Origin of the sequence: Methylobacterium sp. WL119, from assembly GCF_008039875.1 — a bacterium.
GTDB lineage: Bacteria > Pseudomonadota > Alphaproteobacteria > Rhizobiales > Beijerinckiaceae > Methylobacterium.
This window is the reverse complement of record NZ_VRUU01000030.1, coordinates 1-49,407: the sequence shown is the minus strand read 5'-3', so window position 1 is coordinate 49,407 and position 49,407 is coordinate 1. Positions and strand designations below refer to the sequence as shown.

49 protein-coding genes are annotated in these 49,407 nt (G+C 69.3%); 32 read left to right on the top strand and 17 right to left on the bottom strand.

Annotated elements, in window-relative coordinates; all coding sequences use genetic code 11:
• Positions 1 to 42 precede the first annotated feature (42 nt).
• The 4 genes from recR (at position 43) to truA (ending at position 3,109) form a co-directional block, all read left to right on the top strand.
• Positions 43 to 648 (top strand): recombination mediator RecR, encoded by a 606-nt coding sequence (gene recR, locus FV227_RS13210; RefSeq protein ID WP_147730063.1) that lies wholly within the window; start codon positions 43 to 45, stop codon positions 646 to 648.
• Positions 649 to 752: 104 nt separating this feature from the next.
• A complete protein-coding gene (locus tag FV227_RS13205) occupies positions 753 to 1,268 on the top strand; it encodes a peptide deformylase (RefSeq protein ID WP_147859132.1) in 516 nt (171 codons plus the stop codon).
• Between the two features lie 13 nt (positions 1,269 to 1,281).
• Complete coding sequence (gene fmt / locus FV227_RS13200) at positions 1,282 to 2,211, top strand: methionyl-tRNA formyltransferase (RefSeq protein ID WP_147859131.1); 930 nt, start codon at positions 1,282 to 1,284, stop codon at positions 2,209 to 2,211.
• Between the two features lie 109 nt (positions 2,212 to 2,320).
• On the top strand, positions 2,321 to 3,109 hold the full coding sequence (gene truA / locus FV227_RS13195) for a tRNA pseudouridine(38-40) synthase TruA (protein WP_147859130.1): 789 nt from the start codon (positions 2,321 to 2,323) through the stop codon (positions 3,107 to 3,109).
• Here truA and dapE read toward each other — a convergent pair.
• The gene (gene dapE / locus FV227_RS13190) at positions 3,064 to 4,260 is read right to left on the bottom strand and encodes a succinyl-diaminopimelate desuccinylase (RefSeq protein ID WP_147859129.1); all 1,197 of its coding nucleotides are present in this window, start codon (positions 4,258 to 4,260) and stop codon (positions 3,064 to 3,066) included. The two genes, truA and dapE, sit on opposite strands and share 46 nt — an antisense overlap.
• Positions 4,261 to 4,446: 186 nt before the next feature.
• On the opposite strand from dapE, the gene FV227_RS13185 reads away from it, so the two are divergent.
• Positions 4,447 to 4,788, top strand: a complete 342-nt coding sequence (locus tag FV227_RS13185) for a PilZ domain-containing protein (RefSeq protein ID WP_147859128.1) — start codon at positions 4,447 to 4,449, stop codon at positions 4,786 to 4,788.
• Positions 4,789 to 4,843: 55 nt separating this feature from the next.
• Here the strand turns inward: FV227_RS13185 and FV227_RS13180 are convergent, their stop codons facing one another.
• Positions 4,844 to 7,162: a glycogen debranching N-terminal domain-containing protein gene (locus tag FV227_RS13180; RefSeq protein WP_246686495.1), complete on the bottom strand. Its 2,319-nt coding sequence runs from the start codon at positions 7,160 to 7,162 to the stop codon at positions 4,844 to 4,846.
• Between the two features lie 226 nt (positions 7,163 to 7,388).
• Positions 7,389 to 8,522: a glycosyltransferase family 4 protein gene (locus tag FV227_RS13175; RefSeq protein WP_147725896.1), complete on the bottom strand. Its 1,134-nt coding sequence runs from the start codon at positions 8,520 to 8,522 to the stop codon at positions 7,389 to 7,391.
• A gap of 536 nt (positions 8,523 to 9,058) precedes the next feature.
• Here FV227_RS13175 and rpmI point away from each other — a divergent pair.
• The 7 genes from rpmI to FV227_RS13140 all read left to right on the top strand — a co-directional run bounded on the left by rpmI (position 9,059) and on the right by FV227_RS13140 (position 15,054).
• Positions 9,059 to 9,262 carry a 50S ribosomal protein L35 gene (rpmI, locus tag FV227_RS13170; RefSeq protein WP_018044555.1) on the top strand — a complete coding sequence of 68 codons (204 nt, stop codon included), beginning with the start codon at positions 9,059 to 9,061 and terminating at the stop codon, positions 9,260 to 9,262.
• 48 nt (positions 9,263 to 9,310) lie between these two features.
• Positions 9,311 to 9,688 carry a 50S ribosomal protein L20 gene (rplT, locus tag FV227_RS13165; RefSeq protein ID WP_147725894.1) on the top strand — a complete coding sequence of 126 codons (378 nt, stop codon included), beginning with the start codon at positions 9,311 to 9,313 and terminating at the stop codon, positions 9,686 to 9,688.
• Positions 9,689 to 9,828: 140 nt separating this feature from the next.
• The gene (pheS, locus tag FV227_RS13160; RefSeq protein WP_147725893.1) at positions 9,829 to 10,911 is read left to right on the top strand and encodes a phenylalanine--tRNA ligase subunit alpha; all 1,083 of its coding nucleotides are present in this window, start codon (positions 9,829 to 9,831) and stop codon (positions 10,909 to 10,911) included.
• A 14-nt stretch (positions 10,912 to 10,925) separates the two neighbouring features.
• Positions 10,926 to 11,207 (top strand): hypothetical protein, encoded by a 282-nt coding sequence (locus tag FV227_RS13155; RefSeq protein WP_147725892.1) that lies wholly within the window; start codon positions 10,926 to 10,928, stop codon positions 11,205 to 11,207.
• 4 nt (positions 11,208 to 11,211) lie between these two features.
• Positions 11,212 to 11,685: a hypothetical protein gene (locus FV227_RS13150; protein ID WP_147859126.1), complete on the top strand. Its 474-nt coding sequence runs from the start codon at positions 11,212 to 11,214 to the stop codon at positions 11,683 to 11,685.
• Complete coding sequence (gene pheT, locus FV227_RS13145; protein ID WP_147859125.1) at positions 11,682 to 14,102, top strand: phenylalanine--tRNA ligase subunit beta; 2,421 nt, start codon at positions 11,682 to 11,684, stop codon at positions 14,100 to 14,102. The genes FV227_RS13150 and pheT overlap by 4 nt, the downstream gene beginning before the upstream one ends.
• 76 nt (positions 14,103 to 14,178) lie before the next feature.
• Positions 14,179 to 15,054 (top strand): DUF1186 domain-containing protein, encoded by an 876-nt coding sequence (locus tag FV227_RS13140; RefSeq protein ID WP_187274786.1) that lies wholly within the window; start codon positions 14,179 to 14,181, stop codon positions 15,052 to 15,054.
• Here FV227_RS13140 and moeB read toward each other — a convergent pair.
• The 3 genes from moeB to FV227_RS13125 all read right to left on the bottom strand — a co-directional run bounded on the left by moeB (position 15,043) and on the right by FV227_RS13125 (position 17,994).
• On the bottom strand, positions 15,043 to 15,828 hold the full coding sequence (gene moeB, locus FV227_RS13135) for a molybdopterin-synthase adenylyltransferase MoeB (protein ID WP_147859124.1): 786 nt from the start codon (positions 15,826 to 15,828) through the stop codon (positions 15,043 to 15,045). The two genes, FV227_RS13140 and moeB, sit on opposite strands and share 12 nt — an antisense overlap.
• Before the next feature lie 157 nt (positions 15,829 to 15,985).
• On the bottom strand, positions 15,986 to 16,507 hold the full coding sequence (gene infC / locus FV227_RS13130; RefSeq protein ID WP_243933822.1) for a translation initiation factor IF-3: 522 nt from the start codon (positions 16,505 to 16,507) through the stop codon (positions 15,986 to 15,988).
• A gap of 257 nt (positions 16,508 to 16,764) precedes the next feature.
• Positions 16,765 to 17,994 carry a glycosyltransferase family 4 protein gene (locus FV227_RS13125; RefSeq protein WP_147859123.1) on the bottom strand — a complete coding sequence of 410 codons (1,230 nt, stop codon included), beginning with the start codon at positions 17,992 to 17,994 and terminating at the stop codon, positions 16,765 to 16,767.
• A 157-nt stretch (positions 17,995 to 18,151) separates the two neighbouring features.
• Here FV227_RS13125 and FV227_RS13120 point away from each other — a divergent pair, with 157 nt between their 5' ends.
• Positions 18,152 to 18,943 carry an alpha/beta hydrolase gene (locus FV227_RS13120; protein ID WP_147859122.1) on the top strand — a complete coding sequence of 264 codons (792 nt, stop codon included), beginning with the start codon at positions 18,152 to 18,154 and terminating at the stop codon, positions 18,941 to 18,943.
• On the opposite strand, the gene FV227_RS13115 is transcribed toward FV227_RS13120, so the two are convergent.
• Positions 18,930 to 19,214 carry a DUF1150 domain-containing protein gene (locus tag FV227_RS13115; RefSeq protein ID WP_147729167.1) on the bottom strand — a complete coding sequence of 95 codons (285 nt, stop codon included), beginning with the start codon at positions 19,212 to 19,214 and terminating at the stop codon, positions 18,930 to 18,932. The two genes, FV227_RS13120 and FV227_RS13115, sit on opposite strands and share 14 nt — an antisense overlap.
• Before the next feature lie 111 nt (positions 19,215 to 19,325).
• Positions 19,326 to 19,754, bottom strand: a complete 429-nt coding sequence (locus FV227_RS13110; RefSeq protein WP_147729168.1) for an Hsp20 family protein — start codon at positions 19,752 to 19,754, stop codon at positions 19,326 to 19,328.
• Positions 19,755 to 20,130: 376 nt separating this feature from the next.
• On the opposite strand from FV227_RS13110, the gene FV227_RS13105 reads away from it, so the two are divergent.
• The 7 genes from FV227_RS13105 (at position 20,131) to FV227_RS13075 (ending at position 24,653) form a co-directional block, all read left to right on the top strand.
• Positions 20,131 to 20,622 (top strand): hypothetical protein, encoded by a 492-nt coding sequence (locus FV227_RS13105; RefSeq protein WP_147859121.1) that lies wholly within the window; start codon positions 20,131 to 20,133, stop codon positions 20,620 to 20,622.
• Between the two features lie 103 nt (positions 20,623 to 20,725).
• A complete protein-coding gene (locus FV227_RS13100; RefSeq protein ID WP_246686491.1) occupies positions 20,726 to 21,232 on the top strand; it encodes a Tat pathway signal protein in 507 nt (168 codons plus the stop codon).
• A 121-nt stretch (positions 21,233 to 21,353) separates the two neighbouring features.
• Positions 21,354 to 22,043 carry a MotA/TolQ/ExbB proton channel family protein gene (locus FV227_RS13095; RefSeq protein WP_147729001.1) on the top strand — a complete coding sequence of 230 codons (690 nt, stop codon included), beginning with the start codon at positions 21,354 to 21,356 and terminating at the stop codon, positions 22,041 to 22,043.
• Positions 22,044 to 22,157: 114 nt separating this feature from the next.
• Entirely contained in the window at positions 22,158 to 22,655 is a 498-nt protein-coding gene (gene tolR, locus FV227_RS13090) for a protein TolR (RefSeq protein ID WP_147859120.1), read from the top strand.
• Positions 22,656 to 22,658: 3 nt separating this feature from the next.
• Entirely contained in the window at positions 22,659 to 23,684 is a 1,026-nt protein-coding gene (locus FV227_RS13085) for an energy transducer TonB (RefSeq protein ID WP_147859119.1), read from the top strand.
• A gap of 327 nt (positions 23,685 to 24,011) precedes the next feature.
• The gene (locus FV227_RS13080) at positions 24,012 to 24,392 is read left to right on the top strand and encodes a hypothetical protein (RefSeq protein WP_147842349.1); all 381 of its coding nucleotides are present in this window, start codon (positions 24,012 to 24,014) and stop codon (positions 24,390 to 24,392) included.
• A 9-nt stretch (positions 24,393 to 24,401) separates the two neighbouring features.
• A complete protein-coding gene (locus tag FV227_RS13075; protein WP_147842350.1) occupies positions 24,402 to 24,653 on the top strand; it encodes a BrnA antitoxin family protein in 252 nt (83 codons plus the stop codon).
• A 12-nt stretch (positions 24,654 to 24,665) separates the two neighbouring features.
• On the opposite strand, the gene FV227_RS13070 is transcribed toward FV227_RS13075, so the two are convergent.
• The 3 genes from FV227_RS13070 to FV227_RS13060 are packed head-to-tail and all read right to left on the bottom strand — an operon-like array spanning position 24,666 to position 26,433.
• The gene (locus tag FV227_RS13070; protein ID WP_147859118.1) at positions 24,666 to 25,130 is read right to left on the bottom strand and encodes a YaiI/YqxD family protein; all 465 of its coding nucleotides are present in this window, start codon (positions 25,128 to 25,130) and stop codon (positions 24,666 to 24,668) included.
• Entirely contained in the window at positions 25,127 to 25,363 is a 237-nt protein-coding gene (locus tag FV227_RS13065; RefSeq protein ID WP_147729256.1) for a hypothetical protein, read from the bottom strand. Before FV227_RS13065 ends, FV227_RS13070 begins: the two co-directional genes overlap by 4 nt.
• Complete coding sequence (locus FV227_RS13060; RefSeq protein ID WP_147859117.1) at positions 25,360 to 26,433, bottom strand: adenylate/guanylate cyclase domain-containing protein; 1,074 nt, start codon at positions 26,431 to 26,433, stop codon at positions 25,360 to 25,362. Before FV227_RS13060 ends, FV227_RS13065 begins: the two co-directional genes overlap by 4 nt.
• A 294-nt stretch (positions 26,434 to 26,727) precedes the next feature.
• Between FV227_RS13060 and FV227_RS13055 the strand changes: the two genes are divergently transcribed.
• Positions 26,728 to 27,567 (top strand): aldo/keto reductase, encoded by an 840-nt coding sequence (locus tag FV227_RS13055; RefSeq protein WP_147729258.1) that lies wholly within the window; start codon positions 26,728 to 26,730, stop codon positions 27,565 to 27,567.
• Positions 27,568 to 27,662: 95 nt separating this feature from the next.
• Positions 27,663 to 28,925, top strand: coding sequence for a porin (locus FV227_RS13050; RefSeq protein ID WP_246687874.1), 1,263 nt, complete (start codon positions 27,663 to 27,665; stop codon positions 28,923 to 28,925).
• A 29-nt stretch (positions 28,926 to 28,954) separates the two neighbouring features.
• On the opposite strand, the gene rfbH is transcribed toward FV227_RS13050, so the two are convergent.
• The gene (gene rfbH, locus FV227_RS13045) at positions 28,955 to 30,301 is read right to left on the bottom strand and encodes a lipopolysaccharide biosynthesis protein RfbH (RefSeq protein ID WP_147859115.1); all 1,347 of its coding nucleotides are present in this window, start codon (positions 30,299 to 30,301) and stop codon (positions 28,955 to 28,957) included.
• Between the two features lie 164 nt (positions 30,302 to 30,465).
• Here rfbH and rfbF point away from each other — a divergent pair, with 164 nt between their 5' ends.
• From rfbF to FV227_RS13005, 8 genes are all read left to right on the top strand, one after another.
• On the top strand, positions 30,466 to 31,233 hold the full coding sequence (gene rfbF / locus FV227_RS13040) for a glucose-1-phosphate cytidylyltransferase (protein ID WP_147726170.1): 768 nt from the start codon (positions 30,466 to 30,468) through the stop codon (positions 31,231 to 31,233).
• Positions 31,230 to 32,309: a CDP-glucose 4,6-dehydratase gene (gene rfbG / locus FV227_RS13035; protein ID WP_246686492.1), complete on the top strand. Its 1,080-nt coding sequence runs from the start codon at positions 31,230 to 31,232 to the stop codon at positions 32,307 to 32,309. The genes rfbF and rfbG overlap by 4 nt, the downstream gene beginning before the upstream one ends.
• Positions 32,306 to 33,166 (top strand): class I SAM-dependent methyltransferase, encoded by an 861-nt coding sequence (locus tag FV227_RS13030; RefSeq protein ID WP_147859114.1) that lies wholly within the window; start codon positions 32,306 to 32,308, stop codon positions 33,164 to 33,166. The genes rfbG and FV227_RS13030 overlap by 4 nt, the downstream gene beginning before the upstream one ends.
• A gap of 167 nt (positions 33,167 to 33,333) precedes the next feature.
• The gene (locus tag FV227_RS13025; RefSeq protein ID WP_187274785.1) at positions 33,334 to 34,863 is read left to right on the top strand and encodes an N-acetylneuraminate synthase family protein; all 1,530 of its coding nucleotides are present in this window, start codon (positions 33,334 to 33,336) and stop codon (positions 34,861 to 34,863) included.
• Between the two features lie 55 nt (positions 34,864 to 34,918).
• Positions 34,919 to 36,793, top strand: coding sequence for a thiamine pyrophosphate-binding protein (locus tag FV227_RS13020; RefSeq protein WP_147859113.1), 1,875 nt, complete (start codon positions 34,919 to 34,921; stop codon positions 36,791 to 36,793).
• Positions 36,794 to 36,824: 31 nt separating this feature from the next.
• Positions 36,825 to 37,661 (top strand): sulfotransferase, encoded by an 837-nt coding sequence (locus FV227_RS13015; RefSeq protein ID WP_147859112.1) that lies wholly within the window; start codon positions 36,825 to 36,827, stop codon positions 37,659 to 37,661.
• Between the two features lie 70 nt (positions 37,662 to 37,731).
• Complete coding sequence (locus FV227_RS13010; protein WP_187274784.1) at positions 37,732 to 38,844, top strand: class I SAM-dependent methyltransferase; 1,113 nt, start codon at positions 37,732 to 37,734, stop codon at positions 38,842 to 38,844.
• Positions 38,845 to 38,849: 5 nt separating this feature from the next.
• Positions 38,850 to 39,902: an NAD(P)-dependent oxidoreductase gene (locus FV227_RS13005; RefSeq protein WP_147859110.1), complete on the top strand. Its 1,053-nt coding sequence runs from the start codon at positions 38,850 to 38,852 to the stop codon at positions 39,900 to 39,902.
• Positions 39,903 to 40,017: 115 nt separating this feature from the next.
• On the opposite strand, the gene FV227_RS13000 is transcribed toward FV227_RS13005, so the two are convergent.
• The 3 genes from FV227_RS13000 to FV227_RS12990 all read right to left on the bottom strand — a co-directional run bounded on the left by FV227_RS13000 (position 40,018) and on the right by FV227_RS12990 (position 44,914).
• Positions 40,018 to 42,180 carry a tetratricopeptide repeat protein gene (locus FV227_RS13000; RefSeq protein WP_147859109.1) on the bottom strand — a complete coding sequence of 721 codons (2,163 nt, stop codon included), beginning with the start codon at positions 42,178 to 42,180 and terminating at the stop codon, positions 40,018 to 40,020.
• A 139-nt stretch (positions 42,181 to 42,319) separates the two neighbouring features.
• Positions 42,320 to 43,516 (bottom strand): flagellin, encoded by a 1,197-nt coding sequence (locus FV227_RS12995; RefSeq protein ID WP_147859108.1) that lies wholly within the window; start codon positions 43,514 to 43,516, stop codon positions 42,320 to 42,322.
• Positions 43,517 to 43,720: 204 nt separating this feature from the next.
• The gene (locus FV227_RS12990) at positions 43,721 to 44,914 is read right to left on the bottom strand and encodes a flagellin (protein ID WP_147859107.1); all 1,194 of its coding nucleotides are present in this window, start codon (positions 44,912 to 44,914) and stop codon (positions 43,721 to 43,723) included.
• A gap of 210 nt (positions 44,915 to 45,124) precedes the next feature.
• Between FV227_RS12990 and FV227_RS12985 the strand changes: the two genes are divergently transcribed.
• Positions 45,125 to 45,502, top strand: coding sequence for a flagellar biosynthesis repressor FlbT (locus FV227_RS12985; protein ID WP_147859106.1), 378 nt, complete (start codon positions 45,125 to 45,127; stop codon positions 45,500 to 45,502).
• Between the two features lie 93 nt (positions 45,503 to 45,595).
• Here FV227_RS12985 and FV227_RS12980 read toward each other — a convergent pair whose 3' ends face one another.
• On the bottom strand, positions 45,596 to 47,794 hold the full coding sequence (locus tag FV227_RS12980; protein ID WP_147859105.1) for a transglycosylase domain-containing protein: 2,199 nt from the start codon (positions 47,792 to 47,794) through the stop codon (positions 45,596 to 45,598).
• A gap of 271 nt (positions 47,795 to 48,065) precedes the next feature.
• Here FV227_RS12980 and FV227_RS12975 point away from each other — a divergent pair, with 271 nt between their 5' ends.
• Complete coding sequence (locus tag FV227_RS12975) at positions 48,066 to 48,317, top strand: PilZ domain-containing protein (protein WP_147729070.1); 252 nt, start codon at positions 48,066 to 48,068, stop codon at positions 48,315 to 48,317.
• Between the two features lie 29 nt (positions 48,318 to 48,346).
• Here FV227_RS12975 and FV227_RS12970 read toward each other — a convergent pair whose 3' ends face one another.
• Positions 48,347 to 49,393 carry an acyltransferase family protein gene (locus FV227_RS12970; protein WP_147859104.1) on the bottom strand — a complete coding sequence of 349 codons (1,047 nt, stop codon included), beginning with the start codon at positions 49,391 to 49,393 and terminating at the stop codon, positions 48,347 to 48,349.
• Positions 49,394 to 49,407 lie beyond the last annotated feature (14 nt).

The following is a 49,407-nucleotide window of genomic DNA, read 5'->3' as shown; positions in this document are numbered from 1 at the left end:
GCCCAGGCCCGCCCAGGCCCCGCCCAGGAAAACGAACCGTTCATGCCGCAAGCCGTCGCCGGCCCTGAGATCGAGCGCCTGATCCAGCTGCTCGCGCGGATGCCGGGCCTAGGGCCCCGCTCCGCCCGGCGGGCGGCCCTGCAGCTCATCAAGAAGCGGGACACGCTGCTCGCGCCGCTGGCCGACGCCATGCGGGTCGCGGTCGAGCGCATCGTCGTCTGCCGCGAATGCGGAAACGTCGACACCTGCGATCCGTGCACGATCTGCAGCGACCCGTCGCGCGATCCGACGCTGCTGGTCGTGGTCGAGGACGTGTCCGATCTCTGGGCGCTGGAACGCTCGGGCGCGGTGCAGGCGCGCTACCACGTGCTCGGTGGCGTGCTCTCGGCCCTCGACGGGGTCCGGCCCGAGCACCTCAACATCGCCAGCCTCGTGGAGCGGGCGGCCCGGCCGGAGGTGAAGGAGATCATCATCGCGCTGAACGCCACGGTCGACGGGCAGACCACGGCCCACTACGTCACCGACGCGATCAAGGACCTCGGCCTGACGGTGACGCGGCTCGCCCACGGCGTGCCGGTCGGCGGCGAGCTCGACTATCTCGACGAGGGCACGCTGACGGCGGCGATCCGCAGCCGCACGGCGTTCTAGGACCAGCCGCGGCGGCGGCGGCGCGGGCATTTGACCGCCCTCCCCCCGCATCCTATTCCGGCGACACGCCCGCCCCGCCACCTGTTCCGTCACCCGGTCGAGCCATGACGATCCGTCCCCTCGTGATCCTGCCCGATGCGCGCCTGCGCCTGCCGTCGGAGCCGGTCGGCCCCGTGACGAAGGAGATCCGCACCCTCGCCGACGACATGCTCGAGACGATGTACGACGCGCCCGGCGTCGGCCTCGCGGCGATCCAGATCGGCGTGACGAAACGGATGGTGACCATCGACACCTCCAAGGAGGAGGGCGTGCGCAACCCGCAGATCTTCCTCGATCCCGAGATCGTCTGGGCCTCCGAGGAGACGCGGGTCTACGACGAGGGCTGCCTCTCGATCCCGGAGGTCTACGGCGAGGTCACGCGGCCGGACAAGGTGCGGGTGCGGTTCCGCGACCTCGACGGGGCGGTGCAGGAGATCGAGGCGTCCGGCCTGCTCGCCACCTGCATCCAGCACGAGATCGACCACCTCAACGGCGTGCTGTTCATCGATCACCTGTCGAAGCTCAAGCGCGACCGGATCGTGAAGAAGTTCACCAAGGCGGCCAAGCGCGACGCGGCCTGATCGGACACCGGACATGCGCGTCGTCTTCATGGGCACCCCGGATTTCGCGGTGCCGACGCTCGCGCGTCTTTCCGAGGACGGCCACGCCATCGCGGCGGTCTACACCCGCGCGCCGGCGAAGGCCGGGCGCGGCATGGCGCTGCGCCCCTCCCCCGTCCATGCGCTCGCGGACCGGCTCGGCCTGCCGGTCCTGACCCCGTCGACCCTCAAGGACGCCGAGGCCGCCGAGACCTTCGCGCGCCACCGGGCCGACGTCGCCGTTGTCGTCGCCTACGGCATGCTTCTGCCGCAGGCGATCCTCGACGCGCCGCTCCACGGCTGCCTCAACCTGCACGGCTCGCTGCTGCCGCGCTGGCGCGGGGCGGCGCCGATCCACCGCGCAGTGATGGCGGGCGACGGGATGAGCGGCGTCGGCGTGATGCGGATGGAAGCCGGCCTCGACACCGGGCCGGTGGCGCTGGAAGCCCGCATCCCGATCCGCCCCGGCATGACCACGGGCGACCTGCACGACGCGCTGATGCCGGCGGGCGCCGACCTGATGGCGCAAGCTCTGCAGGAGCTCGACGCCGGCACCCTGACCTTCCGGCCGCAGGCCGAGGACGGCGTGCTCTACGCCAGGAAGATCACCAACGACGAGGCGCGGATCGACTGGACCCGGGATGCCGCCGCGGTCGCGGCGCAGATCAACGGGTTGAGCCCGTTCCCGGGCGCCTATTTCGAGGTGGACCTCGGGAAGGGCGCCGAGCGGGTGAAGGTGCTCCGGGCTCTGCCCGCCACCGGATCGGGCGTCGCCGGAACGCTCCTCGACGCCGACGCCACGGTCGCCTGCGGCTCGAGCGCCGTGCGGATCCTGGAGGTCCGACGCGCCGGAAAGGGCGGCAGCGCCAGCGGCGCGGAGTTCCTGCGCGGGGCGCGGGTGATTGCCGGCGCGGGTTTCGGATGAGGGAAATCGACAACCGCCCGTTCCCTCCCCCCTCTGCGGGGGAAGGTACCCTGCGCCGCAGGGGGGGAGGGAAAGGCGCGTCCTCCGCTCACCTGCAGAGACGACCCTGATGCCGCGCTACAAGCTCGTCATCGAGTACGACGGCGCGCCCTTCCGCGGTTGGCAGCGGCAGGCCGACGCGCCGAGCGTGCAGGGCGCGATCGAGACGGCGGTGACGCGGTTCTCGGGCGAGACGCAGGGGCTGACCTGCGCCGGGCGCACCGATTCCGGCGTGCATGCGACGCATCAGGTCGCCCATCTCGATCTCGCCAAGGACTGGCGGACGGACGTGGTGCGCGACGCGCTGAACGCGCATCTGCGCCGGGTGCCGGTCTCGATCCTCTCGGCGGAGATCGTCCCCCCCGACTTCAACGCGCGGCATTGGGCGATCCGGCGGCACTATCGCTACCGCATCCTCGACCGGCGCAGCCCGCCGACCTTCACCGGCGGCCAGGTCTGGCACGTGCCCTGGGCGCTCGATGCGGCGGCGATGCACGCGGCCGGGCAGAGCCTGCTCGGCCTGCACGACTTCACCGCCTTCCGCGCCGCCGAGTGCCAGGCCAACAGCCCGGTGCGCACCCTCGACCGCCTCGACGTCACCCGCCGTGCGATGGGATCGATGGAGGAGATCGTGGTCGAGACCCACGCCCGCTCCTTCCTGCACCATCAGGTCCGCAGCATGGTCGGCACGCTGATGCTCGCCGGAAGCGGGCGCCTCGATGCGGCCGGCGTCGCCGACATCCTCGCCTCGCGCGACCGCAGCCGCTGCGGCCCGATGGCGCCCGCCTGCGGGCTGTGCTTCGTCGGCGTGGATTATCCCGCCGAGGGCCCACCCGTCTGGCCCGACGCCGGGAAGTAGGCGTCGAGCATCCGGCCGTAGATCGCCGTCAGCCGGTCGAGGTCGGCGACCGGCACGCACTCGTCGACCTGATGCATGGTCTCGCCCACGAGGCCGAACTCGATGACCGGGCAGAAATCCTTGATGAAGCGCGCGTCCGAGGTGCCGCCGGTGGTCGAGAGCTTCGGGCGCAGCCCGGTCTCGGCCTCGATCGCGTCGGAGACGAGCGCGACGAAGGCGTCGGGCTGGGTCAGGAAGGCCGGAGAGTTCGAGGGCACGAGGTCGAGGGCGTAGCGGACCGTGCCGCCGGCGGCCGCGTCGAGGCGGCGGCGGATCTCGGCGGCGAGCGTCTGCGCGTCCCATCCCTCGTTGAAGCGGATGTTGAACACCGCCCGCGCGTCGGCCGGGATGACGTTGGTCGCGGGGTTGCCGACGTCGATCGTCGTGAACTCGAGGTTCGAGGCGTCGAAATGCGCGGTGCCGCCGTCGAGCGGGTCCGCGGCCAGCGCCGAGGCGAGGCGCAGCATGCCCGGGATCGGGTTCTCGGCCCGGTGCGGGTAGGCGACGTGGCCCTGCCGCCCGTGGACGGTGAGCTTGCCGGTGAGCGAGCCGCGCCGCCCGATCTTGATCATCTCGCCCAGGGTGCTCGGGTTCGTCGGCTCGCCGAGCAGGCAATGGTCGAAGCGCTCGCCCCGGGCCTTCGCCCAGTCCAGCAGCTTGACGGTCCCGTTGAGGGCCGGCCCTTCCTCGTCGCCGGTGATCAGGAAGGCGATCGAGCCGGGAAGACCCGGGCCGCGCGCCTGCAGGAACCGGAGCGTGGCGGCGAGCATGCAGGCGATGCCGCCCTTCATGTCCACGGCGCCGCGCCCGTAGAGAACGCCGTCGGCGACCGCGCCCGCGAACGGGCCGCTCCGCCACGCGGCGGCGTCTCCCGGCGGCACCACGTCGGTATGGCCGGCAAACAGCAGGCAGGGCGCGCCGGTGCCGATCCGGGCATAGAGGTTCTCGACGTCCGGCGTGCCGGACTCGGAAAAGACCGGCCGCGAGACGGCAAACCCGGCCGCGGTGAGGATCCGGTCGAGCAGCGCAAGCGCCCCGCCCTCCTCCGGGGTCACCGAGGGGCAGCGCAGCAGCGCCTGCGCCAAGTCGAGCGGGCTCTCCTCGGCGCTCACGCCGACACCTCAACGATCACCGAGGCCTCGCCCGCGGAGCTACCGTAACGGTGTGGATCCGTCGGCGCGATGGCGGAGGACGGCGGCTGCATCTTCAACCCTTCTTGAAAAACCGAGCTTACGACAACCCGGAGCAGGAACAGGCACCGCACCGCAAGGGCCGCGGCAGGATAGGAGCATCGCGGCATGGTTGCGAAGGCGTGGTCCGAGCTCGCCGCTTCCCGCAACCATCTCAGCCTGATGGAGCCTCCGCCGGAGAAGCGATCGGGCGGGGGCCGCCACACGGTGATGATCCCGGCGACGATCACCTGTCCCGACGGAACGACCCATGCCTGCGTGATCCGCGACATGTCGGTCGCGGGCGCGAAGCTCGCGATCTCGCGCCGCCATCGCCTGCCGCCGGGCTTCGCCCTCACCGTGCCCGGGTACGACCATGCCTATCCGGTCGCACGCAAGTGGCAGCGCGGAGACTTCGCCGGCGTGGTGCTGACGCTTCCGAAGCCCGATGGCGAGCCGCATCCGGAATGATGCGCGGCTGCGCGAGGCGACCGCCGCCTCGCGCTCCGAGACCCGCGCGCGGCGGCTACTTCAGCACCGCCACCTGTGCGTCGCCGAGGCGACGCGTGACGCTGGCGGTGACGTCGCTGCCGTGGCGTTGGAACCGCAGGTCGACCCGCGAATCGCCCAGGCGCACGTTGTAGAGCGAGACCCCGTCGAGGAACGCCGGCAGGATCGGGTTGCGCAGGCGGACGCGGTTGCGCGCGTGATCGAGCTCCAGCCCGAGGCAGGCTGAGAGGAAGGCGAACGGCGCCGCCGCGGCCCAGGCCTGCGGGCTGCACGCCACCGGGTAGGAGACCGGCCCGCGCTGGCGCCGGCGCATGAAGCCGCAGAATAGCTCCGGCAACCGCTTCTGGTCCTGGTACAAGGCGGTCTCGAACATGCCCTGGAAGATGCGCGCGGCCTCGTGCTTGAGGTCGTAGCGGGCGAGCCCCATCGCGATGATCGCGTTGTCGTGCGGCCAGATCGAGCCGTTGTGGTACGACATCGGGTTGTAGCGCGCCTCGCCGCGGGCGATCGTGCGCACGCCCCAGCCGTTGAAGCCGTCCTTCGACAGCAGCGTCGCCGCCACCTGCGCTGCCCGCTCGGGCTTGGCGATGCCGGTGAACAGGGCGTGGCCCGCATTGGACGAGCGCACGGCGCATTGGCGCTTCTCGCCGTCGAGCGCCAGCGCGTAGGTGCCGATCTCGGCGTTCCAGAACGCGGCGTCGAACTTTTCGCGCAGGTCGTTCGCCTCGAGCGTCAGGCTCTCGGCCATGGCGTCGTGACCGAGCATCGCGGCGAGCTTGGCCATGCCGTTCTTGGCGGCGTAGACGTAGCCCTGGACCTCGCACAGCGCGATCGGGCCCTTGGCCAGATGCCCGTCGGTGTGGAAGATCGAATCGTGGCTGTCCTTCCAGCCCTGGTTCTCCAGCCCCTTGTCGGTGTCGCGGGCGTACTCGACGAAGCCGTCGCCGTCGCGGTCGCCGTACTCGTTCATCCAGGCCAGCGCGAGCTCCAGCGCGGGCCAGATCCGGGTGATGGTCTCGCGGTCGCCGGTGACGGCGTAATAGTCCCAGGCCAGCATCACGAAGAGCGGCGTCCCGTCGATGGTGCCGTAATAGTGCCGGAACGGCACCTCGCCGAGCATCGCCATCTCGCCGCGGCGGGTCTCGTGCAGCACCTTGCCCGGCTGCGCGTCGGCGGCCGGATCGACGGTCTTGGCCTGCGTCACTGCGAGGTAGCGCAGCACGCCCTTGGCGAACTTCGGATCGATCCACAGCGCCATCATCGCGGTGATGATGCCGTCGCGCCCGAACACCGTGGAGTACCAGGGGATGCCGGCGAACGGGTAGATGCCCTCGGGCGTCCGGCTCGCCAGCATGTAGAGGTCGGCGGTGGCGCGGCAGGCGGCCTCGTTGAACTGGTCGTTCGACGAGATGATCGTGGTGATGCCGGCGGTCAGCTCGCGCAGGTCGCGCCGCGCGTCGCGGTAGGCGCGGGCGAAGACCATGCCTTCGTAGAGGCCCTTCGGCGGCCGCACCGCGGTGCTGCCCGAGGCGAGCGAGAGCGCGGCGGCGGCATCCTCGCCGGTCTTCTCGGCGGACGGCGCGCTGGTGAAGGCGCGATGCGCCTCGCACACCACGCGGACGAACAGCGAGGCACGGCCCTCGGGCGCCAGAGTCACCTCGAAGACGGCACGGCCGGGCTCGAGCAGCTTCGGCTTGGGCCCGAAATGCAGCGCGGTGGTGCGCACGATCTCGTCGAGGCCGACGTAGCGGAACTGCACCTCTTGGTCGCTCGCGACCTGCACCGCGCGCTTGCCGCGGCTGGTGCGCGCCGTGCCGCGGACCTCGAACAGGTCGCGGTAATCGGCATCGAACGTGACCTCGATGCGCAGGGTACGCTGGCGCGAATCGTAGGAGCGCAGGCCGATCCGGTCGTAGCAGGCGCCGCGGAACAGGAATTTCGTGCGCTCGATCGCGATGATCTCGCGCGCCAGCGTGATCTCGTCGCCGCCGTCGAGGCGGATGTCGGGGGTCGTCATGTCGACCGAGAGCGCGCCGTTGTCGTCCTGCATCACCGAGGACAGCATCAGCGGGCGCTGGCCCTCGATGGTGAAGTGCAGGCGCGACAGGTAGCGCGTATCCTGGAAGTACAGGCCTTCCGGCCCGGGCTGCACGCCGATGTCGCCGAACGAATCCAGCACGGCGAAGGCCTCGCCGAACTTGAGCGAGCGCAGCGGCCGGTCCACCAGCGAGGTCTGCGCCTCGATGTGGTACTGCGGAAGCACCTCGTCGGCATCCTGGAAGCCGCGCGGAATCTTCTGCTGCGCCTCGCTGCCGGGCTGCGCCTTTGCCGTCATCGTGTCCGCCATGCGTGACCTGCTCCGCGCATCCTGGAGTGCGAATCGAAAGGGCCGCCGGATCGCGCCTTTGCGATGCGGCGGCCCTGGTGACCGTCTGATTGAGCCGTTTGTACGACGGGGCGAGGACGGAGAAAACCCTGCCCGCGCCGCTTCGACGGCTCTTGGACGGCCCTTGCAAGCCGAATGCCGGATGCGGCGGCGGGCGAGGCCCGCCGCGACCGGATCAGGCCGGCATCGCGGCGATCGAGATCGCCGGGCGGGCCGAGCCGTTCATCTCGCCGTAATGCGGGGCGAAGGCGGAGGCGGTCGGCAGGGCGATCACCGAATCGCGGGCGGCAAGGAGTTCCTCGTAGGCCGCGACGTACTTCTTGACCATGCACTCGGCGGTGAACGCGGTCTCGAAGTGGCGGCGGACGCCGGCGCGGCTCATGGTCTTGACCTTGGCCACCGCGGCGACCGCGTCGTCCATCGTCTCGCACAGCACGCCGCTGACGCCGTCGGCGATCACCTCCGGCACGGAGCCGTTGCGGAAGGCGATCACCGGGGTACCGGCCGACATCGCCTCGATCATCACCAGGCCGAAGGGCTCCGGCCAGTCGATCGGGAAGGCGAGCGCCAGGGCGTTGCCGAGGAATTCCTTCTTCTGCTCCTCGTTGATCTCGCCGATATACTCGATCAGCGGGTGGTGGATCATCGGCTCGATGACCTCGTCCCAGTAATCCTGATCGGCCTTGTCGACCTTGGCGGCGATCTTCAGCGGCGTGCCGGAGCGGATCGCCATCTCGATGGCGCGGTCCGGGCGCTTCTCCGGCGAGATGCGGCCGAGGAAGGCGAGGTAGCCGCCCTTGGCCTCGGGGGAATACGGGCAGTTCTGGGCCGGCAGGCCGTGATGGATCGTCGACAGCCAGTTGACGTTCGGCGGCATCGGCTCGCGCTGGTTGTCGGAGATCGACACCAGCGGCATCCCGGTGAAGGTCTTGTAGACGGGCATGAAGTCCGGCACGTCGAGGCGGCCGTGCATCGTGGTGATGCACTTGTGGTTCAGATCCTCGAACATGGGATACTGCAGCAGATCGATGTGAAAATGGAGGATGTCGAACTCGTGCGCCCGACGATGAACCTGGTGCAGCATCGCGAGATGGCTCGCGGTATGATCGCGATAGCCCAGAAGACGCAGACCTTCGGGCGTGCAGGCCGCGAGCTTGGCGGACGTCTCGGAATCGCCGCTCGCGAACAAGGTGACGTCGTGGCCCTGGCGGACCAGTTCTTCGGTGATCCAGCTGACGACGCGCTCTGTGCCGCCGTAGAACTTGGGCGGTACGGCTTCCGAGAGCGGGGCGATCTGGGCAATGCGCACGAAAGGTCTCCTGAGTAGCCTGCGTTTCGGGGATCTAACCCGACCCGGGCTGAGTGGGACATGAACGAAACCCACGGCCAAGGTTATGGTTCCTTGTGCGGTGCAAAGGCAGCGCTTCGTCGTCTTCGCCGGGACTTGTCCCCGGTATCCTCGACGACCGGTCGCGCGCCCGCGGCTCGCGAGGATCCGGTACTGAGGTGAGCGTTTCGAGCGCAGGACGAAAGGCCGGCGACACGCCGGCTTCGAACGCGGTCGACGGCCTCCTCCTGCAGCGAAGCCGACGATCGGGCGCCTCTCCAACGCGACCGAGCCGGCGGCGAGCGCAGCGGGCTCCGGGTGCTGCGGGCCGACGGGACGGACCGTTCGGGCGCCGGGCATTGAAGCGGCGCGCGGTTTCTGCCATAAGCCGCCCCGCGTGGAACCGCCCGGCCGGTTAGGGCTGCCGTGGCGGTTCATGCTGCTCCACCAGAAGCATCCATCGAGCGCACCCCTCCGGCCATCGTCGGACGGCTGGGGTTTCGCGCAAGGAGAGCCAAATGCCCAAGCTGAAGACCAAATCGGGCGCGAAGAAGCGCTTCAAGATCACCGGGACCGGCAAGGTCATGTACGCCCAGGCCGGCAAGCGCCACGGGATGATCAAGCGGACGACGAAGCAGATCCGCAACCTGCGCGGCACCACCACCCTGTTCGAGGGCGATGCCGCCAACGTGAAGAAATACTTCCTGCCCAACAGCCGGTAAGCCCTTCACGACCGCCGAGACTGCTTTTTTCGATCCAGGAGATACACCATGGCCCGCGTCAAACGCGGCGTGACCAGTCACGCCAAGCACAAGAAAGTCCTCAAGGCCGCCCGTGGCTATTACGGCCGGCGCAAGAACACGATCCGCATCGCCAAGCAGGCGGTCGAGAAGGGCATGCAGTATGCCTACCGCGACCGCAAGAACAAGAAGCGCACGTTCCGCGCCCTCTGGATCCAGCGCCTGAACGCTGCCGTCCGCGAGCACGGCCTGACCTATTCGCGCTTCATCGACGGCCTGGCGAAGTCCGGCATCGCGGTCGACCGCAAGGCGCTGTCCGACCTCGCGATCCACGAGCCGGCGAGCTTCGCCGTCGTGGTCGAGAAGGCCAAGGCCGCCCTGCCCGCTCAGTCCGCCAAGGCCGCCTGAGCCTCATCCGAGCGACGAACCGGCGAAAGGCGCGGGGCTCCCTCGGGGAGCGCCGCGCCTTCGTCATGTTCGCACACCCTGTGACCACGAGCCTGCGCGCCGACGGCGCCGGGCGGTGAACCGCACGCGATGGGACAGCGATGACCGATCTCGACACCCTCGAACGCGACCTGCTCGCCCAGGTCGCGGCCGCCGCCGACGAGGCGTCGCTCGAGGCCCTGCGCGTCGCGGCGCTCGGCAAGAAGGGCAGCGTCTCCGAGTTGCTGAAGACGCTGGGCGCGATGAGCCCGGAGGAGCGCAAACAGCGCGGCCCGCTCATCAACGGCCTGCGCGACCGGGTACAGGGCGCGATCGCCCAGCGCCGCGACGCGCTCGCCGAGGCGGCCCTCGAAGCGCGGCTCGCGGCCGAGCGCATCGACGTGACCCTGCCGCTGCGCGAGGCGCCCGAGTCCCGCGGCCGCATCCACCCGATCAGCCAGGTCATCGACGAGATCACCGCGATCTTCGCCGACATGGGGTTCTCGGTCGCCGAAGGCCCGGACATCGAGACCGACGAGCTGAACTTCACCGCGCTGAACTTCCCGCCCGGGCATCCGGCGCGGGAGATGCACGACACCTTCTTCCTGGCGCCCGACGCCGAGGGCAAGCGCAAGGTGCTGCGCACGCACACCTCGCCGGTCCAGATCCGCACCATGCGGTCGCAGACGCCGCCGATCCGGGTGATCATCCCGGGCCGGACCTACCGGCACGATTCCGACCAGACCCACACGCCGATGTTCCATCAGGTCGAGGGGCTGGTGATCGACAAGGCGGCCAACATCGCCAACCTAAAATGGGTGCTCGAGGCGTTCTGCAAGGCGTTCTTCGAGGTCGACGCCGTCAAGATGCGCTTCCGACCCTCGTTCTTCCCCTTCACCGAGCCCTCGGCGGAGGTCGACATCCAGTGCTCGCGCAAGGGCGGCGAGATCCGCTTCGGCGAGGGCACCGACTGGCTCGAGATCCTCGGCTGCGGCATGGTGCACCCGAACGTACTGCGGAATTGCGGCCTCGACCCGAGCGAGGTCCAGGGCTTCGCCTTCGGCGTCGGCATCGACCGCATCGCCATGCTCAAGTATGGCATGCCGGACCTGCGGCCGTTCTTCGAGGCCGACCTGCGCTGGATCGAGCATTACGGCTTCCGCCCGCTCGACGTGCCGAGCCTGATCGGCGGCCTGACGGGGTAGAAAGGGTGAGCGCCATGACGGAACGCGAAGTGGAAAACGTTGTCTCTTCGGTGCTCGAACACCGCTTTCCCGGTGGGCAATACAAGGCAGCGGAGGTTCGATTCGATACGGATTTCGATGGCGCCCCGATCATCCGCGTGACGGCTCGGTACAACACGCGACCGGCCAGTCGCGCCGAACTCGTGCGAACGGTGCACGCGATCCGGGATGCCCTCATCGCCCGCGGCGACGATCGTTTCGTGTTCCTGAGCAACGACATCGCCGACGAGCGGCAAGTTCACGCGGACGTGGACTGACGCCATGTCCACGATGGTCGCACGCCTGCTACGATTGGCCGAGCATATCGTCGACGCCCACCCGGACAGTTCGAGCGTGAAGCGGCGCGCCGTCAGCACGGCCTATTACGCTGCATTCCACGCCCTCGCCCGCCTGTGTGCCGACACCCTTCTCGGCGATTCCGATCGCGCGTCGAGCGAATACGAGAAAGTCTACCGCGCGCTCGATCACGGTTCGCTTCGCACGGCCTTCCAGCCCAAAGGCAGCCCGCTCGCGACGAATGTCTCGCTCAAACGGATCGGCGACCTGATCGTGCCGTTGCAGGGGGCACGCATGCTCGCCGATTACGCACCACCCCGCCTCGGCTTCTACCAGGAAAATGCAGCTCGCGATCACCTGGAGCAGGCCCGCGAGCTGGTCGGCCTCCTCGAAGCCTTGAGCGCATCCGAAAGGATGAGCTTGGCGATCCACCTGATCTTCAAAGACAGACCGATATGAAATTCACCCTCTCCTGGCTCAAGGACCACCTCGACACCGAGGCGTCCCTCGACGTGATCGCCGAGACGCTCACCCGCATCGGGCTCGAGGTCGAGGGCATCGAGGACAAGGCGGCGGCGCTGAAGCCCTACGTGGTGGCGAAGATCCTCACCGCCGAGCAGCATCCTAACGCCGACCGGCTCAGGGTCTGCAGCGTCGACGCCGGGGACGGGCAGCCGCTCCAGGTGGTCTGCGGCGCGCCGAACGCGCGCGCCGGCCTGCTCAGCGTGTTCGCGCCGCCGGGCACCTACGTGCCCGGCAAGAACATGACCCTCTCGGTGGGCAACATCCGCGGCGTCGAGAGCCGCGGCATGCTGTGCTCGGGGGCCGAGCTCGGCCTCGGGGACGACCACGACGGCATCCTCGAGCTGCCGGCCGACGCGCCGGTGGGCACGCCCTACGCGCTGTGGGCCGGGCTCGACGATCCGGTGATCGAGATCAACCTGACGCCGAACCGCCCGGATTGCGCCTCGGTCCACGGCATCGCCCGCGACCTCGCCGCCACCGGCATCGGCGCCCTGAAGCCCCTGGCCGAGCCGCGGATCCGCGGCGAAGGCCCCTGCCCGGTCGCCGTCGCCCTCGACATTCCCGAGGCGGCGCGCGACCTCGCCCCGCACTTCGCCCTGCGCCGCGTGCGCGGCGTGCGCAACGGGTCCTCGCCGGACTGGATGCAGGCGCGGCTGCGTGCGATCGGCCTTCGCCCGATCAACGCGCTGGTCGACATCACGAACTACATGACCTTCGACCAGGGCCGGCCGCTGCACGTGTTCGACGCCGCCAAGGTGGCCGGCGGCCTGACCGTCCGGCTCGCCCGCGAGGGCGAGACCCTGAAGGGCCTCGATGGGCGCGAGCACGCGCTCGGCGGCGAGATGGTCGTCATCGCCGACGACAACGGCGTCGAGTCCATCGCCGGCATCATCGGCGGGGCGGCCTCGGGCTGCGACGCCTCCACCACCGACGTGCTGATCGAATCGGCGCTGTGGAACCCGGCCAACATCGCGCAGACCGGACGGCGGCTCGGCGTGATCACCGATGCGCGCTACCGCTTCGAGCGCGGCGTCGACCCGGCCTCGACGCTGCCCGGGCTCGACCGCGCGACGCAGCTCGTCCTCGACCTCTGCGGCGGGATCCCGTCCGAGGCGACGATCGCCGGCGCGATGCCCGAGACCGACCGCGTCGTCGACTTCCCCTGGACCGAAGTGCGGCGTCTGGCCGGGATCGAGCTGTCCCGCGCCGAGATGACCGTCACGTTGGAGGCGCTCGGCTTCCAGGTCTCCGGCACCGGCGACCGGGCGAAGGTGCTGCCGCCGTCGTGGCGGCCCGACATCGAGGGCGAGGCCGACCTCGTCGAGGAGATCATCCGCATCGCGGGCCTCGACCGGATCGAGCCGAAGCCGCTGGCGCCGCTGGCCGGCCTCGCGCGCCCGACGCTGACGCTGATCCAGAAGCGCACCCGCCGCGCCAAGCGCGCGCTGGCGAGCCGCGGCTTGATGGAAGCGGTGACGTGGTCGTTCATCCCGCACGACGACGCGGTGCTGTTCGGCGGCGGCGGCGCCGACCTGGTGCTGGCCAACCCGATCGCCTCGGAACTCTCCGACATGCGGCCGAGCCTGGTGCCCGGCCTGCTGCGCGCGGCGCAGCGCAACGCCGACCGCGGCTATCCCGATGCCGCCATGTTCGAGGTCGGGCAGTGCTTCGCCGACGACACGCCGGAGGGACAGACCATCCGCGCCGCGGCCGTGCGCCGGGGAACGGCCAACCTCGCGGGCGGCGGGCGCCACTGGGACGGCACCGCGCCGACCGTGGACGCCTTCCAGGCCAAGGCCGACGCGATGGCGATGCTGGCCGCCCTCGGCGTTCCGACGGGCGGGCTCCAGGTCGTGGCGGGCGGCCCGGACTGGCTGCATCCCGGCCGCTTGGGCACGCTCCAGTTCGGCCCGAAGAACCCGGTCGGCTTCTTCGGCGAGGTGCATCCGCGGGTGATGAAGGCGCTCGATCTCAAGGGCACCCTGGTGGCGTTCGAGATCGTCCTCGACGCGATCCCGGCCCCGAAGCTGAAGCCGACCAAGACCAAGGGCGTGGCGACGCTCTCGGACTTCCAGCCGCTGTCGCGCGACTTCGCCTTCGTCGTCGGCCGCGACGTCGCCGCCGGCGAGATCGTCAAGGCGGCGGCCGGCGCCGAGCGCAAGCTCGTCACCGGCGTCGACGTGTTCGACGTCTACGAGGGCACCGGCATCCCGGAGGGCTCGAAGTCGGTGGCGATCGCGGTGCGGCTGCAGCCGCTGGAGCGGACGCTGACCGATGCGGAGATCGAGGCGGTGAGCGCCCGGATCGTCGCCGAGGTCGGCCGCAAGACCGGCGCGACGTTGCGCGGCTGAACCCCGCGCCCCGACGACCATACCGGCGCGCGACCTGCACGCGACGCGATCGGCACGCAACGAGGGCGACCCAACCATGACCGACGCCGAAGCGCTCAGCCAGGCACTGTCCCTTGCCGAGACCCTGCCCGAGCCGCTGCTGCGTCGCGCCCTGGCCGAGCCGGATCTCGTCGCGGACGAGACCCTTCGCCTCCTCTCGGTGGCGGCCGAGGGCGCCGAGCTGACGCCGGAGCAGGAGAACTTGCTGTTCTGGGGGCTGCACGTGCTCGCCCATGCCCGCGATCCGCGGCTGCTCGCCCCGCTCCTGCGCTTCCTGCGCCAGGACGAGGAGAGCGTGGACGCGGTGCTCGGCGACGCCGTCACCACGACGCTCGCCCGCATGATCGCGAGCCTGTTCGACGGGCGGACCGACGGGATCTTCGCGCTGATCCTCGACAGCACGGTCGACGATGCGGTGCGCCAAGCGCTGCTGTCCGCCTGCGTCTTCCTGGCGATCGAGGGTCGGATTCCGCGCCAGACCCTGCGCGACCTGCTGGTCCGCTTCGACGACGCGAAGGCCGCCGTCGAGGAGGCGGTCGGCTGGATCGCCTGGGAGGAGGCGATCGCCTATCTCGGCCTGCGCGATCTCGCCCCGCGGGCCGAGGCGGCCCGGCGCGACAAGCGCATCACCGACGAGTTCAGCGATGCCGCGTGGTTCAAGGAGACCCTGCGCGAGGCCGAGCGCAAGCCCAACGACCGGTCGCGCCTCGACGCGTGGAACCACGGCTACCTCGACGACCCGATCGTTCAGCTCGCCTGGACCAAGGCCGGCTACGGCCTGCCGACGGTCAACCCGTTCAAGGACGTCGGCCGCAACGATCCCTGCCCGTGCGGCAGCGGCAAGAAGTTCAAGAAGTGCTGCCTCGGCAAGGTGGATGCCGAAGCGGAATGGACCCCGCCATCAGGCTTGTGACGGCACCGCGCCGCTGAGCGGGTTCGCCTCGTCCCAGGCGTAGCCCAAGGTCTCGAACCGCATCGCGCGGGCATCGACCATCAGCAGCCGCCCGACCAGCGGCTCGCCGAAGCCGGTCACCGCGCGGATCACCTCCATCGCCATCAGCGAGCCCATCACGCCGGCGAGCGCCCCGAGCACGCCGGCTTCCGCGCAGGGCGGCACGGTGCCGGGCGGCGGCGGGTTCGGGAACAGGCAGCGGTAGGTCGGGTTCGGGTCGCCGTCCGGCCCGGTCTCGTGGGCGCGGATCGTCGTCAGCGTGCCATCGAAACGGCCGAGGGCGGCGGTGACCAAGGGGCGGCGCGCCCGGTAGCAGGCGTCGGACACGGCGTAGCGGGTCGCGAAGTTGTCCGAGCCGTCGGCGACGACGTCGTACGCGGCGGCCAAGGCTTCGGCGGATGCGGCATCGATCCGGATCGGATGGGCGACCACCGTCACGTTCGGGTTGAGGCGGGCGACGGCGTCCGCGGCGCTCTCGACCTTCGGGCGGCCGAGATCCGGTGTGCCGTGGATGATCTGGCGCTGCAGGTTCGAGAGCGAGACCGTGTCGTCGTCGACGATGCCGATCGTGCCGATGCCGGCGGCGGCCAGGTACTGGATCAGCGGGGCGCCGAGCCCGCCGGCACCGATCACGAGCACGCGCGCCGCCTTCAGCCTGCCCTGCCCGGGGCCGCCGATCTCCGGCAGCACGAGGTGGCGGGCGTAGCGTTCGATCTCGTCGGATGTCAGGGCCATGCGCAGCAGATAATCCGCGCGACCGGCCGGTGAAAGCGCGACGGCCCGTGAAAGGCGCATGGTGTCCGATGAACGGCGACGCGCGACCGCATCATGAAAAACGCCGCCTCGCGGAGCGAGACGGCGTTTTGGAATTCCACGGGCCTCGGCGGAGCGATCAGCGCGGTGCCAGGATCATGATCATCTGGCGGCCTTCGAGCATCGGCTCGCTTTCCACCTTGGCGATCTCGGCGGTCTCGGTCTTCACCCGCTCGAGCAGGCGCAGGCCGATATCCTGGTGCGCCATCTCGCGACCGCGGAAGCGCAGGGTCACCTTGACCTTGTCGCCCTCCTCGAAGAAGCGCTGCACCGACTTCATCTTGGTGTCGTAGTCGTGCTTGTCGATGCCGGGGCGGAGCTTGATCTCCTTCACCTCGACCGTTTTCTGCCGCTTGCGGGCCTCGTTCTGCTTCTTCTGTTCGTTGAAGCGGAAGCGGCCGTAGTCGAGCAGCTTGCAGACGGGAGGAACGGAGTTCGGTGCGATCTCGACGAGGTCGAGGCCGGCCTCTTCGGCCAGGGCCAGAGCATCGAAGAAGGCGACGACGCCCCGGTTCTGGCCGGTGTCGTCGATGAGCTGCACTTCGCGCACGCCGCGGATGTCCCGGTTGGCGCGAGGCCCGTCCTTCTGCGGGGCCGGCATGGCTCTCATGGGTCTACGAATGGCGGTGTTCTCCTGATGCAACGACGAAACGGCGGCCCCTGGCATCCCGTTCCAGGCTGCCCAGACCACCGATCGCTCCGGCCTATCCCGGACAGCTTACCTTGGCCGAACCGTGCGGCAAGTCAACACATGCCGCCGTCTCGACGCAAAACCATACCGGCTCCCGCGATGCGAAAACCTTTTCCCCGATGTGAAGCTTGCGGGCCAAAAGAACAAGCCCCCATCGCGACGCGGGGTCAGGCGGGCTCCGACCGGCCGAGCAGCTTGGCGTAGATCGCCAGCGTGTCGCCGACCATGCGCTCCAGAGAGAAGTTCGCCTCCACATGGGCGCGCTCGCGGCGGGCCAGCGCGTCGCGCGCGCTGGCGCCGAGCGACAGCGCCTCCCCGAGTGCCGCCGCGAGCGCCGCCGCATCGCCGGCGGGAACGCGCCAGCCGGTGCGCTGGCCGGCCGACACTTCGGGCGGGCTCAAAACGGTTTCGGGGACCGCGCCGAGATCGGACACCACCACCGGCGTGCCGAGCGCCTGGGCCTCGACGGCGGAACGGCCGAACGCCTCCGGCTCGACGGAGGGCACCGCGACGACCGAGGCGGCCCGGAAGGCCGCCGGCATGTCGGTGCAATGCCCGACGCGGCGGACGATTCCCTCGAGCCCGCGCGCCACGACCAGCGCGTCGAGCTCGCGCTCGTAGGCGACCCTGCCTTGGGGGTCGCCCGCGAGCACGATGGCGAAGTCGGCGACGCCCTGCGCACGCATCAGCGCCGCCGCCTCGATCAGGATGCGCTGGCCCTTCCACGCGGTGAGGCGGGCCGCCAGCAGGACGACGCGCTCGTGCGGGGCGACGCCCCAGACGCGGCGCAACGCCTCGACCCGCGCGGCGCCGACCGCGACGGGAGTGAAGGCGGAGAGGTCGGTTCCGCGGTGGATCACCTGAACCCGGTCGCCCGCCTGCTCGGCATGCAGGCGACGGATCAGGTCGGCGGTGTAGTGCGAGTTGGCGATCACCACGTCGCCGCGCGCCATCACCGAGTTGTACAGCACCTTCACGCCGGTACGACCGGAATAGCTGCCGTGATAGGTCGTAACGAAGGGCAGCTTCAGCCGTCGCGCGGCGCCGAGCGCGACCCAGGCCGGGGCGCGGGACCGCGCATGGATGATCTGCACGCCCTCGCGCCGGCACAGGCGCGCCAGGCGGCCGACGTTGAGGGCCATCTGGACGGGGTTCTTCGATGCCGCCGGGAACGGCAGGCAGATGCCGCCCTTGGCCTGAAGCTCGCCGACGAGGCGCCCGCCCTCCGTCGCCACCAGCGCACGCGCACCCGCCGCCGCGAGGCCGGCCGCGATGTCGACGGTGGTGCGCTCGGCACCGCCGGCGTCGAGCTCGGGAATGATCTGGAGGACGCAGGCACCGGCCAGCGGCGACGCGTCGCCGGGGAAGCCGACCGACGGACGGGAATCGCCGTTCATCGGCGGCTGCGCGGCGAGAGGGCGCAGGCGGGCCGCGGCCGCAGGGAAGCGTTCATTGTCATAGGATCACGGGTACGCTTTACGGTCTGGTAAACGGCGGCTGAAGACGCGGCGTTCAGGTCGGGAACGCGCGGGCCGGGCGAATCGGGAGAGTGGGATGCGGGACGGGACGACGTTGGAGCACGTCGACGTCGGCGAAGGGGCTGACCGACGCCGGATCGCCGTGCGCGTGCGCGACGGGGCGGGTCCGGTGATCGTCTGGCTCGGAGGCTTCCGCTCGGACATGGGCGCCACCAAGGCGATGGCGGTCGACGCCTGGGCCGCCGCCGAGGGGCGGCGCTTCGTGCGGTTCGATTATTCCGGCCACGGCGAATCCGAGGGCGAGTTCTCGGCCTGCACGATCTCGACCTGGCTCGCCGACGCCGAGGGCGTGCTCGCCGCGCACGCGCCGGAAGCGCCGGTGCTGATCGGATCCTCGATGGGCGGATGGATCGCCTGCCTCGCGGCGCGAAACCTCGCGGCGCGCGGGGCGCCGGCGCCGACCGGCCTCGTGCTGATCGCGCCGGCCCTCGACTTCACCGAGGACCTGATGTGGGATCGGTTCCCGCCCGAGGTGCGCCGCACGCTGGAGCAGGACGGCGTCTGGCTGCGCCAGAGCGCCTACGCGCCCGAGCCCGACGCGATCACCATGGCGCTGATCGAGGATGGCCGGCGCAACCGCCTGCTGACCGGCGCCCTCGACCTGCGCTGCCCGGTCCACGTCCTCCAGGGAATGAACGATCCGGACGTGCCGCACGCCCACGCCTTCCGCATCCTGGACCGGCTGCCGGCGGCGGGCACGGTCCTCACGCTGATCGCGGACGGCGACCACCGCCTGTCGCGGCCGCAGGATATCGCGCGGCTGCTCTCGGCGGTGGCGGAGATGGCGAGACCGGCTAGTGCAGGCTGACCGGGAAGAGGTCGTGCTCGGCGGCGTTGGCGAGGATCACCTCGCGCGAGTCCGCGAGCAGGATCGGCGCGCCGCTGGCCGACAGGAGCGCGAACAGGTCGAGGCCGGGCGTCAGCTGCGGCGCCTGCGGGAACAGCCGCATCACCTCGTCGGAGCGGATCGAGCGGACGTAGGCGATGTGCCCTTCGCCCAGGGCCGCGAGGTCGGCGGCGTTGAATTCGGCCGGATCGAGGTCGGCGGCCGTCAGCGGCGAGGTGTTGAGGTCGGTCATGTCGTGCCCTCCTTTCGAGGCAGAGCAATCGGCCCGGAAACGATCCCGTCTTGATCGAACCGATCCGGCGATCGTGGGCCTGATCCTGATGTGGGGTGCTTTTCCCGCGGATCAATCGCGCTCGAGGATGGCGATGCGGCGCACCACCCGCTCGGGCTCGGGCCGGGCCAGATCGATCGAGAGCAGCCCGTTCGACAGGTCGGCGCCGAGCACCTCCATCCCGTCGGCCAGCAGGAACGCGCGCTGGAACTGCCGCGCCGCGATGCCCCGGTGGAGGAACAGCCGCTCCTTGTCGTCGACCTGACGGCCGCGGACGATCAGCTGGTTCTCCTCCAGCATCACGTCGAGCTGGTCGCGCGTGAAGCCGGCCACCGCCAGGGTGATCCGCAGGCGGTCCGGCTCCCGGTCGGTGCGGGCCAGACGCTCGATGTTATAGGGCGGGTAGCCGTCGTTGGCGGCCTTGGAGACCCGGTCGAGGGCCTGCTCGATCTCGTCGAACCCGAGCAGGAACGGGTGTCCGAACGGAGATGGACGGGTCATCGGCGGCAACACCCCTGTGGAGGCCCCGTGCCCGAATGCCGGTGGGCGCCTCGTCGCGGGGCCCGCTGGCGGCAGCGCCCCTTCCGGCCCAGCGGCCCGGCACGCCAAGATATGGACGAGGCGACCCGGCCCATCAAGGGACGCCGCGCCGCGCCGAAGGCGGGACGCACGGGCAGAAGCGGCAACGGACGGCGGGATCTTTCGGCAACAGACGACGGCCGAGAGCAGGGATGTATTCGTAACAGTTTGGAACCGCTCTGATTTTCGGGCGTGCTCTTGATCCTTGCCCTCCACCTCGGATACTTCCGCCCCGCAGGCACAGTGCGGCCCGTTTCAGCGTGACGAGGCGGTGCGGCAGGCACTTTCCGGAGGCCGAATGTCCGCACCGATCCTGTCGAAGCATGCGCCGATGCCGCGGGTGGCGGAGGTCTGCGGCGACGACGCGGAGGTGCTGGCGCTCTCGGTCGCCCGGTTCGTGGCCGCGGGCTACATGACGCGGGACATCGCATGCTGGGATGCGGCGTTCGACGGTGCGGAGACGCTCCTCGGCGCCGAGGCCGGCGGCCGCTTCGTCTCCGGGATCGTCGGGGTCGTCCGCGCGCTGCGCGCCGAGCGGGCCGATGACGGGCCGTTCATGCAGGCGACCTGCTGCCGGCTGACCGGGCACGAATGCGCGCTGGTCGGCCTGATCGGGCGCGGCCGGCGCAGGCTCTGGGGCGAGGTCGAGCGCGGCGCGGCCGCGATCACCGGCCGGCCCGAAGCGCCGCGCCTCGTCGCCGCGCTGCGTGCGGCGGTCGGGCCGATCGACGAGGCCGCGGGGCGTCTCGGAGCCTCGAAGCGCCGGCCGGACGGTGCGGCCCTGCACTGACCGGACGGAGCCGGACCCGACCGGATCCTTTCGGGGCGAACGAGATCGATGCGGTGCAGGGCGCCGGGAGACCGCCGCGGGGCGGAGGATGGAAAGCGAGTCGATGGCTGAACAGATGCTCGGGCGAGGCGTCCCGCTCTACCGGCGCCGGATCGGGCGCCTCGCGCTCGACACGGCGGCCAGTGCCGGGCTGTCGCTCGTGCTGGCGGCCTCGCTCGTCGTGTCGGCGACGGCGCAGGACGCCGGATCCGCCGACAAGGCCGCGCCGATCAAGCTCCAGCTCAACCGGCTCGAGCCCGCCGACGATTCGTGCCGCGCGACCATCGTCGTCGACAACAGCCGTGGGACGGCCCTGAAATCCTACAAGCTCGACCTGTTCGCCTTCGACACCGACGGGATCGCGCAGAAGCGGGTCGCCGCCGAGCTCGGCCCGATCCCCGCCCGCAAGACCACCGTCAAGATCTTCAACTTCCCCGGGATCGCGTGCCCGAAGCTGAGCCGCGTGCTGCTCAGCGACGTGCTCGCCTGCGAGGGCGGGGACGTCACCCGCGAATCCTGCCTGGAGCGCACCGAGACCGAGACCAAGGCGAACGTCCCGTTCGATCGCTGAGCCGACCTCGCAGGCGGGCACGCCGGCGAGACCTCGTGAGAACCGACCCGCCCGACGGCCCCGCGCCGCCGGCCGGCCCGCGGCCGTTGCCGCATCCGAATGACACCCGAGGGAACCCGCAATGGATCCGACTTCCGCCCCGATCGATGCCGGTCACGACTTCTCGTTCGTGGGCCTGTTCCTGCAGGCCGACCCGATCGTGAAGGGGGTGATGATCCTGCTGGTGGTCGCCTCGCTCGCCTGCTGGACCGTGGTGTTCGAGAAGATCGTCCGGCTCGCAGCCGCCCGGCGGCAGGCCAAGGCGTTCGATGCGCTGGTGCGCTCGGGCGGCAACCTCGAGACCGGGATGAAGGGCATCGCCGGCCACGTGGTGAAGGCGGCCCTCGACGCCTGGCGCGACCAGGACGCCTCGGAGACCCGCGCCGAGCGGCGCGACCGGATCGAGCGGGCCATGCGCGCCGCGCTGACGCTGGAGGTCAAGCGCCTGCAGAACGGCCTCGCGCTCCTGGCGACCTCCGGCTCGACGGCGCCGTTCGTCGGCCTGTTCGGCACGGTCTGGGGCATCATGAACTCGTTCTCGTCGATCGCCCGCAGCCAGGACACCTCGCTCGCCGTGGTGGCGCCGGGCATCGCCGAGGCGCTGTTCGCCACCGCGATCGGCCTCGTCGTCGCGATCCCGGCGGTGATGGCCTACAACAAGCTCGCCAACGACGTCGGGCGGATCCAGAGCACCTTCGTCTCCGGCATCGGCGTGCTCGGCAACCGTCTCGCCCGTGACCGCGGCGTCCAGCACCGCGCCGCCGCCGAGTAGCGCCCCCCGGCGATCTCACGATGCGCGAGCCCGACCCCGCGAAGGGCGGCCGGGCCTTCCATTCCCGCAGCGGCCGCCCTCGAGGGCCGGGCCGCCGATCCCGGAGGACGCCGCATGGCGATGGGTTCGATCCGCGCGAGCGGTTCCGAGGACGACGATCTCGACACCGCACCGATGTCGGAGATCAACGTGACGCCGATGGTCGACGTCATGCTGGTGCTGCTGATCATCTTCATGGTCGCGGCGCCGCTGATGACGACGGGCGTGCCGGTGCAGCTGCCGAAGACCTCGGCCGCCAAGGTCGCGCAGTCGCAGAAGCCGGTCGAGGTGACGATCGACAAGGACGGCAAGCCGTCGATCGCCAAGGAGATCTTCACGAACGAGACGCTGATGCCGCGCCTCCGCGCCATGGCGGCCGAGAACAAGGACCAGGTGATGCTGGTCCGCGGCGACAAGGACGTGCCCTACGGCAAGATCATGGAAGTGATGGGCCTCGTCGGACAGGCGGGCTTCACCAAGGTCTCGCTGATCGCCCAGTCGCCCGGCGGTGCCGCGCCCGGCGCGTCTCCGGCGGCGCCCTCAGGTGGGGCGGCCAACGGGGCGGCTCGGTAAGCCATGTCCGTCATCGCCGACACCGGGGCTCCCGAATCCCGCACGTCCGGGCTCGTGCCCGCCTTCCTCGTCGCGCTCGTGCTGCATCTCGGCGCGCTGGCCGGCCTCGCCCTGTTCAAGCTGACCCCGCCGGCTCCCCCCGGCGAGCAGCAGATCTCGATCGACCTTGCCCCGCTGATGACCGACGCGGACACGCAGGCGCCGAGCGAGACCCAGGCGAGCGAAGCCGCTCCGCCGGAAACCAAGCCGGTCGAGGACCCGGCCGAGGCGGAGCCGATTAAGCCGCCGCCGGAGGTGGCCGAGGTGAAGCCCGACGAGGCAGTGGTCGCGCCGCCGCCGCCCGCGTCCGTCGCGGAGGTCCCGCCCGACGCCGTCGCGGTCGAGCCCGAGAGCCAGATCATCACCTCCCAGGCCGAGCAGGCCGAGCCGCTGGCGCCCCCGCCGCCGGTGGTCGCGCAGGCGCCGGAGCCCGAGAAGCCGGCCGAGCCGCAAAAGCCGAAGGTCGACCTCGCCAAGCTCAAGGCCGAGCGCGAGGCGAAGCTCCGGGCGCAGAAGCGCCGGGAAGAGCTCGAGGAGGCCCGCCGCGAGGCCATCGAGGAGCGCAAGGAGGCGGTCCGCGAGGCGAAGGCCAAGGCCGCCCGCGAGGCCAAGGCGAAGCAGGCCCAGGCCCGCGCGGGCGCCGAGAGCCGGAGTTCCGCATCGTCCTCACGCGAGAACGCGTCGGGCCGAGCCTCGGCCGGGAGCGATCCGAGCGCCATGCGGCAATGGACCGGGGCGATCAGCTCGGCGATCCATGGCCGGATGAACCCGGGTGCCGCGAGCGGCACGGCCGGCGGCACGGCGATGGTGCGCTTCACCGTGCTGCGGTCCGGCCAGGTGACGAGCGCCGGCCTCGCGCGCAGCAGCGGCGTCAGCCAGATCGACAGCGCGGCGCTCGGCGCCGTGCGCGGGAGCCTGCCGGCGGCGCCCGCCGGCGTGACCCAGTCGAGCCTGTCGGTGACGATCCCGCTCAATTATCGCGTGCGCTGAACCGACGTCCGAGCCGCCGGCGGAAGGTGCCGCCGGCGGTCATACGTTCGTTCGTCGAAGGTTAGGCTACGGCTGCACGGGAAAAGTCGCCGTGACTTGCCTTCGACCAGGCCGCGGCATTCGCCATCGGGGCCTCCGGCGTGCTACACAATCACTCGTTCCGCACGCCGCGACGGGTTCGCGGTGGATCGGCGGAGACGATGCGAACCGGCCGCCCACCTGTCCTCGGGTTGCGCCGAGCCTGCCCATCCCGACGCAACGGCGCCCTCCTGCGGAGCGTGGAGCGCCCTTGTCGTGACGGGACCCGGACGGGACGAAAGGAATATGATGAGCGACGAGATCGATACGGGCGCGGACGCCGAGGACGAAGTCCGGACGCCGGAAGAGGAAGCCAAGCACAAGGCCGAGGAGCGGGCCGAGCGCGCGGAACGGGCCGAGCGCATGCAACGCGAGGGCGCCCAGGCCATGGCGGAGCACATCGCCTCGATCAAGGCCGTCGACGAGCGCACAGTCCGCCTGCGGGCGCTGCGGCTCGCCAAGGAGGCCGCCGACGCGCAGGCCAAGGCCGCCGAGGTGAAGCCGCTGACGAAGGCGGCCGCCGCGAAGGCCAAGGCGGCGGAGAAGGCCGCAGACAAGGCGGCCGACAAGGCCGTCGCCGAGAAGGCGGCCGCGAAGAAGAGTGCGGCCAAAGCCGCCAAGAAGGCCTGAGGCGCAACCATGGCCTTCGACCGCACGCGCCGCATCACCGATCCGCGTCAGGCGGCCGAGGCCGCCTTCAAGGCGGCCACCACCGCCAAGCCCGCCCCGGCGGCCGCACCGCCGGCCCCGCGCCAGCCGCAGGCCGCCCCTGGCGCGCGGGAATCGGTGACGCTCCGCCTCGACAGCGCCGTGCTCGCGCATTTCCAGAAGGACGGCCCGGGCTGGCAGGACCGCCTCAACGACGCGCTCAAGGCGCTCGTCGCCGGCTGACGCGCCACGCCGTCAGGTCGAGCCGCGCCGGATGCGGTTCACCGCACGGTCGAGGGCGCCGAGGAACTCGGACCGGTCGCGCGCCGAGAACGGGCGCGGCCCGCCGATAATCGCGCCGGCCTCGCGCAGGTCCTGCATCAGGTTGCGCGTCGCCAGCGCCATGCCGATCGACGCGTCCGAGAACGGCTTGCCGTTCGGCCTGATCACCGTCGCGCCCGCCTTCACGCAGCGGCTGGCCAGCGGCACGTCGGCCGTGACGACGATGCTGCCCGGCCCGGCGCGTTCGGCGATCCAGTCGTCGGCGGCATCCATCGCGTCGCCGACCACCACGCGCTCGATCCAGGGCTCGCGCGGCACGTTCAGGAAGCTGTTGGCGACGACGTAGACGTGCAGCCCGTAGCGGGCGGCGCCGCGATAGGTCTCGTCCTTCACCGGGCAGGCGTCGGCGTCGACGTAGATCGCCGTCGAGCCGGTCATGACGGCCGCCTCGCCGAGGCTCGCCGCTCCGCCGTCGCTCGCGGCCGACGGGCCTTCGGCACCAGGCGCGCCGAGAATCCCGCGACCATCAAGAGCACGCCAAGGGCGAACTGCGCCTTCGAGATCTCGCCGCCGATCGATAGCACGATCGCCCGGCCGACCACGACGATGCCGGCGAGCGGCAGGCCGTAGCGCAGCAGCATGCGCAGGGCGGTGAGCCAGCGTCCGCTCATCGCGCGACCCGAAGCGCCGGCCGCTCCGCCTGGATCGGCTGGGGCATCTCGGGGGCCGGCCGCTCCAAGGTCGCCACCGAGAGCGGCTGGCCGCGCCCGCGCAGGGCGTGGGCTCCGAGGGACCGCGCCGCGATCCCGGGCGGCAACCCGCCGAGGCGGGTGAGCAGGTCCTGCGAGATCAGGATGTTCACGCCGAGCGGCCGGCACAGCGCCTCGATCCGCGAGGTGACGTTCACCGCGTCTCCGAAATAGGCGATCTTGTGCCGGTCGACGCCGACTTCCGCCGTGACCACCGATCCGCCGTGCAGGGCCGCGCGCAGCCGCGGCACCGTGCCGAAGCGCGCGGTCCACGCCGGCGCATCCGCCTCGATTCGGTCGAGCACGTCGAACACGCAGGCGACGCAGCGCGCATCCTTGAGGCCGCGCGCCATCGGCCAGGTGATCATGGCGAGGTCGCCGATGTAATCGTCGGTGGAGCCGGCGTTGCGCCGCACCGGCTCGGCCAGCGTCGCGAAGATCGCGCCGAGATATTCCTGCGCCCGGAGGTCGCCGTGGGTCTCGGCGAAGGCGGTGGAGCCGACCACGTCGAGGAACAGGAAGATGCGCTCCTCCCGCACCGGCTTGTGGTAGCGTCCGACGAGGAAGTTCACGAACACCTCGCCGCCGATCAGGTCGCGCATCCGCACGACGAAGACCAGCAGCGCCGAGACCGCGAGCGAGTAGGCCAGCACCCGCGGCGTGATCCGAACCGCCGCCGACAGGCTGTCGGCGGTGAGCCCGAGCGACCAGACCACGAGGCCGCCGAGCGCGCAGCCGAGCGCGATCATCAGCACGTAGAGCAGCTCGGCCGAGGGCACGTACAGCATCGCCGGGAGGCGGCGCAGGCGCGTCTGAAGCCCGGAGAGAATCAGCCCGCGATCGAACGACAGCACCGTCACGCCGACGGCGAGGCCGTAGATCAGGCCGGCGGCGAGCGAGGTGCCGCCGACGAACAGGAGGTTGTAGAGAAGGCCGGCCCCGCCCGATGCGACGACGATCAGGGCCCAGAACCAGCGATGCTGCGGCAGCATTCAGCGATCCGCCTGGGCGGGGAGCGGGACGGGAGGCGGACAGGCAGCGTGCACGAAACCGATCCTGAAGCGTTCTCGAACCGGAGAAGGACGTAGCCCGCGGGACGGCGCCCCGTTTCGGAAACGGGACATCGTCCAAAGTCTAGGTCCGGACCCCGTGCCGAGCCATTGCTCAACGTCCCATGATGGCGCGATTAAGGCGCGGGCGCCATCCGTTCGCCGATCGGGCGGCCGCGCCGCAGACATCGGACCTTCGGGGCGCGCCGCGCGCCCCAGCGAGACAGGATCCACGCGATGCACGCCAGACCCTTCGGCTCGACCGGCCTCAACGTCCCGGTCATCGGGCAGGGCACGTGGCACATCGATGCCACGGCCCGCGACGGCGCGGTCGCCGCCCTGCGGGCGGGCATCGATGCCGGCATGACCCACATCGACACGGCCGAGATGTACGGCGACGGCGAGGCCATCGTCGGCGAGGCGATCCGCGGCGTCCGCGAGGAGGTCTTCCTCGTCTCCAAGGTGGTTCCGGGCAACGCGACGCGGCGCGGGGTGGCGCGGGCCTGCGAGCAGTCGCTGCGGCGGCTCGGGACCGACCGGCTCGACGCCTACCTGCTGCACTGGCCCGGCAGCCACCCGCTGGAGGAGACCATCGCCGGGTTCGAGGACCTGCGGCAGGCGGGCAAGATCCTGGCCTGGGGCCTGAGCAACTTCGACGTCGACGACCTCGACCGGGCGCTGCGCATCGCCGGCCCTTACCGCATCGCCTGCAACCAGGTGCTGTACCATCTCGGCGAGCGGGCGATCGAGCACGCGGTGCTGCCGTGGTGCGCCGCGAACGGGGTCGCGCTCGTCGGCTACTCGCCCTTCGGCAGCGGCGACTTTCCGAACCCGTCGAGCGCCGGCGGCCGCGTGCTCGCCGGCATCGCCGCGGCGCACGGGACGACGCCCTACGCCGTGGCCTTGGCGTTCCTGACGCGGATCGAGAACACCTTCACCATCCCAAAGACCGGCCGCGCATCGCGGGCGATCGAGAATGCGGGCGCGGCGAAGCTTCATCTCAACGCGGCCGAGATCGCGATGATCGAGGCACAGTTTCCGCGCGGGCCACGGCCACGAACCCTGCCGATGCTGTGAATCGCGTGCGGTCGGCGCCGCCCTGTCGCGATACCGTCAGCGATCCCGAGCTATCGGTCGTCCTGGGCACGGGCGGGGAGCTCTCGGAGACGATGATGGCGAAGCGGTCGATCGCGCGGCGATGCCTGGCCGCCATGCTGGCCGGTGGTGCGGCTGTCGCCGCCGGCAGCGTCGCGGCCGCGCCGATGGCCGGACCCTACGGCGAGACGCTGACGATCGACGACAAGGGCATCACGCTGCGCTTCCCGGACGACGCGGCCCAGCTTCGGATCGGCGGCAAGCTGCAGCTCGATTTCGGGGCGGCCGGCATCCGCCAGCCGGGGTTTGCCGAGCCGTTCTCCGACAACGTCGGCGTCCGGCGCTCGTGGATCGAGAGCTACCTGACGCTCGGCAAATCCATCGAGATCGCGTTCCAGTACGATTTCGCCGACCCGATGCGGCCGATCAACGATGCGGCGATCGCCTGGAAAGGCATCCCGGATATGATCCTCACGGTCGGCAACATGAAGGAGCCGTTCAGCCTCGATCAGCTGATCAGCGACAACAACACCGTCTTCACCGAACGCTCGCTCGCCGACGCGTTCGCGCCGGCCCGCAACTTCGGCTTCGCGATCGGCCGGAGCGGGGCGGACTGGAGCGTCGTCACCAGCGTCTTCGGCGGCAACGCCAACACCGGCATCCGCAGCGAGGGCGTGGCCTCGACCACCCGCGCCACCTTCGCGCCCATCCACACCGACGACGCGGTGCTGCATCTCGGCATCGCCGGGAGCTATCGCAGCCTGCCGCGGGACGAGACGCCGCTCGCCCTGTCGAGCCGCTCCGAGGCCTTCCTGTTCGCCCGCCCGTTCGTGAACACCGGCGACATCCGCGATGCGGCGAGCATCGGCCGGATCGGGCTGGAGGCGGCCTACCGCAACGGACCGCTGCTGATCCAGGCCGAGTACATCCGCACCGAGGTGTCGCGCTTCGACGGGGCGCGATCGGTCGCGTTCCAGGGCGGCTACGTCGAGGCGAGCTACGTGCTCAACGGCGCCGGCCGCGCCTACGCCGTGACGCCGAAATACGGCACGACCTACGCGATCTTCGAGGGCGTCAAGGTCGGTGAGGACGCGCGGGTGAGCCGCGGCGGGATCGGCGTGTTCGAGGTCGCCGCCCGGGTCAGCGCGATCGACCTCGACGACGGCACGGTCCGCGGCGGGATCGAGCGCGACATCAGCGTTGGGGTGAACTGGTACCCGGACCGCAACGTGCGGATCATGGCCGACTACGTCCGCTCGCGGACCGCGCCGTCGGCGCTCCAGGGCGGCCGCGCCGTCGATGCCGACGTCTTCATCGGGCGGTTCCAGCTGTACTGGTGACGCCGACGCCGCGCGGCCGGTGCGCGCGCTCAGCCGGCGAAGAACGCGCCGATGCTGTCGACCATGTAGGCGATCGCGTCCGGCGAGATCCCGGGATAGACGCCGATCCAGAAGGTGTCGTTCATCACCCGATCGCTCGCCGAGAGGTCTCCGACCGTCCTGAAGCGCCGCTCCAGCATGTAGGGCTGGCGAGTGAGGTTGCCGCCGAACAGCAGCCGCGTGCCGATCCGGTGACGGTTGAGGTGCTTCAAGAGGTCGTTGCGCCGGCCGCTCTCGCGCAGCGTCAGGGGGAAGCCGAACCAGGACGGCTCGCTCAGCGGCGTCGCCTCGGGGAGGATCAATCGGTCCTCGAACCGGCGCAGGCCGTCCCTCAGCAGCGCGTAGTTGCGCTTGCGCAGCGCGATGAAGCCGTCGAGCCGGTCGAGCTGGGCGACCCCGACCGCGGCCTGCATGTCGGTGATCTTCAGATTGTAGCCGAGATGCGAGTACGTGTATTTGTGATCGTAGCCGTGCGGCAGGTCGCCGAGCTTCCAGTCGAAGCGCTTCTTGCAGGTGTCGTCCTGGCCCGGCGCGCAGTAGCAATCCCGGCCCCAGTCGCGCAGGGATTCGAGCGCGCGCTTGAGCCGGCTCGACCCGGCGAAGACCGCCCCGCCCTCCCCCATGGTGATGTGGTGGGCCGGATAGAAGCTGAGCGTGCCGACATCGCCGAAGGTGCCGACCATGCGGCCGTCATAGGTGGCCCCGAGCGCGTCGCAGCAATCCTCGACGAGGAACAGGTCGTGCGTCTTGGCGAAGGCCGTGACGGCGCCGAGGTCGAACGGGTTGCCGAGAGTATGGGCGACGACGATCGCCCGCGTCCGCGGCGAGAGCGCAGCCTCGAGCGCGCGGACATCGAGATTGTAGGTCGGGATCTCGACGTCGAGGAAGACCGGGACGAGGCCGTTCTGCAGGATCGGGTTGACGGTGGTCGGAAAGCCGGTGGCGCAGGTGATCACCTCGTCGCCGGGCACGAGCCGCCGGTCGCCGAGCAGATGCGAGGTCAGCGCGGTTACCGCGAGGAGGTTGGCCGAGGACCCGGAATTGCAGGTCAGGCAGTAGCGGGCGCCGATGAAGCGCGCGAGGCGCCCCTCGAACGCCGCGTTGAAGCGGCCGGTGGTCAGCCAGAATTCGAGCGCGGAATCGACGAGCAGCCGCATCTCCGGGGCGCCGTAGACGCGGCCCGAGACCGGAACCGGCGATGCGCCGGCCTCGAACGGGCGCGGTGCATGGGCCTTCGACGCGTAGAGATCGACGAGGCGCAGGATCTCGTCGCGGATCCGGTCTGCGCTGGCCGTGGCGTCGAGAGTGGGCGCTTCCGTCCCGTCACCGTCCGCCATGCACCGACATTCCCCATTCCTGTCGCACGGGCGGCTGCTCGAGGCCCCTGCATCGCGCGAGAGCCGCGCGCGAGCTATCGTCCGGTATGGTTAACGGAATGGAAACGCCCTGACACTACGGGGTACCGTCGAACCGGTGCGGGCAGGGTGGGAGCACGGCACTCATGAAGGTCGTCATTTTGGCCGGCGGCCGCGGCACACGGCTCGGCGAGGAGACCATGATCCGGCCCAAGCCAATGGTCGAGCTCGGCAACAAGCCGATCCTTTGGCACATCATGAAGTACTACTCGTCCTTCGGGTTGACGGAATTCGTGATCTGCCTCGGGTATAAGGGGTACATGATCAAGGAGTTCTTCTCGAACTATTTCCTGCACACGTCCGACGTGACGATCAACCTAAAGAACAATTCGACCGTCATCCACAACAGCGTCGCCGAGCCCTGGCAGATCACGCTGGTCGAGACTGGCGAATCGACGATGACCGGCGGCCGCCTGCGCCGCGTGCGCAACTACGTCGGCGACGAGGACTTCTGCATGACCTACGGCGACGGGCTGTCGGACGTCGATCTCGACGCGCTGCTCGCCTTCCATCGCGCGCACGGGAAGCGCGCGACGGTGACGGCCGTGTCGCCGGCGGCACGCTTCGGGGCGATGGCGCTCGACGGCGAGCGCGTGGCTGTGTTCCAGGAGAAGCCGGCCGAGACGAACGACTTCATCAACGGCGGCTTCTTCGTGCTGTCGCCGCAGGTGCTCGACCTCGTCGAGGGCGACGACGTGATGTGGGAGCAGGAACCGATGGAGGCGCTTGCGGCGCAGGGCGAGCTCGCCGCGTTCCGGCACCACGGCTTCTGGCATCCGATGGACATGCTGCGCGACAAGATCCATCTCGACGGGCTCTGGGCCGACGGCACCGCGCCGTGGAAGCGGTGGTGATCGCCGGCGCCCTGCCGAGCCCCGCCTTCTGGCGCGGGCGCCGCGTGCTGCTGACCGGCCATACCGGCTTCAAGGGCGCGTGGCTCGCGCACTGGCTCGACGCTCTCGGCGCCGTGGTGACGGGTTTCTCGCGCGATCGCCTCGAAGGCCGGAGCCTGTTTCGAGACGCCGGGCTCGGCGACGGCCTCCTCGACCGCAGGGGCGACGTGCGCGACCTCGCGGCGGTCCAGGCCGCGATGGCCGAGGCGGAGCCGGAGATCGTCCTCCATCTCGCCGCGCAATCCCTGGTGCGGCGCTCCTACGCGGATCCGGTCGAGACCTACGCGACCAACGTCATGGGCACGGTCCACGTGCTCGAATCGGCCCGCCGACGCGGGAACGGCTGCCTCGTCCTCGTGGTCACCAGCGACAAGTGCTACGAGAACCGCGAATGGCCCTGGGGCTACCGCGAGAACGAGGCGCTCGGCGGCCACGATCCCTACAGCGCGAGCAAGGCCTGCGCCGAGCACGTCGCCTCCGCCTACGCCCGGTCGTACGGCCCCGGGGCCGGCCTGCGCACCCTGACCGCGCGCGCCGGCAACGTTTTCGGCGGCGGCGACTGGGCGCCGGACCGGTTGATCCCGGATCTGGTGCGGGGCTTCCGCGATGCGCGGTCTGTGGCGATCCGGAACCCGGATGCGGTCCGTCCGTGGCAGCACGTGCTGGAACCGCTCTGCGGCTACCTGGTGCTGTGCGAGCGCGCCCACGACGCGCCGGACCTGCTCGGCCAGGGCTGGAACTTCGGCCCGACGGCGGGAGGCGAGGTGTCGGTCCGCCACGTCGCCGATGCGGTCGCCAGGCTGTGGGCGGCCGACGCGCGCTGGCACGAAGCCGGTGTGCCGGGGCAGCTCCACGAAGCCGGATTGCTGCGCCTGGATTCGACGCGGGCCCATCGCATCCTCGGCTGGCATCCGCGCTGGAGCCTGGAGCAGGGCCTGGCGGCGAGCGTCGCGCTGTATCGCTCGGACCTGACCGGCGCGCCGCTGCGCCGGCTCCTGTCGAGCCAGATCGCGCGCTACACGGGGATGCCGGCATGAAGATCGCGAAACGCTGCGTCTGCTGCGATGGGACGGCGCTGCGCCGCGTCCCGGCGGTGCTGATGCCGTTCCTCGCCCATCGGATCTTCGGCTGGGACAGCGTCGAGATCACGCCGGACTGGGCGATGCGCGACTTGACGCTCGGTCGCGCCTACAGCGTCTGCAACACGCTGGCCTGCGAGGGCTGCGGCCTGCTCTTCCTCGACATGCGCTTCGACGACGCGGAGATGGCCGCGCTCTATGCCGATTATCGCGGCCCCGCCTATCGTGCCCAGCGCGAGCGCTACGAGCCGGGATACGGCGCCCGCAACGACATCCTGCTGAGCGGCAACGCTTACGGGCCGACGATCGAAGCCTTCCTCGCGCCGTTCGTCGGCGCCTCGCCCCGTGTTCTGGACTGGGGCGGCGACACCGGCGTCAACACGCCTTTCAGAGGCAAGGCCTCGGCCCACCACATCTACGACATCTCGGACAGACCCGTCGTCGCCGGAGCCGAGAGGGTCAGCTCAGATCGCGCACGGAACGGCGAATACGATCTCGTCGTATCGAGTCATGTTCTCGAGCATGTCCCCTTCCCGCTCGATCAGCTGCAACAGATCGTTCGCGCCATGACGCCGAAGACGGTTTTCTATCTCGAGATCCCGCACGAGGACATCGTCCGCGACATCGCGGAGCTTCCCCAGCGCGCAGCGGCGAAACGACATTGGCACGAGCACATCAATTTCTTCAGCGTGTCGTCGGTCGAGGCGATGTTCAGGAGGGTCGGCCTGACAGCATTGAAGCAGGAATCCCATCCGCTTCGTGCAGGCGGAAAAGATTTTCACGGGCTTTCGATCGTCGCTCGTTTGACCGCATGACTGCGGTTCTCGACACCCCGCCGATGTTCGAGGCGGACACATCGACCGAGGTCAGGCGGCCGCACGAAGATGGCCATCCTAGCCCACTGTCATGCTAGAGCTGCTTCGAGAGGAGCTGTCGCAGGCGGTCGAAGGTCCGACGCGCGCGGCCGAGCGAGACCCAATCCATGTCACAATCCCAGACGCCGCATGCCGCCTCCCGGATCCCGGAGCGCCTGTTCATCTTCGAGCTGGCCAACAACCACATGGGCGACGTCGAGCATGGGCTCCGCATCGTCGACGAATTCGCAGCCCTGGCCCGCGGCTACGATTTCGCCTTCGCGATCAAGCTCCAGTTCCGCGAGCTCGACACCTTCATCCACCCGGATTTCCAGGGTCGGGCCGACATCAAGTACATCAAGCGGTTCTCCGAAACCCGCCTGGACCGCGCGCAGACGCGCCGCCTGGTCGCGCGGATCAAGGAGCACGGGCTGATCGCCATGTGCACGCCCTTCGACGAGGCCTCCGTCGATCGCATCGTCGCGGACGGCTTCGACATCCTGAAGATCGCGAGCTGCTCGTTCACCGACTGGCCGCTGATCGAGGCGATCGGGCGGACCGATCTGCCCGTCGTCGGCTCGACCGCCGGGATCGAGCTGCTCGACATCGACAACATCGTGTCCTTCATGCGCCACCGCGAGTGCGATTTCGCGCTGATGACCTGCGTCGCGCAGTATCCGACGCCCGCGAGCGACCTGCAGCTCAACCAGATCGATCTCCTGCGCGCGCGCTATCCCCACCTGCGCATCGGATACTCGACGCACGAGGACCCGAACGAGACGCTGCCCGTCGCGATGGCGATCGCGAAGGGCGCTACGCTGTTCGAGAAGCATGTCGGCGTCCCGACCGAAACCTACGCGCTCAACGCCTACTCCGCATCGCCCGCCCAGGCGCGGGCCTGGCTGGATTCGGCCCGGAAGGCCTATGCCTGCGCCGGGGTGACGGGAGAGCGGGTCGAGCCGTCGCGGGAGGAACGCGACGCCCTGCGCGACCTGCGCCGGGGCGTGTTCGCGAAGCGGCCGATCGCCAAGGGACAGCGGCTCAAGGCCGAGGACGTGTTCTTCGCGATCCCCGCGCAGCCGGGCCAGGTCACCGCCAACGACTGGTCGAAGTACACGCACTACACCGCGACCGACGACATCCCCGCCGCGGCCCCGGTCACGTCCGCCGCCACGCGGCGGGAGGAGGTCCGGGCACGGATCCTGTCGATCGTCGAGCGTGTGAAGGCCCTGCTCAGCGAGAGCCGCGGGGTGGTGCCGGGCGAGGCCGAGCTCGAGATCTCGCACCATTACGGTCTCGAGCGGTTCGATCGGGTCGGCATCACGATGGTGACCGTGGTCAACCGCGGCTATTGCAAGAAGCTCATCGTCGTCCTGCCGGGGCAGTCGCATCCCGAGCAGTACCACGCGCGCAAGGAGGAGACCTTCCACATGCTGCACGGCGATCTCGTCCTGCGGCTCGACGGCGAGGATCAGGTCTGCCGGCCGGGCTCGGTGGTGACGATCACGCCGGGCACGCGGCACGCCTTCGAGAGCCGGACCGGGGCGGTGTTCGAGGAGATCTCCTCCACCCACGCGATCGACGACTCGTTCTACACCGATCCGGCGATCGGGCAGAACCCGGATCGCAAGACCTTCCTGCGCTACTGGCTCGCCTGACCGACGCCCCCGGCCGATCTCCGAGCCTGCCGCACCACCGAGAGACCCACCCGCGATGACCACCCATCTCCGGCGCCTGGCCGATTACGTCGCGGAGTTCGTGGCCGCCCAAGGGGTCGGCTGCGTCTTCCTCGTGCCCGGCGGCGGCGCGATGTACCTCGTCGATGCCGTCGGCGCCTGCCCCGCCCTGACCTACGTCCCGAACCATCACGAGCAGGCCTCGGCCATCGCGGCCGAAGCCTATGCGCGGGTGAACGGGCGCCTCGGCTGCGCCCTGGTGACGACGGGCCCGGGGGCGACGAACGCCATCACCGGATGCGCCGGCGCCTGGATCGAGTCCGTGCCGCTGCTGATCATCTCGGGCCAGGTGAAGCGCGACGACCTCATCGGCGCGAGCGGCGTCCGGCAGATGGGGCCGCAGGAGGTCGACATCGTCTCGATCGTGCGGCCGATCACCAAATACGCCGCGACGGTGATGGAGCCGGCGGCGATCCGCCGGCATCTCGAGGAGGCGGTGCACCGCGCGACGACGGGGCGGCGCGGGCCGGTCTGGCTCGACATTCCGCTGGACGTGCAGAACGCGACGATCGACGTCGCCGCGCTCGCCGGCTTCGCGCCGCCGTCGCCCGACGCGAGCACCGGCCCGACCGAGGCGCAGCTGGATGCCGTGATGGGCATGGTGGCGCGGGCGGAGCGGCCGATCATCCTGGCGGGGCACGGCATCCGCCTGGCGGAGGCGGCGGGCGCGTTCCGCGAGCTCTACGAGACGTTGCAGATCCCGGTGGTGACGACGTGGAACGCCGCCGACCTGATCCCGGCGGCCCATCCCCTGAGCGTCGGCAAGCCCGGCACGGTGGCGCTGCGCGCGCCGAACTTCGCGGTCCAGAACGCCGACCTCGTGATCGCGATCGGCGCGCGCCTCGACAACGTCGTCACCGCGCACAACCCGGCCAAGTTCGGCCGTCACGCGCAGAAGGTCGTCGTCGACGTCGATGCCGCCGAGCTGGCCAAGTTCTCGGAGAATGCCGGCTTCTCCTTGAGGATCGAGGCCGACGCGCGCGACTTCATCGGACGGCTCCTGCCGCGGGCGCGCGAGGCCGCGCCGGTCGACCGGTCCGGCTGGCTCGCGCGCTGCGCCGACTGGAAGCGGCGCTATCCGATCAACGACGGCGCGCCCTTCCCGACAGAAGGGCCGATCGGCCATTTCCACCTGACCCAGATGCTGTCCGAGGAACTGCCGGAGGACGGCCTGATCGTCACCGGAAGCTCCGGCCTGGCGGTCGAGTTCTTCCACACCGGCTTTCAGAACAAGCCGGGCCAACGGGTGTTCCTGACCTCGGGTCTCGGCGCGATGGGCTACGGCCTGCCGGCGATGATCGGCGCCTACATGGCGTCCGACCGCCGGCCCTTCGTCGGGATCGAGAGCGACGGCTCGCTGATGATGAACGTGCAGGAACTGCAGACGATTGCCAGCCTCGGGATGCCGGTTCGGATGTTCGTGTTCAACAACAACGGCTACGCCTCGATCCGCACGACGCAGCGCAACTACTTCGAGGGCCGCTACGTCGGCAGCGGGCCGCAGGCCAAGCTCGACATCCCCGATCTCGTCGCGCTGGCCAAGACCTTCGGCTGGGACGCGTTCGCGATCTCGGACGTCGCCGACCTGCGCGACGGCATCCGGCGCGCGCTCGATCACCCGGGGCCGCTCCTCGTCGACGTGCGCGTGATCGAAACCGAGGCGCTGTTCCCGAAATCGGCGGCCCTGCCCCAGGCCGACGGATCAATGCGCTCGATGCCGCTGGAGGACATGTCGCCGCTGCTGCCGCGCGACGAGTTCCGCGCCAACATGATCGTTCCGCTCGATCCGGCCTCGGAGACCGTGCCCGAGTACCTGATCGTCCGGCACCGATCGACAGATCGAACCGACTGACGATTCTCGCCCGCGATAAGGCACTAAGACAATGGGAACGCACACAAAGCCCGTTTTCATCGTGGGCAGCGGCCGGAGCGGCACGCGGACGATGTTTCGGATGCTCACGGGCGCCGAAGGGCTCGAGATCCACCACGAATATCTTTGCAACGCCATCCAGCGGATCGCGGCCCGATACTACATGGGATTGACGTCCGAGGACGAGGCCAAACGACTGATCGCTCCCCTGCACGGCGCGGCGATACACTACGCGTCGGACGCCGTCTGGGCCGATTCATCCAACAAGTTGTCGTGGTTGATACGACCCCTCGGCGAGATGTTCCCGACCGCGAAATTCCTGGCCATCGTCCGCGATGGGCGAAAGGTCACGAGCTCGTTCTACTACAAGCTTCGGGAAGAAATGTACGACGACGATAGCGTCGAGATTCTCAGGACCTGGTTGAGAGACCAAGTGAGCCTTCCGGAACCGCCGCCCGAGAAGCGCTACTGGTGGAATATTCCACGTTCCGATCAGTTTTTAGGAAGCGCTTTTCCGAATTTCGACCGTCTTCGACGCGTTGCTTGGCATTGGGCCGAGAATTGTCGCGAGATCACCGAACGTTTTGCGGAATTGCCGGATGATCGCGTCAAACTCGTTCGACTGGAGGAGCTCACACGTGATGAAGAGCTTCTTAAACGGACGATCGATTTCATCGGCATCGACTACGATCCCGTCTATTCCGACTATCTTCAGACTCCGCGAAATGTATTCGTTCCCATCGATTTCCAGCTGACCCGTGCTCAGGAGGCCGCCTTCCAAGAGATCGCCGGGCCGATGATGACGCGCATGGGATACGTCGGGGAGAAAGCCTATCATGTCTCCTACTAGCCTCTCCTGCGACGCATGCGCGACGCCTCTGACATCGGCCTTCTATAGCCCTCTTCATTCACGCCGCGGCGTGGCGGTGTTCGTCTGTTCGCAATGCGGCCTCACGCAAAGCGGTTTCCAGCCCTACGCCCGCGACCGCCGCCAGACATTGAGCGCGGATGCAGATTGGGGCAACGTGCGCCATGGCAAAGGGCTTCGTTTTGAAGCCGTCTGCGGTTTGGTGGAGGGCCTGGACTTGTCTCGAGTCACCGACATCCTCGATGTCGGATCGAACCGTGGCGATTTCCTCCGTTGGGTTCAGCAACGACATCCACATGCGGCGATCTGGGCGGTCGAGCCCGACGAACGGATTGTCGATTATCGGCATTCACCGGGCGTCAATTACCGGAAGGGCAAGCTGGAGGACTCCGACCTCCCGCAAGAAAAATTCGGGTTCGTCTACAATTGCCAAACATTGGAGCATTCGAATTCTGCGGTAGCAATGCTGCAGACGATCTGGCGCGCCATGCGCCCAGGCGCTCTCATGCTGTTGGACGTGCCGAACATCAGTTCGATCGGGCACTCGGATATCGTCGAGGAATTTTTCATCGACAAGCACGTGTTCCATTTCGATCCGTCGAGCCTCCGACGGCTTGTCGAGGCTGCCGGCTTCGAGATCGTGTCTCCGAGGGGTGGCGAAGATCCATTCAACATCACGCTTCTCGCCCGCAAGATCGAGATGATGCCCGAACCCTCCGGCTACGGGCAGGGGACACTTCCGCTCGACAATGCGGCGCTGATCCGAGCATACGCGGATACGCTGCACCGGAATCGCGAACGCCTCGCGAGGCTCGTCGAGACGAAGCTGCGCCCCTTGGCGAAACGACAGAGAGTCGCATACTGGGGTGCAGGTCGGATCTTCGATGCTCTCGTCAAGTATGGTGGCCTCACCTCGTCGGATCTTCATCTTCTGGTCGACAAGTATCTGGCCGGATTGATGCCAGAAACGCATGGGATCCCGATCCAGCGACCGGAGACGCTTCGATTGCATGAACCGCAGGTCGTGATCGTGCTGGCGCGTTCAGGGGAGAGCGCCATCGCCTCGCGCGCCTATGCGATGGGCATACGCCACGTGCTGAAGTTCAGTGAGCTTCTGGAGCAAGTGACCGACATCGCGGTCACGCCAGCGGCGATAGATCTCTGATCGGGATGCTCGATCGCATCGGACCCATGCACCACCTGCCCAGAGCGGACATCAACGAAGTCTTGCGGAGGAATTCCGTCGATTGGTCTCGCCTCGTCGATGCGCGCATGTTCATCACCGGGGGGACCGGGTTCTTCGGTCGTTGGCTGATCGCGGTTCTCTCGGCGGCCGATGCCGCCTTCGCGCTGAACCTGAAGATCACCCTTCTCACCCGAAACGTCGCATCGGCGCAGCGCCGTATCCCAGGGCATGAGAAAGTGTCTTGGCTTGAGGGCGATGTACGCAGCTTTCCTCTTCCGCCAGGGCAATTCGACTATCTCATCCACGCGGCGACCGATTCCAGCCAGGCGGGACAACGCGATCCAGACGGCCTGACGGCGCAGGTCGTGAATGGAACGCGGAGGGTGATCGACTTCGCACGGCAGGCCGGCGTTCGTCGGTGTCTCTATGTGAGTTCCGGTGCCGTCTACGGTCGTCAGCCTTCGCAGCTCGAAGCGATGGCGGAGACGTGCCCCTGCCGCCCGTCGACCGGCGCCTCCGCAGTCTACGGGCAGGCCAAGCTCGCCGCCGAGGACCTGATGCTGGCGGCCGGGCGGCATCACGATCTCAATGCGGTCGTCGCACGCCCGTTCGCCTGCGTCGGCCCTGGCTTGCCGCTGGACACGCATTTCGCCATCGGCAACTTCATCCGGGATGCCCTGCGCGGCGGCGATGTCGTAGTCGCGAGCGATGGCCGGCCGTTACGATCCTACCTGTATGCGGCAGATCTCGCGGACTGGCTGCTCACCTTGCTGGTGCGTGGCGATGCCGGACAGGTCTACAACGTCGGCTCGGATCGGGCGATCAGTATCGCCGACCTCGCAGGCCTCGTGTCGTCCCTGGTCTCGCCAAAGGGCCGAATCGTCATCGAAAGCCCGGTGGTGGGCGGCTCGAGCGCGCATCGGTACATACCGTCGATCGAGAAGGCCCGACTCGGCCTGGGCCTCGATGCCTGGACGTCCCTCGAGAGCGCGATCTGCAAGACCGTCGATGATGCGCGTTTGCGGGGCGCGTTCTGAACGCCTCGCGCATCGTGGACATCCGGAAGGAACCTCCGGAAGAAGGGTTCTGGCACAAGGCGTTGAGGCGCCGATCGCATGTCGCGTTCGCCGTTTCGATCGCGTGCGGTGGGACCTAGCCCGAGTGACGCTCCTGAGGCGCGGCCCAGCGCCGCCACATCTGGCGGAACGCACCTTCGACATCGGCGGCCAAGGTCGCATGGCTCATGTGCGGACTGCGGGCCAAGCGGCCGCGCAGGTCTCGGCGCACCGCTCGGAGCCGGTCCGGGTCCAGTGCCAGCGTGGCTGCGATGTCGATGTACGCCGCGGTGCTGCGACCTGAGAGTTCCGGCAGGCCGAGGATGGCCAGGGCAGAGCATCCCATCCGGGACACGACGTGCTCGCCTTCGAGGGCGATGAACGGCACGCCCATCCATAGCGCGTCGAAGCTCGTCGTTCCTCCATTGTAGGGAAACGGATCGAGGGCGATGTCGATCCGATTGTAGAGGACGTAGCGATTGCTGGGCGAGCGATGGATCAGGATCACGCGGTCGAGCGGGAGACCGAGGCGCTGCAGCCTCGCCCTCACCTGCGCACCGACATCCGGATCATCGACGTCGGCAATCTCCAGCAGCAGCCTCGATCCCGGAACCCGCAGGAGAATGTCGCGCCAGGCCACGAGCGCCGGGTCGCTCACCTTGGTGTAGCGGTTCACGCATCCGAAGGTGATGTAGCCGGCGTCTTCAGAAGGCGGACGACCTGAAAGCGGCAGGTCGGCCGCGGGAGCCTGATAGCAGGCCACCACGTGAGGCAGGCGCCAGAGCGTCTCGACGCTGACATCATCGCCGGTCCCGTCCGGCTCAATGAAGATATCCGTGAAGCGATAATCGATCGCCGCCATGCCGGTCGTTCCGGGATAGCCGATCCAGCCGACCTGGATCGGGGCGGGCTTGCGGGCGAAGACGAGGATGCGGTTCTCGGCCGTGTGGCCGGACAGGTCGACGAGGATGTCGATCGCCTCCGCCTCGATCAGGTCCGCCGCCTCGTCGTCGGTGAGGCCGCACAGGCAGTGCCAGTGGGCGAAGCTCGCCTTGAGGCGCTCCGTCGCCGCGTCCTCGTTCACCGTGTTGGAGAAGGCGAAGGTCTCGATCTGCGTCGTATCGAACCGGTGCAGCGCAGGCTCGAAGAAGTAGTTGACCGCATGCTCGCGGAAATCGCCCGAGACGAAACCGACCCGCAGGCGGCGCTCGGGATCGCGATCGTTCGCGAACGGGCGGCGGCGCAGCAGCGGATCGGCGAACCGAAGGCCGAAGGCCTGGGCGTCGGCGAAGCGTTCCTCGGCGGTATAGTCGGCGGAGTACAGCTTCGTGAACAGGCGGTTGCTGTGGACGAACGACAGGCTCGGGTCGATCCGCAGCGCCTCGTCGTAGGCGGCGATGGCCTCGTCGAGCAGGCCCATGTCCATCAGGGCGCTTCCGCGGTTGCTGTGGGCTTGCGCGAAGTCGGGGCAAAGCCGAAGCGCCTCGTCGAAGCGGTCGATCGCGTCGCGGAGGCGGCCCTGCTTGCGCAGGGCGACCCCGAAGTTGCTGAAGGTGTTCGGGTTGTTCGGATCGATCTCGATCGATCGGTCGAAGCAGGCATTCGCCTCGCCGTAGCGTCCCTGGCGCGCGAGGATCGTGCCGAGGTTGCCCTTGATCACCGGCGCGTCGTCGTCGAGGGAGACGGCGATCTGCAGGAGGTCGACGGCGAGGGTCAGGCGGTTCGTCTGCGCGGCGATGCTGCCGGCCATGTGGAGCGCTTCGACGTGGCCCTCGTCGAGCATCACGATCATGTCGATCAGCGGCTCGGCGTCCTTGAACAGCCGGTCCTCGTAATGCTGGTGCGCTTCGGTGAACAGGTTGGCGATCAGCGCCGTCAGCGTCGCCTGGGTCTCGGCATCGGCGAAGCGCTTCTCGCGGAAGCGCTCGAGCACGGAGCGGGCGTCTCCGACCCGGCGGGCGCCGAGCAATGCGGTGGCGAGCGAGAGCCAGTAATGCGGCTGGTCCGGCCCCGCCTTCAACGCGGCCGCGAAATGCGGCACCGCCAGCGCGACGCGATCGGTCTGGCTTGCGATGATGCCGAGCTTGTAGTTGGCTTCGGCGTTCTGCGGGTCGGCATCCAGCACCCGGCGATACTGCCGCTCGGCCGCCGCGAGCCGTCCGGCCCGCTGCTCGAGCGAGGCATCCTTCAGCAGCCTCGCGGTCGAGGATCGTCGCTGGGACGCGACCGGCAGGTCGCGATGATTCGTGCGTCGGGCCATGATGCCTCCCCCGCGCGACTGTCGCGTTGCGATGGTTAACGAACCGTTCCGGCCTCGCCCCCGGTCGCCGCCGGGCCTCACGCCTGAAAAAAGGCCGGGGCGATGCCCCGGCCTCGCTCCGAACGCGCGTGGGCGCAGCCTACCGCAGGAGCTGGAGGATTCCCTGCTGCGCGGTGTTGGCCAGCGAGAGGGCCGAGATGCCGAGCGACTGGCGGGTCGACAGGGCCTGGGAGTTCGCGGCCTCCTCGTTCAGGTCGGCATCGGTGAGCTTGGAGGCGCCGGTGTCGAGCACGTTCTGCAGGTTCTTGGTGAAGTCCTGGCGGTTCTGCACCACCGACAGGTTCGAGCCGAAGGTCGAGGCCTGCGAGCGCAGGGTCGAGGACGCGTTCGTCAGGCTGGTGAGCGTCGTCTTGACGTCGTTGTCGACCAGGAAGTTGCCCTGCCCATTCGAGGATGCACCGGAGTTGCCGGTGATCGCCGTTAGGCTGAGGCCGACCGAGGTAGCATCGACGCCCTGCACGTCGAGGTTCGAGGTGTCCTTCTCGTTGAACGAGATGTGCAGCTTGTTGGTGGTGGCGCTGCTCGACAGCAGATTGGTGCCGTTGAAGCTCGAGTCCTTGGCGAGCTGGTCGATCTGCGTCAGCAGGCTGTTGTACTGCTTGGCGAGGGCCGCGCGCTCCTTGACCCCGGTCACCGTCAGGTTCGAGCTCTGACCCGCCGTCGAGGTGGTGCCGTATTGGGGACCGGAGTTGGCGGTGCCGCTGGTGAAGCCGAGCGCGGTCTGGTCGGCGGGCGTCGAGAACTCGAGGTCGGCGCTGGCGCTGACGACGATCTTCGTGCCGGTCGTGTCCTTGCTGAACGCGTTGCCCGCGCCCTGGGGACCGACCACCGCGTTCAGCTTGGCGATGGTCGTGTCGATGGTGTCGCTGGCGGTCAGCGTGGTCGAGACCGCGGTGCCGTTGACCTGCAAATTGATCGTGCCGGCAGCGGCGGAGAAGGCGGCACCGGCTGTTCCGCTCGTGTTGAGCTGCGTGGCGAGTGCCTGGTTGGCGGTCGACTTGGCCGAGTCCACGAGCTTCTGGATCGAGGTCAGGCCCTGGTTGGCCGCCTGGATCGTCTGCACGCCGTTGGAGATGCTGTCGAGCAGGGTGCCGAGATCCGAGGAGCGGTTCGACAGGCTCTGCGCGGTGAAGAAGTTGACCGGGTTGTCGAGGGCCGAGGAGACCTTCTTGCCGGTGGAAAGACGGTTCTGCGTGGTCGACGAGAGCGCCGCCGTATCCTGCAGCGAGAGCAGGTTCTGGCGCGTGGCGGCAGAGAGCGTGACTTCCGAGGACATGGGATGATCCGTCTTGCTTAGGCGATGTTAGGGTTAACTAAGCACGCCGTTCCTTGCATTCCGGTTAATGAAGTCTGAGATTTCGGTTGGCTGCGCGCGTGATTAGGGAAGATCGACGATCGAAGACGCATCGCGGACAGAAAATGAAAAAGCGGCCGGGGCGATGCCCCAGCCGCTTCGTCGCGTCGTGATGGTGGGCGGTGCTTAGCGGAGGAGCTGAAGCACGCCCTGCTGGGCCTGGTTGGCCAGCGAGAGGGCCGAGATGCCGAGCGACTGGCGGGTCGACAGGGCCTGGGAGTTCGCGGCCTCCTCGTTCAGGTCGGCATCGGTGAGCTTGGAGGCGCCGGTGTCGAGCACGTTCTGGAGGTTCTTGGTGAAGTCCTGACGGTTCTGCACCACCGACAGGTTCGAGCCGAAGGTCGAGGCCTGCGAGCGCAGGGTCGAGGACGCGTTCGTCAGGCTGGTGAGCGTCGAGGTCACCGTGCTGTCGAGAAGGAAGTTGCCCTTGCCGTCCGCAGTCGCACCGGAGTTGCCGGTGATCGACGTCAGGCTGAGGCCGCCCGAGGTGGCATCGACGCCCTGCACGTCGAGGTTCGAGGTGTCCTTCTCGTTGAACGAGATGTGCAGCTTGTTCGAAGCCGCGCTGCTCGACAGCAGGTTGGTGCCGTTGAAGCTCGAGTCCTTGGCGAGCTGGTCGATCTGCGTCAGCAGGCTGTTGTACTGCTTGGCGAGGGCCGCGCGCTCCTTGACCCCGGTCACCGTCAGGTTCGAGCTCTGACCCGCCGTCGAGGTGGTGCCGTATTGGGGACCCGCGTTCGCGGCGCCGCTGGTGAAGCCGAGCGCGGTCTGGTCGGCGGGCGACGAGAACTCGATATCGGCCGTACCGTTGACGACGATCTTGGTGCCGGTGACGTCCTTGCTGAACGCGTTGCCCGCACCTTGGGCGCTGACGGCGGTGTTCAGCTTGGCGATGGTCGTGTCGATGGTGTCGCTGGCGGTCAGCGTGGTCGAGACCGCGGTGCCGTTGACTTCCAAGTTAACGGATCCGGCAGCGGCCGAGAAGGCAGCGGCGGCCGTTCCGGTGGTGGTGATCTGCGTGGCGAGTGCCTGGTTGGCGGTCGACTTGGCCGAGTCCACGAGCTTCTGGATCGAGGTCAGGCCCTGGTTGGCCGCCTGGATCGTCTGCACGCCGTTGGAGATGCTGTCGAGCAGGGTGCCGAGATCCGAGGAGCGGTTCGACAGGCTCTGCGCGGTGAAGAAGTTGACCGGGTTGTCGAGGGCCGAGGAGACCTTCTTGCCGGTGGAGAGGCGGTTCTGGGTGGTCGAGGACAAGGACGCCGTATCCTGCAGCGAAAGCAGGTTCTGGCGGGTAGCAGCGGTGAGAGAGACGCCGGACATGAGGTGAGATCCATATTTGATCAGAAGACCGGCTTTCTGCCGGCCTCACGAAGAAACATGTCGCCACCTACCGACGCGTTAAATCGACCGGTCGAATCCGGCATATCGCGGGTGTGCAGGGTGTATTGCGCCCAATTACGCGATGAGAGTTCAAACAACATTAACAGATCGTGTCGATGGTCGTGGTGTCTCTAGAATGGAGTTGCCGGCATGGCCCTACGCATCGAGCTGAAGCCCGCGGAGCGGCTGATCATCAACGGAGCGCTGATCCGGAACGGCGATCGGCGGTCGGTCTTCCTCGTCGAGACCCAGTGCAAGTTCCTGCGCGAGAGCGAGATCATCCGCGAGGCGGACGCCGACACGCCGTGCAAGAAGCTCTGCGTGACCCTGCAGGTGATCTATCTCGCCGACGATCCGGCGGAGGCGGAGAACCTGTTCGTGATGCAGTCGACCGAGATCCTGAAGACGATCCCGGGCGCGGCCCCGTATCTCGTGGCGATCCACGACGCGGTCGCGGCCAAGCAGTACCACCTGGCGATCAAGACCGGGCGGAAGCTCGTCGCCTACGAGGAAGAGCTGGCCGCCTGAGGGCGTCCGCCCGAGCGAGGCGTCGCGCAGCGCGACGCCTCGGGGGCCAGGTCCGCCGCGCGACGCGGGCGCCGGCCGAGCCGTCCGCTCACGTCACTCGCCGATGCCGAACAGCTTCTCGATGAAGTTGCGGTCGTCCGAGTCGCGGGCCGCCGGACGGCGGGCCGCATTCGGGCGGGGCGCCGGCGCCGGGGGCTCGCCGAAGATCTGGCCGAGGATGTTGCCCGGGCTCGGCGCGCTCGCCACCGAGGCAGTCGTCTCGGGCGCCTTGCGCCAGCGGTTGAGGCCGGGCAACGGCACCGGCGTCTGGCCCTTCAGCGCGACGCTCATGTAGGTCTTCCAGATCTCGACCGGTAGGTTGCCGCCCGACGCCTTCTTGGTCGGCTCGCCGTCGTCGTTGCCGAGCCAGATCCCGGTGACCAGGCTGCCGGAATAGCCGATGAACCAGGCATCGCGGAAATCCTGGCTGGTGCCGGTCTTGCCGGCGAGGTCCCAGCCCGGGATGTCGCCCTTCTTGGCGGTGCCGATCACGAAGGTCTCGTGCATCATCGCGTTCATCATGCCGACGGCGTTCGGATCGATGACGCGGCCGAGGCCGCCCTCCCCGCGCTTGTACAGCACCTTGCCGTCGGCAGCCTTCACGCCGGCGACGACGTAGGGGATCACGCCGGTGCCGCCGTTGGCGAAGGCGCTGTAGGCGCCGACCATCTCCAGCGGCGTCACCTCGGAAGTGCCGAGCGCGATCGAGCCGTTGGCCTGCAGCGCCGAGGTGATGCCGAGGCGCTGCGCGGTCTGCACCACCGCCTTGGCGCCGACCTCCTGGCCGAGGCGCACCGCGACGGTGTTGAGCGACAGGGCGAGCGCGGTCCGCAGCGTGACCGGGCCCTCGTACTGGTGCGAGTAGTTCTCCGGCTGCCAGTTGCCGATCTTGATCGGCGCGTCCTCCTTCACCGTGTCCGGCGTCGCGCCGCGCTCGACCGCGGCGAGGTAGACGAACGGCTTGAACGAGGAGCCGGGCTGGCGCTTGGCGGTGGTGGCGCGGTTGAACTGGCTCTGCGCATAGTCGCGCCCGCCGATCAGCGCGCGGATCGCGCCGTCCGGCCGCATCGAGACCAGCGCGCCCTGGCCGACGTTGTAGCGGCCGCCCTTGGCGTTCAGCTCGTCGACGAGCGCCTTCTCGGCGGTCGCCTGAAGGTTGGTGTCGACCGTAGTCTGCACGACGATGTCGCCCTCGATCGTGCCGACGAAGTCGTCGAGCACGTCCATCACGAGGTCGGCGACGTAGTTCGCCGAGCCGCCGCCGCGGGTGCTCGCCGGCCGGGCCGGCTGGGCGAGCGCCACCTTCGCGTCCTGGGCGGTGATAAAGCCGAGCTCCTGCATGGCCGCGACCACCTGGGCGGCGCGCGCCTGGGCCGCCGGCAGGTTGCGGTTCGGCGCCAGCCGCGAGGGCGCCTGGACGAGGCCGCCGAGCATCGCGGCTTCCGCGACGCTGACGGTCTTGGCCGGCTTGCCGAAGTAGCGCTGCGCCGCCGCCTCGACGCCGTAGGCGCCGGCGCCGAAGTAGACCCGGTTCAGGTAGAGCTCGAGCAGCTCGTCCTTGCTGTACTTGTGCTCGAGCCACAGGGCGAGGATCGCCTCCTGGATCTTGCGCGAGGCCGACCGCTCGGGCGTCAGGAACAGGTTCTTGGCGAGCTGCTGCGTCAGGGTCGAGCCGCCCTGGGCGACGCCGCGGCGCGTCAGGTTCTGGCCGATGGCGCGCAGGATGCCGACCGGGTCGACGCCGAAATGGCTGTAGAAGCGCCGGTCCTCGATCGCCACGAAGGCGCGCGGCAGGTAGCTCGGCAGCTCCTTGATGCCGACGACGCGACCGCCGGTCTCGCCGCGGTTGGCGAGCAGCGAGCCGTCGGAAGCGAGAATCGCGATGTTCGGCGGGCGCTTGGGCACCGCGAGCTGGTCGATCGGCGGAAGCTGGGAGGCATGGTAGGCGATCAGGCCGGCGATCCCGACCACCGCCCACAGGCCGAGCACCCAGCCGGCGTAGACCACACGCCCGAGCAGCGAGCGCCGCCGGACCTTCTTCGACGAAGCGCCACGCCGCGCGCCGCCCTTGGCGGCCGGCTTCGCCCGGCGGCTGCCCGCGTCCTCGCTGTCTCGGCTTCTGCTGGCCACGCCGCCTCCCGGGCGATCGGCCCGCGACAGGCGAAGGTCCGCGCCGCCCCGACCCGCGCCGCGCCCCTCGGGCACGTCGAAGTTCGGTTCGCCCCGGCCGTCCCGTCCGCGTCCGTTCGCCATGCGTCCCGTCTGTCCTGAGGCCCGTCCGAGATGCCCTGCGAAGTTGGTGCTGCGGCGATCGTCGGAGGCCCGGTTCCGCACGGTAAATGCGGCGGGTTTAAGGGATGTTAACCGCCGATTTTCAGAACCCGTTGACGATCAGGGACTTGGCGTTCGCGCTCCGCGATGCGGCCCGGCGTCGCCGAATCCCCGGGGTTTTTGGCGCCGGACGCGGCTTTTGCTAAGCGATTACGCGCAAGATGCGCTCCGCCTTCGACCTTGGGGTGATGCCATGAGCGACAATCGACGCAGCACCCCGCGCAAGGACGCCTTCCAGGTCGCGAGCCTGATCGCGGACGAATGCGGGGAGCCCTGCGAATGCCTGGTCTGGGACGTCTCGGAGACCGGCGCGCAGATCGAGGTCGCGGCCGAGATCGTCGCCCCCGATCGGTTCACGCTGCGGGTGACCGCTTACGAGCCGCCGCGGCGCTGTCGCGTCGTCCGGCGCGAGGGCCGGCGGCTGGGAGTACGGTTCGAAGGCTGAGACGAACCGCGAAACCGGCGCGCGCCGGCTCAAGCCGGCTGCAGCGCCGGAGCGGGGTCCTGCCGGGCCCTCGCGATGCGGAACGCCTTCGGGCGGGCGAACAGGAAGCGGAGGGCGGTGCCGCGCACCGCGCGCTCGAGGGCCAGCGGCACGATCACGGCGACGACCATCACCGTCAGGCTGGCGAGGCCGACATCGTCGATCAGCCCGACCTTGACCAGCAGCGTCCGCGTGACCGCCATCGGCAGGAAGAACGCGAGGTAGATCACGATCGAACGTTGCCCGCAGGCGCGCAACGCCGCGGTGACCGGCCCCCCGGCCGACGTCAGCAGGGCGGCGCCGGCGACGATGGCGAGCGCGCCGGCGCCGCCGAGGATCAGGCTGACCAGCGGCAGGCTGGCGAGCGTCGGGTACCCCGGCAGCTGCGAGGGCGTGAAGGCGAGCCAGGCCTCGATCCCCGCCCAGAGCATCAGTCCGGCACAGGCCAGCCCTGGGTTGCGCGCGACCCGGTCGGCCAAGGCGAAGATGCGCCCGGCGAACAGGTATCCGGCCACGAAGTAGACGTAGCGGGCGCAGAACTCCTCCGCGAGATAGGAAGGGGTCGCGATCGGCACGACCTGCAGCAGGGCGGCGCCGGCCAGGAGCACCGCGGCCGGCACGCGGCGCAGCAGCTTGGTCACCACGGAGAACACCGCGAGCAGGTAGATGAACCACAGCGTCGCGTACGGCTCGATCAGCGCGTGGACGAGATGGGCCGCGAAGGCGCCGGGCCCGGCCTCGCCAACGATCGCCGGATACTTCGCGAGCGACTGGACGACGACCCAGAGCCCGTAGAAGTAGGCGAAGTGGACGACACGCCGGTCGGCGAACAAGCGCCAGTCGCGGTCGATCACCCGGCCGACGAACAGGCCCGACAGCAGGAAGAAGTCCGGGATCCGGAACGGCTTCGCGAAGCTCACCACCGTGTGGAGGAAACCCTCGCCGTCCATCGCCTCGCCGGTGCCGAGGGTGGAATGCATCATCACCACGAGGAGGATGCAGATGCCCTTGGCGACGTCGACCCAGGCGAGACGCATCGCATCCCCCGGCC

Excerpts from the sequence above, each read along its gene's own strand:
- recR (WP_147730063.1), top strand. The coding sequence starts at position 43 with ATGCCGCAAGCCGTCGCCGGCCCTGAGATCGAGCGCCTGATCCAGCTG.
- FV227_RS13205 (WP_147859132.1), top strand. The coding sequence starts at position 753 with ATGACGATCCGTCCCCTCGTGATCCTGCCCGATGCGCGCCTGCGCCTG.
- fmt (WP_147859131.1), top strand. The coding sequence starts at position 1,282 with ATGCGCGTCGTCTTCATGGGCACCCCGGATTTCGCGGTGCCGACGCTC.
- truA (WP_147859130.1), top strand. The coding sequence starts at position 2,321 with ATGCCGCGCTACAAGCTCGTCATCGAGTACGACGGCGCGCCCTTCCGC.
- FV227_RS13185 (WP_147859128.1), top strand. The coding sequence starts at position 4,447 with ATGGTTGCGAAGGCGTGGTCCGAGCTCGCCGCTTCCCGCAACCATCTC.
- FV227_RS13180 (WP_246686495.1), bottom strand. The coding sequence starts at position 7,162 with ATGACGGCAAAGGCGCAGCCCGGCAGCGAGGCGCAGCAGAAGATTCCG.
- rpmI (WP_018044555.1), top strand. The coding sequence starts at position 9,059 with ATGCCCAAGCTGAAGACCAAATCGGGCGCGAAGAAGCGCTTCAAGATC.
- rplT (WP_147725894.1), top strand. The coding sequence starts at position 9,311 with ATGGCCCGCGTCAAACGCGGCGTGACCAGTCACGCCAAGCACAAGAAA.
- pheS (WP_147725893.1), top strand. The coding sequence starts at position 9,829 with ATGACCGATCTCGACACCCTCGAACGCGACCTGCTCGCCCAGGTCGCG.
- FV227_RS13155 (WP_147725892.1), top strand. The coding sequence starts at position 10,926 with ATGACGGAACGCGAAGTGGAAAACGTTGTCTCTTCGGTGCTCGAACAC.
- FV227_RS13150 (WP_147859126.1), top strand. The coding sequence starts at position 11,212 with ATGTCCACGATGGTCGCACGCCTGCTACGATTGGCCGAGCATATCGTC.
- pheT (WP_147859125.1), top strand. The coding sequence starts at position 11,682 with ATGAAATTCACCCTCTCCTGGCTCAAGGACCACCTCGACACCGAGGCG.
- FV227_RS13140 (WP_187274786.1), top strand. The coding sequence starts at position 14,179 with ATGACCGACGCCGAAGCGCTCAGCCAGGCACTGTCCCTTGCCGAGACC.
- moeB (WP_147859124.1), bottom strand. The coding sequence starts at position 15,828 with ATGGCCCTGACATCCGACGAGATCGAACGCTACGCCCGCCACCTCGTG.
- infC (WP_243933822.1), bottom strand. The coding sequence starts at position 16,507 with ATGCCGGCCCCGCAGAAGGACGGGCCTCGCGCCAACCGGGACATCCGC.
- FV227_RS13125 (WP_147859123.1), bottom strand. The coding sequence starts at position 17,994 with ATGAACGGCGATTCCCGTCCGTCGGTCGGCTTCCCCGGCGACGCGTCG.
- FV227_RS13120 (WP_147859122.1), top strand. The coding sequence starts at position 18,152 with ATGCGGGACGGGACGACGTTGGAGCACGTCGACGTCGGCGAAGGGGCT.
- FV227_RS13115 (WP_147729167.1), bottom strand. The coding sequence starts at position 19,214 with ATGACCGACCTCAACACCTCGCCGCTGACGGCCGCCGACCTCGATCCG.
- FV227_RS13110 (WP_147729168.1), bottom strand. The coding sequence starts at position 19,754 with ATGACCCGTCCATCTCCGTTCGGACACCCGTTCCTGCTCGGGTTCGAC.
- FV227_RS13105 (WP_147859121.1), top strand. The coding sequence starts at position 20,131 with ATGTCCGCACCGATCCTGTCGAAGCATGCGCCGATGCCGCGGGTGGCG.
- FV227_RS13100 (WP_246686491.1), top strand. The coding sequence starts at position 20,726 with ATGGCTGAACAGATGCTCGGGCGAGGCGTCCCGCTCTACCGGCGCCGG.
- FV227_RS13095 (WP_147729001.1), top strand. The coding sequence starts at position 21,354 with ATGGATCCGACTTCCGCCCCGATCGATGCCGGTCACGACTTCTCGTTC.
- tolR (WP_147859120.1), top strand. The coding sequence starts at position 22,158 with ATGGCGATGGGTTCGATCCGCGCGAGCGGTTCCGAGGACGACGATCTC.
- FV227_RS13085 (WP_147859119.1), top strand. The coding sequence starts at position 22,659 with ATGTCCGTCATCGCCGACACCGGGGCTCCCGAATCCCGCACGTCCGGG.
- FV227_RS13080 (WP_147842349.1), top strand. The coding sequence starts at position 24,012 with ATGAGCGACGAGATCGATACGGGCGCGGACGCCGAGGACGAAGTCCGG.
- FV227_RS13075 (WP_147842350.1), top strand. The coding sequence starts at position 24,402 with ATGGCCTTCGACCGCACGCGCCGCATCACCGATCCGCGTCAGGCGGCC.
- FV227_RS13070 (WP_147859118.1), bottom strand. The coding sequence starts at position 25,130 with ATGACCGGCTCGACGGCGATCTACGTCGACGCCGACGCCTGCCCGGTG.
- FV227_RS13065 (WP_147729256.1), bottom strand. The coding sequence starts at position 25,363 with ATGAGCGGACGCTGGCTCACCGCCCTGCGCATGCTGCTGCGCTACGGC.
- FV227_RS13060 (WP_147859117.1), bottom strand. The coding sequence starts at position 26,433 with ATGCTGCCGCAGCATCGCTGGTTCTGGGCCCTGATCGTCGTCGCATCG.
- FV227_RS13055 (WP_147729258.1), top strand. The coding sequence starts at position 26,728 with ATGCACGCCAGACCCTTCGGCTCGACCGGCCTCAACGTCCCGGTCATC.
- FV227_RS13050 (WP_246687874.1), top strand. The coding sequence starts at position 27,663 with ATGGCGAAGCGGTCGATCGCGCGGCGATGCCTGGCCGCCATGCTGGCC.
- rfbH (WP_147859115.1), bottom strand. The coding sequence starts at position 30,301 with ATGGCGGACGGTGACGGGACGGAAGCGCCCACTCTCGACGCCACGGCC.
- rfbF (WP_147726170.1), top strand. The coding sequence starts at position 30,466 with ATGAAGGTCGTCATTTTGGCCGGCGGCCGCGGCACACGGCTCGGCGAG.
- FV227_RS13030 (WP_147859114.1), top strand. The coding sequence starts at position 32,306 with ATGAAGATCGCGAAACGCTGCGTCTGCTGCGATGGGACGGCGCTGCGC.
- FV227_RS13025 (WP_187274785.1), top strand. The coding sequence starts at position 33,334 with ATGTCACAATCCCAGACGCCGCATGCCGCCTCCCGGATCCCGGAGCGC.
- FV227_RS13020 (WP_147859113.1), top strand. The coding sequence starts at position 34,919 with ATGACCACCCATCTCCGGCGCCTGGCCGATTACGTCGCGGAGTTCGTG.
- FV227_RS13015 (WP_147859112.1), top strand. The coding sequence starts at position 36,825 with ATGGGAACGCACACAAAGCCCGTTTTCATCGTGGGCAGCGGCCGGAGC.
- FV227_RS13005 (WP_147859110.1), top strand. The coding sequence starts at position 38,850 with ATGCTCGATCGCATCGGACCCATGCACCACCTGCCCAGAGCGGACATC.
- FV227_RS13000 (WP_147859109.1), bottom strand. The coding sequence starts at position 42,180 with ATGGCCCGACGCACGAATCATCGCGACCTGCCGGTCGCGTCCCAGCGA.
- FV227_RS12995 (WP_147859108.1), bottom strand. The coding sequence starts at position 43,516 with ATGTCCTCGGAAGTCACGCTCTCTGCCGCCACGCGCCAGAACCTGCTC.
- FV227_RS12990 (WP_147859107.1), bottom strand. The coding sequence starts at position 44,914 with ATGTCCGGCGTCTCTCTCACCGCTGCTACCCGCCAGAACCTGCTTTCG.
- FV227_RS12985 (WP_147859106.1), top strand. The coding sequence starts at position 45,125 with ATGGCCCTACGCATCGAGCTGAAGCCCGCGGAGCGGCTGATCATCAAC.
- FV227_RS12980 (WP_147859105.1), bottom strand. The coding sequence starts at position 47,794 with ATGGCGAACGGACGCGGACGGGACGGCCGGGGCGAACCGAACTTCGAC.
- FV227_RS12975 (WP_147729070.1), top strand. The coding sequence starts at position 48,066 with ATGAGCGACAATCGACGCAGCACCCCGCGCAAGGACGCCTTCCAGGTC.
- FV227_RS12970 (WP_147859104.1), bottom strand. The coding sequence starts at position 49,393 with ATGCGTCTCGCCTGGGTCGACGTCGCCAAGGGCATCTGCATCCTCCTC.